58 protein-coding genes and 1 riboswitch (2 of these 59 cut by a window edge) are annotated in these 54,798 nt (G+C 66.9%); of the genes, 29 read left to right on the forward strand and 29 right to left on the reverse strand.

What is annotated here, in order from left to right:
• The 4 genes from ACYVGE_RS13855 to ACYVGE_RS13870 all read left to right on the forward strand — a co-directional run.
• Window positions 1-794: the 3' portion of an acyl-CoA thioesterase gene (locus tag ACYVGE_RS13855; protein ID WP_460730721.1), read on the forward strand. It extends 124 nt beyond the left edge of the window; 794 of the gene's 918 nt are visible here — the last part of the coding sequence; the start codon falls outside the window, past its left edge; it ends in the stop codon at window positions 792-794.
• A 3-nt stretch (window positions 795-797) separates the two neighbouring features.
• The gene (locus ACYVGE_RS13860) at window positions 798-1,643 is read left to right on the forward strand and encodes a hypothetical protein (protein ID WP_460730722.1); all 846 of its coding nucleotides are present in this window, start codon (window positions 798-800) and stop codon (window positions 1,641-1,643) included.
• 103 nt (window positions 1,644-1,746) lie between these two features.
• A complete protein-coding gene (locus ACYVGE_RS13865) occupies window positions 1,747-2,496 on the forward strand; it encodes an arginyltransferase (protein WP_460730723.1) in 750 nt (249 codons plus the stop codon).
• Window positions 2,497-2,592: 96 nt separating this feature from the next.
• Window positions 2,593-2,925: a hypothetical protein gene (locus ACYVGE_RS13870; protein ID WP_460730724.1), complete on the forward strand. Its 333-nt coding sequence runs from the start codon at window positions 2,593-2,595 to the stop codon at window positions 2,923-2,925.
• A gap of 9 nt (window positions 2,926-2,934) precedes the next feature.
• Here the strand turns inward: ACYVGE_RS13870 and ACYVGE_RS13875 are convergent, their stop codons facing one another.
• Window positions 2,935-3,324, reverse strand: a complete 390-nt coding sequence (locus ACYVGE_RS13875; RefSeq protein ID WP_460730725.1) for a hypothetical protein — start codon at window positions 3,322-3,324, stop codon at window positions 2,935-2,937.
• A 14-nt stretch (window positions 3,325-3,338) separates the two neighbouring features.
• Window positions 3,339-4,538: a formate-dependent phosphoribosylglycinamide formyltransferase gene (purT, locus tag ACYVGE_RS13880; protein ID WP_460730726.1), complete on the reverse strand. Its 1,200-nt coding sequence runs from the start codon at window positions 4,536-4,538 to the stop codon at window positions 3,339-3,341.
• An 88-nt stretch (window positions 4,539-4,626) separates the two neighbouring features.
• On the opposite strand from purT, the gene ACYVGE_RS13885 reads away from it, so the two are divergent.
• From ACYVGE_RS13885 to ACYVGE_RS13915, 7 genes are all read left to right on the forward strand, one after another.
• Entirely contained in the window at window positions 4,627-5,538 is a 912-nt protein-coding gene (locus ACYVGE_RS13885) for a hypothetical protein (RefSeq protein ID WP_460730727.1), read from the forward strand.
• Window positions 5,539-5,635: 97 nt separating this feature from the next.
• On the forward strand, window positions 5,636-6,526 hold the full coding sequence (locus ACYVGE_RS13890) for an SPFH domain-containing protein (RefSeq protein ID WP_460730728.1): 891 nt from the start codon (window positions 5,636-5,638) through the stop codon (window positions 6,524-6,526).
• A gap of 99 nt (window positions 6,527-6,625) precedes the next feature.
• Window positions 6,626-6,814, forward strand: coding sequence for a type II toxin-antitoxin system antitoxin (locus ACYVGE_RS13895; RefSeq protein WP_460730729.1), 189 nt, complete (start codon window positions 6,626-6,628; stop codon window positions 6,812-6,814).
• A gap of 2 nt (window positions 6,815-6,816) precedes the next feature.
• Window positions 6,817-7,002, forward strand: a complete 186-nt coding sequence (locus ACYVGE_RS13900) for a hypothetical protein (protein WP_460730730.1) — start codon at window positions 6,817-6,819, stop codon at window positions 7,000-7,002.
• 145 nt (window positions 7,003-7,147) lie between these two features.
• Window positions 7,148-7,273: a hypothetical protein gene (locus tag ACYVGE_RS13905; RefSeq protein ID WP_460730731.1), complete on the forward strand. Its 126-nt coding sequence runs from the start codon at window positions 7,148-7,150 to the stop codon at window positions 7,271-7,273.
• Window positions 7,274-7,372: 99 nt separating this feature from the next.
• A complete protein-coding gene (locus tag ACYVGE_RS13910; RefSeq protein WP_460730732.1) occupies window positions 7,373-7,711 on the forward strand; it encodes a PH domain-containing protein in 339 nt (112 codons plus the stop codon).
• Between the two features lie 9 nt (window positions 7,712-7,720).
• On the forward strand, window positions 7,721-8,521 hold the full coding sequence (locus ACYVGE_RS13915) for a M15 family metallopeptidase (protein WP_460730733.1): 801 nt from the start codon (window positions 7,721-7,723) through the stop codon (window positions 8,519-8,521).
• Window positions 8,522-8,551: 30 nt separating this feature from the next.
• Here the strand turns inward: ACYVGE_RS13915 and ACYVGE_RS13920 are convergent, their stop codons facing one another.
• The 6 genes from ACYVGE_RS13920 to ACYVGE_RS13945 form a co-directional block, all read right to left on the reverse strand.
• Window positions 8,552-8,938 carry a hypothetical protein gene (locus ACYVGE_RS13920; RefSeq protein ID WP_460730734.1) on the reverse strand — a complete coding sequence of 129 codons (387 nt, stop codon included), beginning with the start codon at window positions 8,936-8,938 and terminating at the stop codon, window positions 8,552-8,554.
• 66 nt (window positions 8,939-9,004) lie between these two features.
• Window positions 9,005-9,679, reverse strand: coding sequence for a DNA-3-methyladenine glycosylase family protein (locus tag ACYVGE_RS13925; protein ID WP_460730735.1), 675 nt, complete (start codon window positions 9,677-9,679; stop codon window positions 9,005-9,007).
• Between the two features lie 2 nt (window positions 9,680-9,681).
• On the reverse strand, window positions 9,682-10,050 hold the full coding sequence (locus ACYVGE_RS13930; RefSeq protein WP_460730736.1) for a DUF423 domain-containing protein: 369 nt from the start codon (window positions 10,048-10,050) through the stop codon (window positions 9,682-9,684).
• A 105-nt stretch (window positions 10,051-10,155) separates the two neighbouring features.
• The gene (locus ACYVGE_RS13935; RefSeq protein WP_457097958.1) at window positions 10,156-11,235 is read right to left on the reverse strand and encodes a polyketide cyclase; all 1,080 of its coding nucleotides are present in this window, start codon (window positions 11,233-11,235) and stop codon (window positions 10,156-10,158) included.
• A gap of 409 nt (window positions 11,236-11,644) precedes the next feature.
• Complete coding sequence (locus ACYVGE_RS13940; RefSeq protein ID WP_310053609.1) at window positions 11,645-12,298, reverse strand: response regulator transcription factor; 654 nt, start codon at window positions 12,296-12,298, stop codon at window positions 11,645-11,647.
• Entirely contained in the window at window positions 12,295-13,503 is a 1,209-nt protein-coding gene (locus ACYVGE_RS13945) for a sensor histidine kinase (protein WP_310053610.1), read from the reverse strand. Before ACYVGE_RS13945 ends, ACYVGE_RS13940 begins: the two co-directional genes overlap by 4 nt.
• Before the next feature lie 199 nt (window positions 13,504-13,702).
• On the opposite strand from ACYVGE_RS13945, the gene ACYVGE_RS13950 reads away from it, so the two are divergent.
• The 6 genes from ACYVGE_RS13950 to ACYVGE_RS13975 all read left to right on the forward strand — a co-directional run bounded on the left by ACYVGE_RS13950 (window position 13,703) and on the right by ACYVGE_RS13975 (window position 18,969).
• Entirely contained in the window at window positions 13,703-14,308 is a 606-nt protein-coding gene (locus tag ACYVGE_RS13950; protein ID WP_310053611.1) for a GNAT family N-acetyltransferase, read from the forward strand.
• A 49-nt stretch (window positions 14,309-14,357) separates the two neighbouring features.
• On the forward strand, window positions 14,358-15,140 hold the full coding sequence (minC, locus tag ACYVGE_RS13955; protein ID WP_460730737.1) for a septum site-determining protein MinC: 783 nt from the start codon (window positions 14,358-14,360) through the stop codon (window positions 15,138-15,140).
• Between the two features lie 130 nt (window positions 15,141-15,270).
• Complete coding sequence (minD, locus tag ACYVGE_RS13960; RefSeq protein ID WP_310053613.1) at window positions 15,271-16,080, forward strand: septum site-determining protein MinD; 810 nt, start codon at window positions 15,271-15,273, stop codon at window positions 16,078-16,080.
• Between the two features lie 2 nt (window positions 16,081-16,082).
• Window positions 16,083-16,346, forward strand: a complete 264-nt coding sequence (minE, locus tag ACYVGE_RS13965) for a cell division topological specificity factor MinE (RefSeq protein WP_460730738.1) — start codon at window positions 16,083-16,085, stop codon at window positions 16,344-16,346.
• A gap of 45 nt (window positions 16,347-16,391) precedes the next feature.
• Window positions 16,392-16,874, forward strand: a complete 483-nt coding sequence (locus ACYVGE_RS13970) for a hypothetical protein (protein WP_460730739.1) — start codon at window positions 16,392-16,394, stop codon at window positions 16,872-16,874.
• A 109-nt stretch (window positions 16,875-16,983) separates the two neighbouring features.
• A complete protein-coding gene (locus tag ACYVGE_RS13975; RefSeq protein ID WP_460730740.1) occupies window positions 16,984-18,969 on the forward strand; it encodes a M2 family metallopeptidase in 1,986 nt (661 codons plus the stop codon).
• An 87-nt stretch (window positions 18,970-19,056) separates the two neighbouring features.
• Here the strand turns inward: ACYVGE_RS13975 and ACYVGE_RS13980 are convergent, their stop codons facing one another.
• Complete coding sequence (locus tag ACYVGE_RS13980) at window positions 19,057-19,755, reverse strand: glutathione binding-like protein (protein WP_460730741.1); 699 nt, start codon at window positions 19,753-19,755, stop codon at window positions 19,057-19,059.
• Between the two features lie 262 nt (window positions 19,756-20,017).
• Between ACYVGE_RS13980 and ACYVGE_RS13985 the strand changes: the two genes are divergently transcribed.
• Complete coding sequence (locus tag ACYVGE_RS13985; protein WP_460730742.1) at window positions 20,018-21,124, forward strand: aromatic ring-hydroxylating oxygenase subunit alpha; 1,107 nt, start codon at window positions 20,018-20,020, stop codon at window positions 21,122-21,124.
• A gap of 26 nt (window positions 21,125-21,150) precedes the next feature.
• On the opposite strand, the gene ACYVGE_RS13990 is transcribed toward ACYVGE_RS13985, so the two are convergent.
• Together ACYVGE_RS13990 and ACYVGE_RS13995 are read right to left on the reverse strand one after the other, a co-directional pair.
• Window positions 21,151-22,407: a multidrug effflux MFS transporter gene (locus ACYVGE_RS13990; RefSeq protein WP_460730743.1), complete on the reverse strand. Its 1,257-nt coding sequence runs from the start codon at window positions 22,405-22,407 to the stop codon at window positions 21,151-21,153.
• 79 nt (window positions 22,408-22,486) lie between these two features.
• A complete protein-coding gene (locus ACYVGE_RS13995) occupies window positions 22,487-22,930 on the reverse strand; it encodes a VOC family protein (protein ID WP_460730744.1) in 444 nt (147 codons plus the stop codon).
• Between the two features lie 421 nt (window positions 22,931-23,351).
• Here ACYVGE_RS13995 and ACYVGE_RS14000 point away from each other — a divergent pair, with 421 nt between their 5' ends.
• A complete protein-coding gene (locus ACYVGE_RS14000; protein WP_460730745.1) occupies window positions 23,352-24,401 on the forward strand; it encodes a sensor domain-containing diguanylate cyclase in 1,050 nt (349 codons plus the stop codon).
• Between the two features lie 271 nt (window positions 24,402-24,672).
• Window positions 24,673-24,824, forward strand: a riboswitch (glycine riboswitch).
• Window positions 24,825-24,888: 64 nt separating this feature from the next.
• Complete coding sequence (gene gcvP, locus ACYVGE_RS14005) at window positions 24,889-27,786, forward strand: aminomethyl-transferring glycine dehydrogenase (RefSeq protein ID WP_460730746.1); 2,898 nt, start codon at window positions 24,889-24,891, stop codon at window positions 27,784-27,786.
• Window positions 27,787-27,835: 49 nt separating this feature from the next.
• On the opposite strand, the gene ACYVGE_RS14010 is transcribed toward gcvP, so the two are convergent.
• Together ACYVGE_RS14010 and ACYVGE_RS14015 are read right to left on the reverse strand one after the other, a co-directional pair.
• The gene (locus ACYVGE_RS14010) at window positions 27,836-28,612 is read right to left on the reverse strand and encodes an anti-sigma factor (protein WP_460730747.1); all 777 of its coding nucleotides are present in this window, start codon (window positions 28,610-28,612) and stop codon (window positions 27,836-27,838) included.
• On the reverse strand, window positions 28,609-29,184 hold the full coding sequence (locus ACYVGE_RS14015) for a sigma-70 family RNA polymerase sigma factor (protein WP_460730748.1): 576 nt from the start codon (window positions 29,182-29,184) through the stop codon (window positions 28,609-28,611). Before ACYVGE_RS14015 ends, ACYVGE_RS14010 begins: the two co-directional genes overlap by 4 nt.
• Before the next feature lie 357 nt (window positions 29,185-29,541).
• On the opposite strand from ACYVGE_RS14015, the gene ACYVGE_RS14020 reads away from it, so the two are divergent.
• The 3 genes from ACYVGE_RS14020 to ACYVGE_RS14030 all read left to right on the forward strand — a co-directional run bounded on the left by ACYVGE_RS14020 (window position 29,542) and on the right by ACYVGE_RS14030 (window position 33,307).
• A complete protein-coding gene (locus tag ACYVGE_RS14020; RefSeq protein WP_460730749.1) occupies window positions 29,542-30,948 on the forward strand; it encodes a DUF4331 domain-containing protein in 1,407 nt (468 codons plus the stop codon).
• An 86-nt stretch (window positions 30,949-31,034) separates the two neighbouring features.
• A complete protein-coding gene (locus tag ACYVGE_RS14025) occupies window positions 31,035-32,198 on the forward strand; it encodes a tetratricopeptide repeat protein (protein WP_460730750.1) in 1,164 nt (387 codons plus the stop codon).
• Window positions 32,198-33,307 carry a HupE/UreJ family protein gene (locus tag ACYVGE_RS14030; protein WP_460730751.1) on the forward strand — a complete coding sequence of 370 codons (1,110 nt, stop codon included), beginning with the start codon at window positions 32,198-32,200 and terminating at the stop codon, window positions 33,305-33,307. The genes ACYVGE_RS14025 and ACYVGE_RS14030 overlap by 1 nt, the downstream gene beginning before the upstream one ends.
• Before the next feature lie 56 nt (window positions 33,308-33,363).
• On the opposite strand, the gene ACYVGE_RS14035 is transcribed toward ACYVGE_RS14030, so the two are convergent.
• Entirely contained in the window at window positions 33,364-36,036 is a 2,673-nt protein-coding gene (locus ACYVGE_RS14035; protein WP_460730752.1) for a M1 family metallopeptidase, read from the reverse strand.
• Window positions 36,037-36,363: 327 nt separating this feature from the next.
• On the opposite strand from ACYVGE_RS14035, the gene ACYVGE_RS14040 reads away from it, so the two are divergent.
• The 3 genes from ACYVGE_RS14040 (at window position 36,364) to ACYVGE_RS14050 (ending at window position 38,926) form a co-directional block, all read left to right on the forward strand.
• A complete protein-coding gene (locus ACYVGE_RS14040) occupies window positions 36,364-37,689 on the forward strand; it encodes a sensor histidine kinase (RefSeq protein WP_460730753.1) in 1,326 nt (441 codons plus the stop codon).
• Window positions 37,682-38,464 carry a LytR/AlgR family response regulator transcription factor gene (locus ACYVGE_RS14045; RefSeq protein WP_460730754.1) on the forward strand — a complete coding sequence of 261 codons (783 nt, stop codon included), beginning with the start codon at window positions 37,682-37,684 and terminating at the stop codon, window positions 38,462-38,464. Before ACYVGE_RS14040 ends, ACYVGE_RS14045 begins: the two co-directional genes overlap by 8 nt.
• A gap of 84 nt (window positions 38,465-38,548) precedes the next feature.
• Window positions 38,549-38,926: a hypothetical protein gene (locus ACYVGE_RS14050; protein ID WP_460730755.1), complete on the forward strand. Its 378-nt coding sequence runs from the start codon at window positions 38,549-38,551 to the stop codon at window positions 38,924-38,926.
• A 123-nt stretch (window positions 38,927-39,049) separates the two neighbouring features.
• Here ACYVGE_RS14050 and ACYVGE_RS14055 read toward each other — a convergent pair whose 3' ends face one another.
• From ACYVGE_RS14055 to ACYVGE_RS14070, 4 genes are all read right to left on the reverse strand, one after another.
• Window positions 39,050-40,357 (reverse strand): vanadium-dependent haloperoxidase, encoded by a 1,308-nt coding sequence (locus ACYVGE_RS14055; protein WP_460730756.1) that lies wholly within the window; start codon window positions 40,355-40,357, stop codon window positions 39,050-39,052.
• 285 nt (window positions 40,358-40,642) lie between these two features.
• The gene (fghA, locus tag ACYVGE_RS14060) at window positions 40,643-41,482 is read right to left on the reverse strand and encodes an S-formylglutathione hydrolase (protein ID WP_460730757.1); all 840 of its coding nucleotides are present in this window, start codon (window positions 41,480-41,482) and stop codon (window positions 40,643-40,645) included.
• A 39-nt stretch (window positions 41,483-41,521) separates the two neighbouring features.
• The gene (gene gfa / locus ACYVGE_RS14065; RefSeq protein ID WP_460730758.1) at window positions 41,522-42,097 is read right to left on the reverse strand and encodes an S-(hydroxymethyl)glutathione synthase; all 576 of its coding nucleotides are present in this window, start codon (window positions 42,095-42,097) and stop codon (window positions 41,522-41,524) included.
• 105 nt (window positions 42,098-42,202) lie between these two features.
• The gene (locus ACYVGE_RS14070; protein ID WP_457097980.1) at window positions 42,203-43,312 is read right to left on the reverse strand and encodes an S-(hydroxymethyl)glutathione dehydrogenase/class III alcohol dehydrogenase; all 1,110 of its coding nucleotides are present in this window, start codon (window positions 43,310-43,312) and stop codon (window positions 42,203-42,205) included.
• 259 nt (window positions 43,313-43,571) lie between these two features.
• On the opposite strand from ACYVGE_RS14070, the gene ACYVGE_RS14075 reads away from it, so the two are divergent.
• Window positions 43,572-43,967 (forward strand): hypothetical protein, encoded by a 396-nt coding sequence (locus tag ACYVGE_RS14075; protein ID WP_460730759.1) that lies wholly within the window; start codon window positions 43,572-43,574, stop codon window positions 43,965-43,967.
• Between the two features lie 34 nt (window positions 43,968-44,001).
• On the opposite strand, the gene ACYVGE_RS14080 is transcribed toward ACYVGE_RS14075, so the two are convergent.
• The 9 genes from ACYVGE_RS14080 to ACYVGE_RS14120 form a co-directional block, all read right to left on the reverse strand.
• Window positions 44,002-44,205 (reverse strand): hypothetical protein, encoded by a 204-nt coding sequence (locus tag ACYVGE_RS14080; RefSeq protein WP_460730760.1) that lies wholly within the window; start codon window positions 44,203-44,205, stop codon window positions 44,002-44,004.
• A gap of 182 nt (window positions 44,206-44,387) precedes the next feature.
• The gene (locus tag ACYVGE_RS14085) at window positions 44,388-45,680 is read right to left on the reverse strand and encodes an adenylosuccinate synthase (RefSeq protein WP_460730761.1); all 1,293 of its coding nucleotides are present in this window, start codon (window positions 45,678-45,680) and stop codon (window positions 44,388-44,390) included.
• 212 nt (window positions 45,681-45,892) lie between these two features.
• Window positions 45,893-46,084: a DUF2065 domain-containing protein gene (locus tag ACYVGE_RS14090; RefSeq protein WP_460730762.1), complete on the reverse strand. Its 192-nt coding sequence runs from the start codon at window positions 46,082-46,084 to the stop codon at window positions 45,893-45,895.
• Between the two features lie 14 nt (window positions 46,085-46,098).
• Complete coding sequence (gene hflC, locus ACYVGE_RS14095; protein ID WP_460730763.1) at window positions 46,099-46,962, reverse strand: protease modulator HflC; 864 nt, start codon at window positions 46,960-46,962, stop codon at window positions 46,099-46,101.
• A complete protein-coding gene (hflK, locus tag ACYVGE_RS14100; protein ID WP_460730764.1) occupies window positions 46,959-48,077 on the reverse strand; it encodes an FtsH protease activity modulator HflK in 1,119 nt (372 codons plus the stop codon). Before hflK ends, hflC begins: the two co-directional genes overlap by 4 nt.
• A 98-nt stretch (window positions 48,078-48,175) precedes the next feature.
• Window positions 48,176-49,507, reverse strand: coding sequence for a ribosome rescue GTPase HflX (gene hflX / locus ACYVGE_RS14105; RefSeq protein WP_460730765.1), 1,332 nt, complete (start codon window positions 49,505-49,507; stop codon window positions 48,176-48,178).
• A gap of 109 nt (window positions 49,508-49,616) precedes the next feature.
• Complete coding sequence (gene hfq, locus ACYVGE_RS14110; RefSeq protein ID WP_460730766.1) at window positions 49,617-49,886, reverse strand: RNA chaperone Hfq; 270 nt, start codon at window positions 49,884-49,886, stop codon at window positions 49,617-49,619.
• A 234-nt stretch (window positions 49,887-50,120) separates the two neighbouring features.
• The gene (gene miaA, locus ACYVGE_RS14115; protein ID WP_460730767.1) at window positions 50,121-51,080 is read right to left on the reverse strand and encodes a tRNA (adenosine(37)-N6)-dimethylallyltransferase MiaA; all 960 of its coding nucleotides are present in this window, start codon (window positions 51,078-51,080) and stop codon (window positions 50,121-50,123) included.
• A gap of 87 nt (window positions 51,081-51,167) precedes the next feature.
• The gene (locus tag ACYVGE_RS14120) at window positions 51,168-52,589 is read right to left on the reverse strand and encodes an amino acid permease (RefSeq protein ID WP_457097988.1); all 1,422 of its coding nucleotides are present in this window, start codon (window positions 52,587-52,589) and stop codon (window positions 51,168-51,170) included.
• Window positions 52,590-52,777: 188 nt separating this feature from the next.
• Between ACYVGE_RS14120 and ACYVGE_RS14125 the strand changes: the two genes are divergently transcribed.
• Window positions 52,778-53,032, forward strand: coding sequence for a hypothetical protein (locus ACYVGE_RS14125; RefSeq protein ID WP_460730768.1), 255 nt, complete (start codon window positions 52,778-52,780; stop codon window positions 53,030-53,032).
• A 13-nt stretch (window positions 53,033-53,045) separates the two neighbouring features.
• Window positions 53,046-53,468, forward strand: coding sequence for a GFA family protein (locus ACYVGE_RS14130; protein WP_460730769.1), 423 nt, complete (start codon window positions 53,046-53,048; stop codon window positions 53,466-53,468).
• 278 nt (window positions 53,469-53,746) lie between these two features.
• Here the strand turns inward: ACYVGE_RS14130 and folP are convergent, their stop codons facing one another.
• Window positions 53,747-54,646, reverse strand: coding sequence for a dihydropteroate synthase (folP, locus tag ACYVGE_RS14135; RefSeq protein WP_460730770.1), 900 nt, complete (start codon window positions 54,644-54,646; stop codon window positions 53,747-53,749).
• Between the two features lies 1 nt (window position 54,647).
• A protein-coding gene (locus ACYVGE_RS14140) for a hypothetical protein (RefSeq protein WP_460730771.1) crosses the window boundary here: on the reverse strand, window positions 54,648-54,798 show its 3' portion. 11 nt of this gene lie beyond the right edge of the window; the window shows 151 of its 162 coding nt (coding positions 12-162); its start codon lies beyond the right edge, outside the window — the gene reads right to left on this strand; its stop codon occupies window positions 54,648-54,650.

The raw sequence follows: 54,798 nt of genomic DNA on the forward strand, positions 1-54,798 counted from the left end.
AGGCGCTTTCGGCGGCACAGGCGACCATGGAGTCGGCCAGCGAGGCGCGCCACGCCCATTCGCTGCATGCCTATTTCCTGCGCGCGGGCAACATCGAGGCCCCGATCGTCTACGTCGTCGACCGCACGCGCGACGGCGGCAGCTTCTCGGTGCGGCGCGTCACCGCGATCCAGCATGGCCAGCCGATCCTGTTCCTCGCCGCCTCGTTCCAGAAGGACGAGCACAGCGCCGAACACCAGCTGTCGATGCCCGAGGTGCCCAAGCCCGAGGACATCGAACCCGCGCCTGCGCTCGCGCCGGAGATCCTCGCCACGCTGCCCACCAAGGTGCAACGCTGGGTGACGCGGCAGGGGCCGTTCGAATTCCGCCACGTGTATCCACGCGACGAACTCAATCCGCCCAAGCGCCCGCCGTACCAGCATGTGTGGTTCCGGCTGTCCGAGAAGGTCGGCGATGCCCCGGAACTGCATCGCGCCCTGCTCGCCTATTGCTCCGACTTCCACCTGCTCGGCACCGCGACCTTCCCGCATGGCATCAGCTACTACCAGCCGAACGTGCAGATGGCATCGCTCGACCATGCGATGTGGTTCCACCGTCCGTTCCGCGCGGACGACTGGCTGCTGTATTCGATCGACAGCCCGAGCGCGCAGTCCTCGCGGGGGCTGGCGCGCGGCATGATCTATGACCGCCAGGGGCGGCTCGTCGCAAGCACCGCCCAGGAAGGCCTCATCCGCGTCGTCGAGGCGAATGCGGGCAAGCAGGGCAATGTCACGCAAGACGGAAAGGCGAAGTAAGCAATGCGCAAGGTATTCAGCAGTCTTCGCCTCGAGAACGTCGAAGCCGTCGCCCAGTTGCTGCGCGACGCCGGCATCGAGGTGCGCATCACCGACGGCCGCTCCTACAAGGGCAAGATGCGCAGCCGCGCCAGCTACAGCGACCAGTCGGCGGTGGAGCCGGCGGTGTGGACGGTGCATTCGGAGGACCACATCCGCGCGCGCGACGTCCTGCGCGACAACGGCCTGCTCGAATCCACGCGCCCCACCGACAGCTTCCAGCCATTGAGTTTCCGCCACGACGAAACCGTCGTGCAGAAGTCGCCCGCGCAGAAACGCATGTTCCGCTTCAAGATGGTCCTGCTGGCGGGCATGGCAGTGATCATCGTGCTGGCGATGCTGCGCGGCTGCTATGCACCCAGGCAGGTGGTTGCGCCCGCCGCTCCGGTCGTGTCCGACAAGGCCGCGCATGCAGGCGGCACGCCAGAGTCGCTGGCGCTGGCCGTATTCGCGAAGGAAGTGGCGAAGGAAAGGCTGGTGCTGTGCCTGGCCATCGACGATGCCGACGCCTCCGGCGCGGTCATCGCCGCCATGAAGCAGCCGACCAACGAGGTCGTGCCGATGTCGCAGTGCGTGCGGGAATTCGATCCCGATCGCGGGAGCTACCAGGCCACGACCGGCAAGCCGGCACTGCTGGTGACGGTGCGCTCGTTCAAGCCGACCGGCCCGGGCGCCGGCACGGTCGAGTTCGAATCCTTCCATCATGGCCAGTACGCGCATTACAAGACGCTGGAGGTGAAGCGCGTCGGCGGTGCCTGGCAGGTTACGAAAGTGTTGCGCCACGTCGCCTCCTACGGCACGGGCGGGTAATCCGCGGGACCGTTTCCCGTGACGATGCCGGGGCCTCCGCCCCGGCAGCCCGACTTCACGCCACGCCCGCGCCACTCCGGCGCGGCGGCGCTATGCTGCCACCATGGGCACCGACCCCGGCCAGCACGCAGACGATTTCCGCCTGTTCCAGACCACCGAGCATGCGTGTGGCTACTGGCCTGAGCGCGTCGCACGCGACCTCGTGTTCGATCCGCGCGACCCGCGCATGCAGCAGTGGTACCCGTTGGCGCTGGGTTGGGGATTCCGCCGCTCCGGCGACATCGTCTACCGCCCGCACTGCGCGCAATGCCGTGCCTGCGTGGCTGTGCGCATACCGGTGGCGCGGTTCCACCCCGATCGCAGCCAGCGTCGTTGCCTCGCCCGCAACGCGAACGTGGACTTGCGCGTGCGGCCGGCCGAACGCACCGACGAGCAACTCGCCCTGTATCGGCGCTATCTCACCGCGCGCCATGCGGGCGGCGGCATGGACGGCCATGGCGCGCTGGAATTCGACCAGTTCCTCGTCGGCAGCTGGAGCGAAGGGCGTTTCATCGAATTGCGCGAGCATGCCGACAATGGCCACGGCCAGCTGCTCGCCGTCGCCGTCACCGACGTCGTCGATTCGGCGATTTCAGCGGTCTATACCTTCTACGAACCCGGTCTCGAACATCGCAGCCTGGGCACCCTGTCGATCCTCAAGCAGATCGAATGGGCACGCAGCACCGGGCGCACTCACTTGTATCTGGGCTACTGGATCCACGGCCACCGCAAGATGGATTACAAACGCCGCTTCCGCCCCATCGAAGGCTTCGACGGACGCGAGTGGCGCGAGCTCGATTTCGAGACGCGCTAGGCACTGCCATCTTTCTTTAATGATCCGGTAACACGCGCGCCCTGAAGTACGCGGCATCGGCTGCGCATCGCGGCCCTACGACCGCGAGCCGCTTCCATGAAGATCCAGACGTTGTACCCGTCGGTTGCCCTGCTGTGCCTCGTGGTCGCCGCATGCTCGCCGGCGGAGTCCAAGGATGCGTCCAGCCCCGCCGACAGCGTCATCGGCATCATCCAGTGCGACGACTATCTCGCCCAGGTCAACACCTGCATCCGGGAAAAGGTGCCTGCCGACAAGCGCGCCGCCCTGACTGCCGAAGCGCACCAGATGTTCACCACGTGGAAGGAAGCCGCGGCCGACCCGCAGCACCGCGCGACCCTGCCGCAGGCCTGCGGCATCACGCACGAGGTCGCGCGCGAAGAGTTCAGCAAGTACGGCTGCGCGCTGTAGCGACGCGCGTCAGGGCTTGGGCGGCGTGCCGGTCGGCGCGTCGGTCGAAGCCTGCGCCGACGCGGCCTGCGCCGGCGCGGCAGTTGCCGGGCCCAAGGCCGGCGATGCCTGGGTTGGCGACGCCACGACGCGCGGCTGGAAGCCGAACTGCTCATCGCCATGCGCCGACACGATCATGCGCACCATCGCGCCCGGCACCATCAGTTCGATCTGCACCGTCCGGCCGTCCTGCGTCTGTCCGCTGAGTGTCATCTCGATCAGCGCACCGCCGGTGTCGACCTCGCGGCAGAGGATGTGCTTGTTGTCGCCCTCGCCCAGCAGGTAGGGCTGGATCGGCGCCCCCAGCGCCTCGAGCGCCTGCGCATGGAAGAAGACAAAGTAGCCTTGCGGATCGTTCATGGCACCTGCTCCGTTCAACCCAATTCGATCGTGAGCGCCGCGGCGGCATCACGTGCGCGCTGGCGCGCCTGTTCGACATCATCCGCCAATGCCAGCGTAACCGCGACACGGCGGTGACCTTCCACGCGCGGCTTGCCGAACAGGCGCAACTGCGTGTCGGCCTGCGCCAGGGCGGCATCCACGCCGGCGAACACCGGCACGCCATGCCCCTGCGCCAGCACCGCGCACGAGGCCGACGCACCCTGCGGCCGGATAACCGGGATGGGCAGCCCCAGGATCGCCCGCGCATGCAGCGCGAACTCGCTCAGGTCCTGCGACACCAGGGTCACCAGGCCGGTGTCATGCGGACGCGGCGACACCTCGCTGAACCACACTTCGTCGCCCTGCACGAACAACTCCACGCCGAACACGCCCCAGCCGCCGAGGTCATCGGTGATCGACTTCGCGATCTGCTGCGCGCGCTCCAGCGCCCGTGCCGACATCGGCTGCGGCTGCCAGCTCTCGCGGTAGTCGCCGTCGCGCTGCAGGTGGCCGATCGGCTCGCAGAAGCTGGTGCCGTCGCGGTGGCGCACGGTCAACAGAGTGATCTCGTAGTCGAAATGGATGAAGCCCTCGACGATGACGCGACCCGCACCGGCGCGGCCTCCGGTCTGCGCGTAATCCCAGGCGGCGTCGATGTCGGCGTCGGTGCGCACCAGCGATTGGCCCTTGCCCGAGGACGACATGACCGGCTTCACCACGCACGGCAGGCCGATGGCCCGGACCGCCTCACGGTAGTCCGCGAGCGTGTCGACGAAGCGGTAGGGCGACGTCGGCAGGCCCAGCGTTTCCGCCGCCAGCCGGCGGATGCCCTCGCGGTCCATGGTCAACCGGGCCGCGCGCGCGGTCGGGATCACGCGCGTGCCCGTGCCGTGTTCGGCGAATTCCCGTTCCAGTTCCACCAGGGTCTGCGTATGGATCGCCTCGATCTCCGGCACGATCAGGTGGGGCCGCTCCTGCGCGATCAATGCGCGGATGGCGGCGCCGTCGAGCATGTCGAGTACGTGGCTGCGGTGCGCGACCTGCATCGCCGGTGCGTTGGCGTAGCGGTCGGCGGCGATGACTTCCACGCCGAAGCGCTGCAGTTCGATCGCCACTTCCTTGCCGAGTTCGCCCGATCCGAGCAGGAGCACGCGAAAGGCGTGCGGGGACAGCGGCGTACCAAGCTGTGTCATGGCGGTCGAAGGCGCGGCAAGTGGGGCGGGTAGTTTACCGGCACCGGTTGCCGTGGCCGGATCGCGGGACGCGTGCGATGCTTCAGCCATGTCGCGTATCGGCCTGTCCCTGCTGCTCGCCTTCGTCCTGCTCGCTGCAGCGGGCTGCTCGCGCGATGCGGGCAAGGCGGACGAAGCGCGCGGCGGGTCGCTCTCCGGCGTGCTGCTGGATTCGCAACTGGCCGAGATCAGCGGCCTCGCCGCATCGCGGCGCCATCGCAACGTGCTGTGGCTGCACGACGATGGCGGCAATCCGGCACGCCTGTTCGCGGTCAACACCGATGGCGATCGCCTCGCCACATTGCGCATCGAAGGCATCACCAAGACCGATTGGGAAGACATGGCGGCCTTCCGCCTCGAGGGCCGCGACTACCTGCTGCTCGCCGACACGGGCGACAACGGCGGCCTGCGCCGCACGTTGCAGCTGCATGTGATCGAAGAGCCGGCCCGGCTGGAAAATGCGCGGCTCAAGCCCGCGTGGTCGATAGCCTTCCGCTGGCCCGACGGTGCGCGCGACTGCGAGGCCGTCGCTGTCGACGAACGCGCCCGCCAGATCCTGCTGATCTCGAAGAAGCGACAACCGCCCGAGGTCTTCGTCCTGCCGTTGCGACCGCAAAGCGGCGTGCAGACGGCGCAATTGATCGGCACGCTCGCGGGGGTGCCGCAGCCCAGCGCCGTCGAACTGCGCAGCAATCCGAAGCAGGCACGGACCATGAACCAGGTCACCGCCGCCGACATCTCGCCCGACGACCGCACCCTCGCCGTGATGACCTACCGCGACCTGCTGCTGTATCCGCGCCGGGATGGCCAGTCGTGGGCGCAGGCCGTCTCCGCAGGACCCAAGGTCAGCGCGCTGCCGTGGCTGCCGCAGGCCGAGGCCATGGGCTGGTCGGCCAATGGCAAGGCGATCTACGTCACCGGCGAATTCATTCCCGCGCCGCTGTACCGGCTGAAGCCGTAGCGGCTCCGGCGCCCCCCTGGGCCCGCACCGCCCGTCGGATCCCCGTTGACTTGATATCAAAGTGATATCACAGTTTTGCGGAAAAGGAGATCCGACCATGAAAGAGAACCCGCTTCGCTCATTACCCGGCATTCCCACCCTGCTGGGCATCCTCGCCACCGAAGTGCTGGCGGTGTACCTGTTCCTGCACGGCGCCTTGAACGTTGGCGACGCCAACGTCGTCACGGCCGCTTCCCCGGCGATGGCGATTGCGGGTGTCGTGATCGGGCTGCTCGCCGTGTTCTGCCTGTTCGGCCTGTACATGGTCGAGCCCAACCAGGCCGCCGTGCTCAGCCTGTTCGGCAAGTACGTCGGCACGGTCAAGGACAACGGCCTGCGCTGGAACAACCCCTTCTATACCAAGAAGAAGATCAGCCAGCGCGTGCGCAACTTCGAGAGCGGCAAGCTCAAGGTCAACGAACTCGACGGTTCGCCGATCGAGATCGCGGCGGTGATCGTATGGCAGGTGATCGACTCCGCCGAAGCCGTCTACAACGTCGACGACTACGAGAGCTTCGTCCACATCCAGTCCGAGTCGGCGCTGCGCACGATGGCCACCAGCTATCCCTACGACCAGCACGAGGACGGCCAGATCGCGTTGCGCAGCCATGCCACCGAGATCTCGCAGCACCTCGAACAGGAACTGTCCGACCGCCTGGCCGATGCCGGCGTGCAGGTGCTCAACGCCCGCATCAGCCACCTCGCCTACGCGCCGGAAATCGCCCAGGCGATGCTGCAGCGCCAGCAGGCCAACGCGATCATCGCCGCGCGCACGCGCATCGTCGCCGGCGCCGTGGGGATGGTGGAGATGGCACTGGCCGAACTGCAGAAGAACGGCGTCGTGCAACTCGACGAAGAGCGCAAGGCGCAGATGGTCAGTAACCTGCTGGTGGTGCTGTGCGGCGAGCGCGCCACCCAGCCGATCGTCAACGCCGGCACCTTGTACTGAGGAACCATGGCCATGAACCCGATCTTTCCGTGCGCCACCATCGCGGTGATCATCCTCATCGCTGTGGCCGCCAGCCGCCGCCGCGGGAAATAAGCCCCGATGGCGGAGAAAAAGGCCTATCCGCTGCGCATCAACGCCGAGGTCCTGGCGGCGGCGCAGCGTTGGGCCGATGACGAACTGCGCAGCCTCAACGCGCAGATCGAATACGTGCTGCGCGACGCGTTGCGCAAGGCGGGGCGGCTGAAACCCGCCGCCCAGGAGTCCACCGAAGAGCCACCGGAGGAATAGCCATGAAACCGTTCACCTCCCTCGCCTGCCTGCTGCTCGGGCTGGTCTCCATCCTTCAACTTGCCCGCGTGCTGCTGGGCTGGGAGATCGTGGTCAATGGCATGAGCATCCCGCTCTGGGCCAGCGGCGTCGCCTGCGTCGTCGCCGGCACCCTGGCACTGATGACCTGGCGCGAAGCGCGGCGCTGACTGCATAGCATCCGACCGCCAAACGTGGATCTGTGATGCGTGTCATCGAGCAACGCGACGGCAATTCCCAGAACTGAATCTGGCGTCAGCATCGATGCGCCTGCTACCGCCACAATCGGCCCGGGGAAATCACCGGAACTTCGCGATGGCCGACCAACGTGCCACCAGCCACAGCTATGCCGTGATCGCACCGCCGTCGGCGGCAAAAATGATTGCCTTGGCAATTGCCGCCACGGCGGGCGCCACGGGATTGTCCGTCGCGCTCGCGTAGAACAACGCAGGCAGCCCGTTCTCGCCCGCCCTGTGGGTGGCCACCTGCGGCGCCGCCCTCGCGGTGGCGGTGCTATCCCTGCTGCAATGGCGACGATCGGTGGCTCTCGAGGCCGGCGTACTAGTGATCAAGGCCGGTCTCAACACGCGTCGCGTGCCCGCGTCGTCGATCGAACTGGAACGCGCGCGCATCATCGACCTGGAAGAACGCGCCGAACTCCAGCCCGGTCGCAAGACGCTCGGCGCCTCCCTGCCCGGCTATCAGACCGGATGGTTCCGCACGCGTCAGTGGGGCAAGGGCTTCTACCTGCTGACCGCGCGCCAACGCGTGCTCTGGTTGCCGGAACGCGATGGGCCGCATCTGCTGCTGTCGTTGCAGCAACCGCAGACCCTGCTGGCGGCCCTCAACGCGATGGCGCCACGACGTGACCCGGGCTAACCTGCGCCCATGCGGCGCTCCTCCCGACTGCTGATCAACACGCCGGACATCGAAATCTGGCCGGGCGGGCTGTTGAGCGCGCGCAGCAATCACGATGCGAGGGCGCTGTCGCGGGCGCGACACGTGCTGCGTCGCAAACGCGACGGTCTCTATCTCGCCGCCGACCTGCCCGAAGGCCTGCTCGCGATGGTGCCACGGTTGCGGCACGAACCAGGCATCGAAATCGCGCTGGGCGCACTCGACCACTTGACCGAACACCGCCGCGTCGGCATCGACGCCATCGGCGAACTGCCGCTCGACTTCCTGCAGGAACGCCTGCACGCGCTCGGGCTGGACGACAGTTACGGCGAACGCACCCACCTGCCGCTCGTGGCCGAACCCGCGGCACTTGCCCTCGCTGGCTTCGACCGCTATCGCCGCCCCTTATGGCTCGTTTCTCCCGCTGCGCGCGCCTGGCACTCGATGCAGGCCGCCGCGATGCACGAGGGCGTGGTGCTGGAAGCGATCTCGGGTTATCGCAGCCACGACTACCAGCTGGGCATCTTCGAGCGGAAACGGGCGCGCGGACTCAGCGTCGAGGAGATCCTCACCGTCAACGCGGCGCCGGGCTACAGCGAACACCATTCCGGGCGCGCGCTCGACATCGGCACGTTGGACGAAGCGCCTGCGGAAGAAAGCTTCGAACGCACGCCGGCGTTTGCGTGGCTGCGCGACAACGCGTCCGGATACGGCTTCGTGATGAGCTATCCGCGCGACAACCCGCACGGGATCGTCTACGAACCGTGGCACTGGCGGTTCGAGGGGCATTGACCCGCAGCAACGCGCGAAGCCCGGTGGTGCCTATTCCTTGTCGAAGCTCAGGCGCACGCCCTGGACGGTGCTGCTGGTGAGGGTGAGGTCGAATTTCGCGCCGCCCCTGCCCTGCTTCACCAGGACGTCTTCGCCGTCATCCACTTCCGCCTTGTAGCGCTGGCCCAGTTGGCCGCGGATGGCATCGCGGATGGTTTTCGCCACCTGGTTTTCGCCGGTGCCGTCGGCCACCTCCACCGTCACGGACTCTGCAGGCCCGTCAACGGGCGCGATCTGCAGGACGATGGTGCCTGCGCTCTCCGCGCCGCCGCTGACCTGAATCCGCCATTTGTTGGATGGACTGGCCACCGCACCCGTCATCGCTAGCAGCGCGCCCAACGCCACTGCTGCGGCCCATTTCCGGTTCCGCTTATCCATGACCACCTCCGGGACACAGCCCGCCGTGATGCCGGCCAGCGTAGCGCAGGGCACGTCAGCGACAGGTCATTCCTGCGAGCGCCTGGTCGGCTCTTTCGCCTTCACCCCGGCGTCGGCAATGCGCCACAGGTACAGGCTGGCGTAGGTGCGGTAGGGCCCCCAGCATTCGCCTCGTTCCAGCAGTTCCTTCGGCTTGAGCATCTCGTCGAGCTTGTCCACCACCTGCGCGCCCTTGCGCACGCCGAGGTCATCCACGGGCAGCACGTCGGGGCGGCCGAGCCGGAACATCAGCATCATCTCGACCGTCCAGCGGCCGATGCCGCGGATATGCGTGAGCGCATCGATGATGGCGTCGTTGTCCATCGTGCTCATGCGGCGCAGGTCGGGGATTTCGCCCCGCGCTTCGCGGGCGGCGAGATCGCGCAGGGCCAGGGCCTTGTTGCCGGACACGCCGCAGGCGCGCAGGCCAACGTCATCGATCCTGGCCAGCGTGTCGCAATGGAAGCGCTTGCTGTCGATCGCGATTTCGACGCGGCCCACGATCGTCGCCGCGGCCTTGCCGCTGAGCTGCTGGTACAGGATCGCCCGCGCCAGCGCGTCGACCGGATCAAAGGATTTGCGCCACCGCGCGTCGGGCTCGATCGGGCCCAACTTTTTCATCCAGGTGCCAAGCTTCCGATCCCGCTTCGCCAGGTGCGCGAAGGCGGCCCCGGTGTCGAATCCGCGGCTGTGCCGGGGCATCGTCAGCGCCTCAGGGCCGCGACTGCGTACAGCAGCCAGGACAGGATCAGCACGCTGCCGCCCAGGGGTGCCAGGCGTACGGGCAGCTCGAGCACGTGGTGCAGCACCAGGCTGCCGGAAAACAGCAGAGTGCCAAGCAGCAGGCCGCACAGCGCTAGGAAATGGAGTTGGGTCGGCGTGCGCGGCGCCAATGCCACGAGGGCGATGCCATGACCGAAGGCCAGGATCGACGCGACGTATAGCGATGCCTGCGCGTCGCCCTGCGCAGCGTGGGCGGCATAGGCCGACAAGGCGACGGCCGCGGCGGCGAGCACGGCGCCGGTAGCGGTCAACAGGCGCAGGCGTGCTGCCAGTTCGTTGGGGGTATGCATGCCCGCACGATAAGTCGGCACGCCGGACCTTTGTAGTGCCGGGGCCTGAAAAGCAGAACGCCGCGCAATGCGCGGCGTTCTGGCGGAACCGATCGGGTGTGTTGCTTACTTCACCGACCAGACCACGTCGTACTCGCCTTCCTGGCCCGGGGCGAAGCCGGCGTCGATGCCGGCCTTCCAGGACTCGTAGGCGCGATCGGTCGGCTCATAACCGCGGGTCATCGTCCAGGCGCGCAGCGCATCACGCACGTTCTGCAGGTTCGACATGTGGCCCTTGAACGGAACCATGGCGATCTTGCTCGGCGGGTTGTAGAGCAGCTCGACGTTGTTGGCCAGGTTCAGGCCTTCCAGCTTGGCGCTCGCATCCGTACCGGCCTTGCGGACCGGCTGGGCGACGTCGAACGAGTAGATCTGGCTGCCGTATTCGTTGGTGATGATGCGCACCGGGCCGGCGGCCTCAAGGCCGTTGGCGGCCATGTTCTTCTTGATCCACTCGATGTTGGTCTTCATCTGGGTCTGGATCGTGATCTGGTTCAGCGGAACCGCGGCATTGAGCACCAGCAGGTTCTCGGCCGGGCGATCGACAAGGCGCGGCGCCATCGTCGGATCGTCCTTGCCCAGGACGGTGTAGTCGAGGTTCGGGATCGTGGCCAGCATGTTGCTCAGGCTGCTCAGGCCGAGCTTCATCTTCTCGCCGACGTTGCTGGTGACATACAGGCCCGAGTAGCGGCCGAGCAGGTTCATGCCGTAGTCGACGTCGTAGCTCTGGGTGATCTGGATGTTGCGGCCGGCCTTGCCCGTCTTGGAGAAGGTGAATTCCGAACGCTTGTTATGGCCGCGGTCGACGTCTTCGATCGCGTATTCGACCACCTGGCCCGGCACGCTCTTGGTGATGGCCCAGTTGCCCTGGCCCAGGGCCTTTTCTTCGGAATCCCAGCTGACCTTGGCGCCCACGCCCGTTTCCGGGCCCGACAGGTTGATCTTGATCTTGGGATCGCCGGCGACAGCGGGGTTCCAGTCCTTGAAGCGGCGCACGCTGTTCAAGGTGTCGAACACGATGGTCATCTTGCGGTTGGTCTCAACCGAGTTTTCCAGATGACGGCTCGACGGCAGGATGAAGCCGACGACAGTAAACAGCACGGCGACGATCGCCAGGGAAATCAGGATCTCGAGCAGACGGGTCATTCAGGTTCTCCAGGGCCCGGTCTCGGCAATCGGCCGGGGCGCAAGTCGACAATCGTACCGCAGCCGGTGCCCGCAAGGCAGCAGGGAAGCGGGTGATGGGGCGGGTCCCGGGGCCGGAAACCGCCCGGACCGCCACGAAACGCAAAGGCGGTCAAGGTTGCGGCACGGTCCCATCGGCGGGCAACGAGCGTGGGGCGCGCCGGGGCCGCCCCTGCCGCCAGTGCCCGGCGCGCTGCGCCGGGCCGGCATCCTGTGGTCAGACCAGTTGCAGCTCGAACGCCTTGAGTACGGCCCGGGTGCGATCACGCACGCCGAGCTTGGACAGGGTGAGCGGCCGCTGCTTGCGAGCCAACTGGCTCGCGCGGCCGCGAACGCCCGGCGCGCTGCGCCGGGCCGGGCATCCTGTCGGTCACACCAGTTGCAGCTCGAACGCCTTGAGTACGGCCCGGGTGCGATCACGTACGCCGAGCTTGGACAGGATGTTCGACACATGGTTCTTGATCGTGCCCTCGGCCACGCCCAGGGAATTGGCGATCTCCTTGTTGGAGAAACCACCCGCCATCAGGCGCAGGATCTCGGTTTCACGCTCCGTCAACGGGTCGGGACGATCCAGGCTGACGAAGTCGTTACGCATATGTTCCAGGCCGGAGAGCAGGCGCTGGGTCATCGCCGGCTGCACCAGCGAACCACCGTCGGCCACGGTCTGGATGGCACCGACCAGCTGTTCCAGCGACACGTCCTTGAGCAGGTAGCCCTTGGCGCCCGCCTTCAGGCCGGCCAGCACCAGCTGGTCGTCGTCGAAGGTGGTGAGGATGATCGTCGGAGGCAACGAATTCGTGCGTGCCAGCGCCTGCAGGGCCTCGAGGCCCGACATCACCGGCATGCGCATGTCCATCAGCACCACGTCGGGCTGGACCTGCGGAATCACGTCCACTGCCTGCTTGCCGTCGCTGGCTTCGGCAACCACCTCGATGCCTTCTGCCAGGGCCAGCAACGAACGCACGCCCTGGCGCACCAGGGTCTGGTCGTCCACCAGCAGCACACGGATGCTCTTTTCACTCATGCAATCGCTCCTTCGCTTGCGGCCAGGGTGGCCGATGCCGGCAGCGTCAGCCGCAGGCGGAATCCCGCTTCGGGATGGGGTCGGGGTTGGGTTTCGATGCTCAGGTCGCCGCCATGCTGGACCAGGCGCTCGCGCATGCCGCGCAGCCCATTGCCAGCCACCAATGCATCCGCGCCGCGCCCGTCGTCGCGTGCGTCCACCACGATGTTGCCACCCTCGCGGCGCGCATGGATCCAGAGGTTGTGCGCGTGGGCGTGCCGAACCGTATTGGTGATGATTTCCTGGGTGCAGCGCAGCAGCACGTGGGCGCGCTCGGGATCGTCCAGGGTAAGCGGAGTTTCGATATCCATGTGGATGTCGATGGCGGGAACGTTCTCAGACAACGGCGTGAGCGCGGCGGCGAGGTCGATCGCCCCGCCCTCGCGCAGCTGGCTGACGGCTTCGCGCACGTCGGTCAGCAGCAACTTCGCCAGCGTGTGGGCCTGCTGGACGTGCTCGCGCGCCCGGCCTTCCGGCGCGAGGTGGCTGGCGACTTCGAGGTTCAGGCTCAGTGCGGTGAGGTGGTGGCCGAGCAGGTCATGCAGCTCGCGGGAGATGCGGGTGCGCTCGTTGACGCGCACGCTTTCGCCCAGCAGGGCGCGGGTGGCGCGCAGTTCGGCATTCAGGCGGCGCTGTTCCTCGCGGGCTTCGGCCTGCTGGCGGGCGACGAGCGCGGTCACGAAGACGAAGCTGGAGAACCCCAGGTACAGCAGCGATTGCAGGACCCCGATCATGGGCGGGAAATCCAGCGCGTTGACGAACACGGGCACGGTGGCGAGGTTGCTGGCGATCAGCCAGGCCATGCCAACCGGCAACCGCAGCAGCCAGGGCAGCAGCCCCGCCAGCACCATCAGCAGGATGCTGCCCAGGCCGGAGCCGGAGAAATAACTCACCCCGATCGCGCAGGCGGTTAGCACCAGCAACAGGGCGTGGTCGGCGAAGCCCGGGCGGCGCTGGCCCAGCGACCGCGTGATCCACCAGTAGACGACGCCGAAGACCAGGTAGACCGCCAGCCAGCGCATGATGCGCAGGCTCAGCACCTCGCCCGGCTCGGGCGGCACGAAGGTCGGGTCCAGCCAGACGTTCAGCAACCACAGGCCCACCGCCCCCCAGGTGAAGAGACCGGCGTAGCGCAGCAGGCGCGAATGGTTGAGTCGGGAAAGCATGAACCCATGCTAACCACTACCTCCTGTAGCGGAGCCGTCCGAAAGTCATGCACGGGCGCCGGGAGCGACACCCACGCCAGCACGACCCGGCACGAACTTCGTCGGGGGGCCCCCGCTCGCCGTGCCTGCCGGCATGCGATAATCGCCCGGCCGACGGCACCAGGGCCGCTGCCGGCCAGAACCATGGAGTTACGACGAAATGTCGATCGTTGTCCGCGACGTGCGTGAGCACGAGCTGGATTCCGTCCTCGCTCTCAACAACGCCGCCGGACCCGCGATCTTGCCGCTGGACGCGACGCGACTGCGCCACTTCTTCGATCACGCCGAGTACTTCCGCGTTGCCGAACGTGACGGGACGCTGGCGGGTTTCCTGATCGGGATGGGTTCGGGTACGCAGCACGACAGCAGCAATTTCCGCTGGTTCCGCGAGCGCTACCCGGAGTTCTTCTACATCGACCGCATCGTGGTGGCGAGCCGCCGCCGCGGTGGCGGTGTCGGCCGCGCGTTCTACGCCGACGCGCAAAGCTATGCCGAGCTCCGCTACCCGCACATGGCCTGCGAAGTATTCCTCGATGGCACCAACGACCCGGTGCTGTTGTTCCATGGCAGCTTCGGCTTCCGCGAGGTCGGCCAGCACGTGATGGATGAAACCGGCGTGCGCGCGGCGATGCTGATGAAGCCGCTGTGCAGCTACGCCTGGGTGCACGACACCTACGGCGACCAGCTTCCCGATGTGGCATGGCTGAGCCAGCCGCGTGCCCTGAACGGCCACGTCCCGCCGCGCGCAACCGGAACCCGTCCATGACGTCGTCGCCCATGACAACGTCCGCGACGCCGCTGTCCATGGTGGGCACGTGAGCGTGGCGGTCGACTACGAGCTGGCCGGCGATCTCAAGATCGGCCAGGTAGGCATCGCCAATCTCCGCATCCGCAGCCTCGACGTTCCGCGCCTCATCGAGGAAATGCGCGGGCGCGTGCAGCGCGCGCCCAAGCTGTTCGCGCGTGCGGCGGTGGTGATCGATTTCGGCGGCCTGACGCAGGCTCCCGACGTCGACACCGCGCGCCGGCTGATCGACGGTCTGCGCGATGCCGGCGTGCTGCCGGTCGCGCTCGCCTACGGCACCAGCGAGATCGAGCGCCTGTCCGAGCAGCTCGACCTGCCGCTCCTGGCCAAGTTCCGTGCGTCCTACGAGCGCGATGGCGAAGCCGAAGCACCTCCGGCACCCGCTCCGCGCGCCAAGCAGGAACCCAAGGCGAAGGCGGAGCCCGCCCCGACACACCCCGTCCCCGCACAAGTCGCCCCGACTGCGCCCGGCCTCATCCAGTCGACGCCCGTGCGCTCCGGCCAACAGGTCTATGCCGCCAACCGCGACCTGAGCGTACTGACCACCATCGGCGCCGGCGCCGAGGTGATGGCCGACGGCTCCATCCACATCTATGGCCCCTTGCGCGGTCGCGCCCTCGCCGGCGCGCAGGGCTGGGAACAGGCGCGCATCTTCTGCCGCGAGTTCCACGCCGAACTCGTCGCGATCGCGGGCCGCTACAAGGTCCTGGAAGACATCCCGAAGGAATTGCGCGGCAAGGCCGTGCAGATCTGGCTGGAGGGCGAGGACCTGAAGATCGCCGCGCTTGACTGATTCACGCACGCCGGGCCTGCCCGGCGTGTTTTTGTTGTACATAGTGCTACTACAAGAACGGGGCCTCGATCCCCGGCATTACAAGAAGAACGGCGCACCCCGCCGTCGAACAGGACATGGGAGAGAAAACTTGGCAGAAATCATCGTTGTCACCTCGGGCAAGGGCGGCGTGGGGAAAACCACATCCAGCGCCAGCGTTGCCTGCGGTCTCGCCCGCCGCGGCCACAAGGTCGCCGTCATCGACTTCGACGTCGGCCTGCGCAACCTCGACCTGATCATGGGTTGCGAACGCCGCGTGGTGTACGACTTCGTCAATGTCATCAGCGGCGAAGCCGGCCTCAAGCAGGCGCTGATCAAGGACAAGCGCTTCGACAACCTCTTCGTGCTCGCCGCCTCGCAGACGCGCGACAAGGACGCGCTGACGACGGAAGGCGTGGAGAAGGTGCTGAAGGACCTGTCCGACGAGGGTTTCGACTACATCGTGTGCGACTCGCCCGCCGGCATCGAGAAGGGCGCCTTCCTCGCCATGTACTTCGCCGACCAGGCGATCGTGGTGGTGAATCCGGAGGTGTCCTCGGTCCGCGACTCCGACCGCATCCTCGGCCTGCTGGCCTCCAAGACCAAGCGCGCCGAGAACGGCGAGCGCGTCAAGGAGCACCTGCTCCTCACCCGCTACAGCCCCAAGCGCGTGGAAACCGGGGAGATGCTCAGCGTCGGCGACGTCGAGGAGATCCTCGGCCTCAAGACGATCGGCGTCATCCCCGAATCCGGCGACGTGCTCAACGCCTCGAACAAGGGCGAGCCCGTCATCCTTGAAACCGAATCCGATGCGGCCCAGGCCTACGACGATGCGGTTTCGCGACTGCTGGGCGAGGACCGCCCGATGCGCTTCACGCAGGTCGAGAAGAAGGGGTTCTTCAGCAAGATGTTCGGAGGCTGACCATGGGCCTGTTCGATTTCCTCATCACCAAGAAGCCCACCGCCTCGATCGCCAAGGACCGCCTGCGCATCATCGTCGCGCACGAGCGCAGCGGCCGCGGCAGCAGCCCCGACTACCTGCCGATGCTGCAGCGCGAACTGCTGGAAGTGATCCGCAAGTACGTCAAGGTCGAAGACGAGGCGGTAAAGGTCGACCTGATCGGCGAAGGCGACAACAAGGTGCTCGACATCTCCGTCGCACTCCCGGAAAACCCGGCCCACGCCTGACCACCACTCCCCTGCGCACGCCGCAGGGGAGCCGGCTACGTCCGCATGCTCACCCTCGCCGACATCGCCGTTTCCGACATCACCGCCCTCCTCGCCCGGTACGGCCTGCAACTGCAGCTCGTGCCTGACGGCGACGCGATTCCGGGCAGCTACTGGGGCGAGAGCGAAGCCGGCCTGATCGGCACGACCGTGCATGCGCGCGGCGACACGCCCGTGCATTCGCTGCTGCACGAGGCCGCCCACCTGATCGTGCTGCCCCCCGAGCGCCGGGCCCTGGTCCACACCGATGCCACCGATTCGGTCGAGGAAGAAGACGCCGTCTGCGTGCTGCAGGCGCTCCTCGGCGACGAGCTTGCGGGCGTAGGCCGCGACCGCGTCCTCGCCGACATGGACGAATGGGGTTACACCTTCCGCCTGGGCTCCGCCCGTGCCTACTTCGAACACGATGCCGAGGCCGCTTGGCAGTGGCTGCTCGCGCACGGGCTGATCGACGCTCCACACGGCCGCCTGGTCCCGGCCGCGGCCTGATCGGCTTTGCCGATCGCGGGGCCGCGACGGGCATCACTTGCAGCCCCCCGCCCGCCCACACTAGCCTCGCGTTTCTCGCGCCCGCCCGGGCGCCCGCAGAGGATCCACCGTGAACCATCGTCATGCCCTGCTCGCGCTCGCCATAGCCGCGGGCTTCACCTTGTCGGCCTGCAAGAAGGAACAGGCCCCCGCGGAAGCGGTGAAGGCACCGGAGGGCGAGACCGCCGACCAGTTCGTCGCGCGCGTCAACGATGAAATGCGCAAGATCTATCCCGAGCTCAATGCGGCGCAGTGGGTATCGTCGACCTACATCAACGGCGACACCGAAGCACTGACCGCGAAGGCCAACGAACGCTTCCTGACCCAGCTCAACAAGTGGATCGACGAATCGCGCAAGTTCGAGGGCCAGAAGATGTCGCCCCAGAGCGCGCGTGCGATCAAGCTGCTGAAGCTGTCGGTGGCCATGCCGCCGCCGAAGGATCCGAAGCAGCTGGAGGAACTCACCGGCATCGCCACCAGGCTGGAAGGCATGTACGGCTCGGGCGAGTACTGCAAGGGTGAAGGCAGCGCGCGCAAGTGCCGCCAGCTCGGCGACCTCGAGGACGTGCTGCGCGACCCGTCCTCCTCGTACGAGGAACAGCTCGACGCCTGGCAGGGCTGGCACACCATCGCGCAGCCGATGCGCAAGGACTACACCCGCTTCGTCGAGCTGGTGAACACCGGCGCCAAGGACATGGGTTTCGCCGACACCGGCGAACTGTGGCGCTCCGGCTACGACATGACGCCGGCGGAAATCTCCGCCGAGACCGATCGCCTGTGGCTGCAGGTCAAGCCGCTGTACGAACAGCTGCACTGCTACACCCGCACGCAGCTGGAGAAGAAGTACGGCGACAAGGGCCACGTGGCCGGCGGCATGCTGCCGGCGCACCTGACCGGCAACATGTGGCAGCAGGATTGGGGCAACCTCTGGCCGATCCTGAAGCCCTACAGCGACGAACAGGCCGGCAACCTCGACATCACGTCCGCGTTGAAGAAAGCGCGTGACACCAAGGAAGCCGAGCTGCTGCGCGACCTCGACCACGACGCCAACTACGTGGAACGCAACGACATCGCCCAGGCCGCCGACCTGTACGAGGCCAAGGCGATGGCGGAGCGCGCGCAGGACTTCTATACCTCGCTCGGCATGCCCAAGCTGCCGGAGAGCTATTGGACCAAGACGCAGTTCATCAAGCCGCGCGACCGCGACGTGGTCTGCCACGCCAGTGCGTGGGACATCAACATGGCCGGCGACGTGCGCACCAAGATGTGCATCAAGCCGAACGAGGAAGACTTCACCACCATCTACCACGAACTCGGCCACGTCTATTACTACCTCGCGTACAACGACCAGCCGCCGATGTTCCAGCAGGGCGCGCACGACGGCTTCCACGAGGCGATCGGCGACACCATCGTGCTGTCGATGACCCCGGCCTACCTGCAGTCGATCGGACTGGTCGGCGCGCAGACGCCGAGCAACGAGGCGGTGATCAATGCGCAGATGCGCATGGCGCTGGCGAAGGTGTCGTTCCTGCCGTTCGGCCTGATGATCGATCGCTGGCGCTGGGGCGTGTTCGATGGCTCGATCAAGCCGGACAACTACAACAAGGCCTGGTGGGACCTGAAGGCCAAGTACCAGGGCGTCGCCCCGGTCACCGCGCGCGGCGAAGACTTCTTCGACGCGGGCGCCAAGTACCACGTGCCGGGCAACACGCCGTACACGCGCTACTTCCTTTCGCACATCCTGCAGTTCCAGTTCTACAAGGCGCTGTGCGATGCCTCGGGCTACAAGGGTCCGCTGCACGAATGCAGCTTCTACGGCAACAAGGCCGCCGGCGCGAAGTACCAGGCGATGCTGAGCAAGGGCGCGAGCCAGCCGTGGCAGCAGACGCTGAAGGAACTCACCGGCAGCGAGAAGATGGACGCCTCCGCCGTGCTCGAATACTTCTCCCCGCTGCAGGCGTGGCTGAAGCAGCAGAACGAAGGCAAGACCTGCGGCTGGAATGCGGAAGCCGCGAGCGCGGCGTCGGCCCCGGCGGAAAAGAAAGCGGCCGGCTGACAGGCAACACCGCAAAAAGGAAGGGCCGGCAATCGCCGGCCCTTTTTTGTCTGCGCTGTTCTTGCCTGCGGAGTCCCGTCCGTGCCATCACCGCACGCTGGCGGCCGTCTGCCCGAACAGGACGCGACGTTCGGCCTCGGTGATGTTGTTGCGCCCCGCATACGCGGGCGCTACGCCCTGGTAGGCGCGCATCGTGGCCGGCCGCGCCCGGATCGTCTCGAACCAGCGCCGGAGGTTGGGGAATTCATCGAGGTCCTGGCCGTGTGGCTCATGCGGGACGATCCATGGGTAACTGGCCATGTCGGCGATCGAGTAATCGCCGGCGATGAATTCACGGTCGGCCAGGCGCTTGTCCAGCACACCGTAAAGGCGGTTGGTTTCCTTCACGTAGCGCCCGATCGCATACGGCACCTTCTCCGGTGCATGCACGACGAAGTGACCGTTCTGTCCCGCCATGGGTCCCAATCCACCGACCTGCCAGAACAGCCACTGCAGCACCTCGGCACGGCCACGGATGTCGGCCGGAAGGAAGCGGCCGCACTTCTCGGCGAGATAGAGCAGCATCGCGCCGGATTCGAACAGCGCAACCGGCGCCCCGCCTCCAGCCGGATCGTGGTCCACCAGCGCGGGGATCTTGTTGTTGGGCGAGATACGCAGATAGTCGGCCGCGAACTGCTGGCCCGCGCCGATGTCCACCGGGATGATCCGGTGCGGCAGGCCGCTCTCTTCCATGAACAGCTTGAGCTTGAGGCCGTTGGGCGTGCCCCAGTAGTACAGGTCGATCATCTGTCGCGGCTCCGGCGATAACGGGTTGCTAGATATCTATTGCGACGCGGGTTGCCTTGCGCAAGCGCATACTCGGCCCACTGTGTTGCGGAAATGCCGGCGTGCGCCACACGGTGATCCGCAGGTGCACAGGATGGGTTTTCGACCGCCGCGCGTGGGAACCAGATCCCGGTCCTTTGCGGGAACCAGTTGCGTCTGTCGAGTGCGATTTGCGGCATTGCCAGCCGATGGCAGCCCGGATGAAAAGAGCGATACTCCGCGGATGAACCGATCCGACGCCACCCACGACCTCGCACCGCAGCCGCTCGACCGCGCCCGTGCGTTGCACGCCCGCTACTACGCCGACCCCGCGATGGTCGCGATCGACCGCCAGCTCATCTTCGACCGGGGCTGGCAGCTGCTGGCGCACGTGTGCCAGCTGCAGAACGCGGGCGATCACGTGGTCAGCGATTTTGCCGGCCTGCCGGTGATCACGGTGCGCGGCGCCGATGGGCAGATCCGGGTCTTCCACAACGTCTGCCGCCACCGCGCCGGTCCACTCGCGCAGTGCGACGGCCTGGCGGCGAAATCGCTGCGCTGCCGTTACCACGGCTGGACCTACACGCTTGAAGGCACGCTGCGCTCCGCTCCGGAAATGGGTACGGCGGCCGAGTTCGATGTCGGCGACATCAAGCTGCCGCAACTGGCGGTCCGGGTGTGGCAGGGCCTGGTGTTCGCGGCCGTCGACGAGGCCCATGCCCCGGCCTTCGACACCTTCGTGAAGGACATCGACGCGCGCCTGGGACCCGACCGCCACCTCGAACGCTATGGACATCATCGCCGCGTCGGTTACGACGTGGGGTGCAACTGGAAGATCTACGTCGACAACTACCTCGAGGGCTACCACGTCCCACATGTGCATCCGGGCCTGAACAAGCTGCTCGACTACCGCAACTACATCACCGAGACGCACGACTGGTACTCGCTGCAATGGAGCCCGCTGGAAAGCAGCGACGACCTCTACGGCAGCGGCGACGCCCTGTACTACTGGATGTGGCCTAACACGATGCTCAACATCGTTCCCGGGCGCATGCAGACCAACCGCATCATTCCCAAGGGCGTGGATCGTTGCCGGGTGGAATTCGACTTCTACTACGCGATGGACGAGTCCGAGGAAGCCTCGGCGCGGCGCCTCGCCGACGTCCGCTTCAGCGATGAAGTGCAGTTCGAGGACCTGACCATCTGCGAGGACGTGCAGCGCGGACTGGCTTCCGGTTCGTATGAACCCGGACGCTTGAATCCGCTGCGCGAAAACGCCGTGCATCACTTCCACGAGCTGCTGCGCAGCACCTACCGGAACGCAGGGCTCGCCGAAGCAGCTTCCCGCTGAGCGTTCTCGCCAGCGGGACCGCCTGGTTACAGGGTTTCGCCCGGCATGGTTTCGGCTTCGCCGGTGGACGTGACCATCGGTTTGGACACGCGCCGCTCCCACGTCCAGAACCCGAATGCCAGCGACAGGAACACGGTTGCGGCGACCACCATCCACAGCACGTGTGCGCTGATCAGCGGTGACAGCACGCCCGCGATCAGGGCATTGAGCACCAGGCTGGTAAACGCCTGCAGCGACGAGGCCGAGCCACGCTGGCGCGGATACATGTCGAGGATCGCCAGCGTCACGATCGGGAACACCAGGGCGATGCCGAAGGCATTGAGCGAGATCGGGATCACGGCCCATGGCACGGTCGGCGTGTCGACCAGCAGCGTGTAGGCGAAGTTGAGCAGCATCGCGATGGCGCTGGCGATGAAACCGATCCGCACCAGCTTCTCGCCGCTGACCTTGCCCGCCGTGCGCCCGGAGACGAACGACCCCGTCACCATGCCGCCGATCATCGGCACGAAGAACCAGCCGAACTGGCCTTCGCCCAGCTTGAGGTGGTCGACGACGAACGCCGGCGCGGAGGAAATGAACAGCCACAACGCGGCGAAGTTGAACGCACTCGCCGCCGCCAACCGCTGGAAGCGCGGATTGGCGAAGATCGACACGTAGTCGCGCAGCAACGGACCGGCGCGCAAGGACAGGCGCGCCTCCTTCAAATGGGTTTCCGGCAGTCCCAGCCAGGTCACCACCAGCAACACGACCGAGAACGCGGCGAGGAACCAGAAGATCACCGGCCATGCGCTCCAGCCGAGGATCCAGCCGCCGATGATCGGCGCGATCGCGGGGGCGATGCCGAAGATCATCGACACCTGGCTCATCAGCCGTTGCGCGGCTTCGCCGTGCAGGACGTCGCGGATCACCGCGCGCCCCACGATCAGGCCGACGCCCGACGACAGGCCCTGCAGCGCACGAAACGCCAGCAGGGTCGTCAGGTCGCGCGACAGCGCGCAGCCGATCGAAGCGAAGGTGAAGACGACCAGCCCGCCGAGGATGACGCGCTTGCGCCCGATCGCATCCGACAAGGGCCCGTGCACCAGGCTCATCAGCGCATAGGCGACGAGATAGGCACTGATCGTCTGCTGGATGGCGACCTTGTCCGCATCGAGTTGCGCACCGATGGCCGGGAACGCGGGGAAGATCGTGTCGATCGAGAACGGCCCGAACATCGCCAGGCCGCCCAGGATCAGGGCGAGGCGTGGAAAGGAAAGGTTGCTGCGCGGAGTGCTGTCGGTCATCGATCGCTGGGGATTGGGCTTACGTGATAGCGGCCATGCGGCTGTTGTTTGCCTTTGTCGGCCGCCGGCGCGGCATCGTTCATGCCGTTGATTCATTCAAACCGCGGGCCGGGGCGCCCTTCAGTTCGACCAGGTTGCCTTCCGGATCGAACAGGTATTGCGAAGGTCCTTCCCCTTCGGCGCCATAGCGCGACCCGAAGTCGCCGATGCGCACGCCGTGCGCCTGCAGGTGCGCCACGATCGCTTCGACGTCGAAGGGTTCGGCGCGCAGGCACAGGTGATCCATATTCCGGCCCTCGACACCCGGTGCCGCACCGCCCATGGCGCCAAGCTTGCCCGCCACCGGCACCAGGTCGATCAGCGATCGTCCCGCGCGCAGCTGGACCAGGCCGATCGCATCCTGGCGCCGCTCCACGGTGCAACCGAGCACGTCGCAGTAGAAGGCCACCATCGCCGCTTCATCGCGGACACGCAGCACGACGTGGTCGATCTGCTGGAGCGCGAAGGGCGGTCGCGTAGTCATGAAATTCAATGGCGTGGGCGGGCCAGCATAGCAAGCACCACCGGCACGCGATCCCGTGCCGGAATGCATGTGCCCCGGGAGTGCGGGCTGACGAATTTGGTCACATCCGTGAACGACGCCCAGCCACTCGTCGAAAACCGGCGCCAGCGCCCGGACCATGTGCCACGCCCGTCACGGAACGGGTCGTCGTCGTGGTGGAAGCTCTTCACCCCTGCGGGTACCTTGCTCACGTGTCCCGAAACCTGCCCACGCAGAAGCACCGGCTCATCGCGAAACCGCGCGTCCGCGCACCGCGATGGATCGGTTGTACGTACCCGGCGTCGCCAGGTACGGGCGGGCAGGTTTACGGTCGCGCACGGCACGCCTGGAAGGTCGCCGCGGAATCGGCGACCGCCACGTGGAGCCCAGGGAGGAGCCGGCCGTGAACGACAACGAGCCGCGCCCGGCCTTGAACCCGACCGCTCGCGGCGGGCGCACGGGCATCGCCGATCCTGCCGGCATCGCCGGCGACACCAGCCACTTCAAGCGCCTCGAATCAGAGCTGCTGGAGAAGAACGCGCTGCTGGAATCGGTGCTGGAAAACGTCGATGCCTGCATCTACACCAAGGACCGCCAGCGCCGTTACACCTATGCCAACGCAAAGATGGCCGCGGTCGCGGGCCGCGCGCCGCATGAGCTGATCGGCCGCACCGACGAGGAACTGGTTTCCGCCGACATCGCCGCGGACTGGCGCGTGCTCGACGACCGCGTGTTCGCGACCGGCGAGACCCAGTCGGGCGAACAGATCTCCGCATCCGCCGATGGCGAGATCCGCCACTTCTGGGTCGTGCAGATCCCGCAGCGCGACAGCGGGGGCGAGATCGTTTCCCTGCTCGGCATCGCTACCGACTTCACCAAGTTCTACCGGTTGAAGGAAGAACTCGCGCGCCAGGCCACCACCGACGAACTCACCGGGGTGCGCAACCGCCGCAGCCTGCTGGAAACCGCGCGGCAGGAGTTCTCGCGCGCCAATCGCTACGGCCATCCGCTGTCGGTGCTGATGCTCGACATCGACCACTTCAAGCGCATCAACGACAGCCACGGACACGATGTCGGCGACAAGGTCCTGAAGGCGGTCGCCGATGCCTGCCGCCGCGAACTGCGCGACAGCGACGTGCTGGGCCGCTTGGGCGGCGAGGAATTCGGCGTGGTGTTGCCCAACACCAGTAGCGAAGGCGCGGTGACCGTCGCCGAACGCCTGCGCGCGCGCATCGACGCCATCCGGCTGGTGGGCGAGTGGGAGGATGAGATCACGCCGAAGGTGAGCGTCGGCGTGGCGTGCATGCAGGGCGCCCATCGCGTCGAAGCGGTACTGAAGCGCGCCGACCAGGCGCTGTATGCGGCGAAGGCGGCGGGACGCAACCGCGTGTATGCGGCAAGCGACCTGGTCCGCCCCGACGATCACTGCTTCCCGACGTCCACGTCCGCGTAGCGGCCGAACCCGCCCCTTCCGACGCCGCGTCGCCGCCATGGCTGCTCCCCAATGCCGGCCGCGAATCTGAACGAGGACGGCTCCGAGCCCGATTCCGCCCTCCAAATCCGCCTTCTCCGGGTCGGCACAGCAGCGCCGACGGCATGCTTCCAACCGGTATAATTCGCACTCCACGCACACGGTGGGAGAAGCGGACCAATCGGGCCCCGGCCTGATCCGCTGCCGAAGGCGCAACCGCCCGGAATCGCTCAGGCCCACGTACTTCCGTGTCGCGACAAACTCTGGAGAGACCGGCTTGCACCGCCCGCCCGGTATGGGGGCATGAGCGAGAACCGGCGCCGAAGGGGCAAGAAGCGCAGATCGGGATCTCCTCCCCCTCCCGCGCGCTTCCAAACTCTCAGGCAAAAGGACAGAGGGGCACGCTCTCACCGAGCACGCCATGCCGCAACCGCATCCGCGACCGCGGCCTCCAGACGACGCCCCTGCCATGTCCCAGACCAAGCCTGCTTCCCTGCGCGCACTCGAGCACCACGACGCGTTCCTCGAGCGCCACATCGGCCCCAACGACGCCGAGATCGCGCACATGCTGCGCATCGTCGGCCACGACTCGCTGGAAGCGCTGACCGACGCCATCGTTCCCGGTTCGATCAAGTCAGCCAATCCGCTCGCGCTGCCGGCGCCGATCACCGAAGTCGAGGCCATCGCCAAGATCCGTGCGATCGCCGACAAGAACCAGGTGTTCAAGTCCTACATCGGCCAGGGCTACTACGGCACGCACACGCCGAACGTCATCCTGCGCAACATCCTGGAGAACCCGGCGTGGTACACGGCCTACACGCCGTACCAGGCCGAGATCTCGCAGGGCCGCATGGAAGCGCTGATCAACTTCCAGACCATGTGCGCCGACCTGACGGGCATGGAGATCGCCAACGCCTCGCTGCTCGACGAAGCCACCGCCGCCGCCGAAGCGATGACGCTGGCCAAGCGTTCGTGCAAGTCGAAGTCGAACACCTTCTTCGTCTCCTCTGGCGTGCATCCGCAGTCGCTCGAGGTCATCCGCACCCGCGCCGAACCGCTGGGCATTGAAGTCGTCGTCGCCGACGACGCCGAAGCGCTGAACCTCGACGCCTTCGGCGTGCTGCTGCAGTACCCCAACACCTTCGGCCAGGTCAGCGACTACAAGGCGCTCGCCGATGCCGTGCATGCGCGCGGCGGCCTGGTCGCCGTCGCCACCGACCTGCTCGCGCTCACCCTGATCGCCGCTCCCGGCGAGTGGGGCGCGGACATCGTGGTCGGCAACACCCAGCGCTTCGGCGTCCCGTTCGGCTTCGGTGGCCCGCACGCCGCGTTCATGGCCTGCCGCGACGCCTACAAGCGCTCGATGCCGGGCCGCCTGATCGGCGTGTCGGTCGATGCCGAAGGCAAGCCGGCCTACCGCCTCACTCTGCAGACGCGCGAGCAGCACATCCGCCGTGAGAAGGCCACGTCCAACATCTGCACCGCGCAGGTGCTGCTGGCGGTGATGGCGTCGATGTACGCCGTCTACCACGGCTCGGAAGGCCTGACCCGCATCGCGCAGCGCACGCATCGCCTCGCCGCGATCCTCGCGGCCGCGCTCGGCAAGGCCGGCGTCAACGTGGGCCCGGACTTCTTCGACACCCTGCACGTCACCGGCATCGATGCCGCGGCGATCCATGCCAAGGCGAAGGCCGCGCGGATCAACCTGCGCGCCATCGACGGCGGCAGCGTCGCGATCAGCCTCGACGAGACTACGACGCGCGACGACGTCGCCAGGCTCGCCACCCTGTTCGGTGCGGATGCCTCCGATATCGACGCGCTCGACGCCGCCACCGCCGACGCGATCCCCGCCGGCCTCAGGCGCACGACCGCGTTCCTCACCCACCCGGTCTTCAACACGCACCACAGCGAGCACGAACTGCTGCGCTACATGCGCGCGCTCGCGGACAAGGACCTGGCGATGGATCGCACCATGATCCCGCTCGGCTCGTGCACGATGAAGCTCAACGCCACCGCCGAAATGATCCCGGTGACGTGGCCGGAATTCGGCAACCTGCATCCGCTCGCCCCCGCCGAGCAGGCGCTGGGCTACAAGGAACTGATCGACGGCTTGGAAGCCATGCTGGTCGAGTGCACCGGTTACGACGCCGTCAGCCTGCAGCCGAACTCCGGTGCGCAGGGCGAATACGCCGGCCTGCTCGCGATCCGCGCATACCACCGCTCGCGCGGCGACGACAAGCGCGACATCTGCCTGATCCCGGAATCCGCGCACGGCACCAATCCCGCTTCGGCGCAGATGTGCGGCATGACCGTGGTCGTCACCAAGTGCGACGCCAACGGCAACGTCGATGTCGAGGACATCCGCCGCGCCGCGGAGAAGTACAGCGACCGCCTCGCCGCGATCATGATGACCTACCCCTCCACGCACGGCGTGTTCGAGGAAGACGTGGTCGAGATCTGCGAGATCGTGCACAAGCACGGCGGCCAGGTGTACACCGACGGCGCCAACATGAACGCCCTCGTCGGCGTGGCCAAGCCCGGCAAGTGGGGCTCGGACGTCTCGCATCTCAACCTGCACAAGACCTTCTGCATTCCGCACGGCGGCGGCGGTCCCGGCGTCGGCCCGTGCGCGGTGAAGTCGCACCTCGCGCCGTTCCTGCCGCGCGCACTGGGCAGCGACGGCGTGCGCACGCAGGGCGTGGGCAAGGGCGAAGTCGGCATGGTCAGCGCAGCCAGCTTCGGTTCCGCCTCGATCCTGCCGATCAGCTGGATGTACATCACGATGATGGGCGCGCACGGCCTGCGTAAAGCCACCCAGGTGGCATTGCTCAACGCCAACTACATCGCCAAGCGCCTCGCGCCGCACTACGAGACGCTGTACACCGGCCGGAATGGTCTTGTCGCGCACGAGTGCATCCTCGACCTGCGTCCGCTCAAGGATGCCACCGGCATCAGCGCGGAAGACGTCGCCAAGCGCCTGATCGATTTCGGCTTCCACGCCCCGACCCTGAGCTTCCCGGTCGCCGGCACGCTGATGGTGGAGCCGACCGAGTCCGAATCGCAGCACGAACTCGACCGCTTCATCGACGCGATGATCCAGATCCGCGACGAGATCCGCGCCGTCGAGGAAGGCAAGCTCGACCGCGAGGACAACCCGCTGAAGAACGCGCCGCACACCGCGACCGCGGTCAGCGCCAGCGAGTGGACCCACGCCTACCCGCGCGAACTCGCGGCTTTCCCGCTGGCGACCCTCAGGCTGCAGAAGTACTGGCCGCCGGTCGCGCGCGTCGACAACGTCTACGGCGACAAGAACGTGATGTGCGCGTGCATCCCGGTGGATGCGTACAAGGACGAAGTCGAGGCGTAAGCCGCTTCAGGCTGCAGAGAAAAGGCCCCGCGATCGCGGGGCCTTTTCATTAGATGGTCTCGATACCGCCCTTGGCGATGATCGGCCCGGTCGGCACACCCTGCGGCGCACCGCCCGGCGGCTCCAGCGAGATCGCCAGCGTGGAGCCCTTCGCCAGTGCGCGCAGCAACGCCTTCGGCACGATCACCAGCTGTGTCCGGTCGACCGAGATCAGGCCCAGCGAACGCGGCGCCTCGCCGGGCGGAATCAACCACAGTTCGGGAACGCGCCCCTGCGCATCGGCAGGTGCCGGCACCGGCACTATCCGCACGGTGCCGCGTGCCGTATCGATCGAAGCCAGCCAACCCGGCGAGCCGTCATCACGCGCCAGCGTGGTCACGGGTTGCGCCGATTCGGCAGGCTGCACGGCCACCGGCGGCGTGACCGGCGGCGCGACTGGTGGTGCGCGCGGCGGTTGCAGGCGACCAAAGAACACCGCCGCCACGGCCGCAGCCGCCGCCAACGCCGTCATCCCCCGCCAGAAGCCCACGCTCTGCCAGATGCCGCGCTTGCCGCCTTCGACCGGCGACCAACCCAGGCGCGTGCGGATGCGTGGCCACAGATGCGCGGGCACGACCACCGGCTCGATGCCATCGAGCCATGCACCCAGCCGTTGCTCCCAGCCTGCGACCAGGCGCGCGAATGCGGCGTCGGTAGTGATCCGTGCGTGCACCTGGCGTCGCTGCTCCGCATCGAGCACACCCAGCACGTATTCGCCTGCGAGCACGTCCGCATCCGGCGGTTCGCGCCCGGGTCCTTCATCGAATCGAGGGTCGCGAATGTTCATTGTTCAAGGCACGTCCGCAGTTGCATCAGGCCACGGCGGATCCAGCTCTTGATCGAGCCCAGCGGCGAGCCGCTGCGTACCGCCAGTTCCTCATAGGTGGCGCCTTCGAAGAACGCTGTATGGATCAGCGTGCGGCGGCGGTCGTCGAGTTGCTCCAGGCAGTGATCCAACCGCGCGCGTTCGGTCGTTGCCTCGGTGTGCTGCAAGGGCGAAGCGAGCGGATCGGCCACTTCTTCGGCCAGTTCGATCGGCGCGTTCCGTTGCGGACCCGGCAGCGCGCGCAACCGGTCGATCGCCTTGTTCCGCGCGATCATTCCCAACCACGTGATCGCGCTCGCCCTTGCCGCGTCGAACTGCACGGCCTTGTGCCAGACGCTGGCGTACACCTCCTGGAGCACATCCTCGGCCTCCGCGCGATCCGAGAGAAGTCGCAGGCAGATACCGAACAGCTTGCTCGATGTCGCGCGATACAGCGTCTCGAAAGCGCTGCGGCTGCCACTGGCGACATCCACCAGCAACTCCGCCAGCTCTTCGCTGGAGTCGACACTGGGTGGTAGCGATGAATGGGGCATCCGGGCACCTGGCGATATCGAATGCAGCGCGGCAACACACGAAGCGCGGACGCAGGGAGCCATCCGTCTGTGGCTAACGGCAGCCAGCAGCTGCCGCGGCCACATCCACGAACGATGCCTCACGAACCGCTATACGGGTCGATGGCGCATCCGGATGCAGTCCACCGACGTATCCATCGATACCAACCGCTGGACGCTTACCTGGCTCCGCCTCCGACCTGCGCCCCGACGAACGGATGCATCCGGACACCGGGCTTGCCCCGTAAGCACGCAGGAACGCAGGCAGCGCGACGCGCAAGCACCTGCGGTTCGGCTAGGCAGGCGCCGTTCGTGCCTGCACTTACCCAGGACCCCGCCATGAAGCCCTTGGTCAAACACTCCCTCTCGAAGCGCGGCCTGCTCGCCGTCGCCATCGCGGGATTGACGGTCGCGGCCGGCGCCGCGCTTGGTTCCAGCCATCGCGAAGCCCCGCTGATCACCCAGACCCCGAAGGTCGACGGCACCGATTTCTACCTGTTTCGCAGCTATGAAACCGGGCGCGCCGGCTATGTCACCTTCCTCGCCAACTATCAGCCACTGCAGGCACCCTACGGCGGCCCGAATTACTTCCTGATGGATCCCCATGCGCTGTACGCCATCCACATCGACAACGATGGCGATGCACGGCCCGACATCTCCTACTTCTTCAAGTTCCGCAACCGCTTCAAGAACCTCACCGTGCCCGTGAACGGCATCGATGTGGCGGTGCCGCTGAGCAACATCGGGCCGTTCGGCGCCACTGCGGCGCAGGAAGCCAATCGCAACGTCGACGAACGCTACTCGGTCGTCAGCGTGCGAGAAGGCGGCCAGACCGAGGTGGCCCGCAATCTCGGAACCGGCGGCTATCTGTTCAAGAAGCCGTTCGACAACATCGGCACCAAGTCCATCGCCAACTACGCTGCGTACGCCGATCGCCAGATCTCGCGTATCGGCGTGGACAAATGCGCGGGCGAAGGCCGCGTCTTCGCCGGACAACGCAAGGACGGCTTCGTGGTCAACCTCGGCGAGGTATTCGACCTGATCAACACCAATCCGGTCGGTGCGCCGGACGGCGAGCGCAATCTGCTCGACGATGCCAACGTCACCACGCTGGCGCTGGAATTGCCGATCGCGTGCCTCACCCATTCCGGCAACCCGATCATCGGCGCCTGGACCGCGGCCTACACGCGCGAAGGCGATCACTACCGGCAGGTGTCGCGCCTGTCGGCGCCACTGGTGAACGAAGTGGTGATCGGTCTTCCGGACAAGGATCGGTTCAACGCCTCGCAGCCAGTCAACGATGCGACCTTTGCGAAGTACGTCACCAACCCGAGCCTGCCGATCCTGATCCAGGCGCTGTTTCCCGGCGTAAAGGCGCCGACCAAGTATCCGCGCGCGGACCTGGTCGCGGCGTTCCTGACCGGTTTGTCGGGTCTCAATCAGCCGGCGTCAGTGAAGCCGGCGGAAATGATGCGCCTGAACACGTCGATCGCGCCCAAGGCCGCCGCCTCGCAGAAGACGCTCGGCGCGCTCGCGGGCGATACCGCCGGCTTCCCGAATGGTCGTCGCCCGGGCGACGATGTGGTCGACATCGAACTACGTGTGGCGATGGGCGTATTGCTGCCCGCCGCCGACGCCCCATCGGGGCAACTGCCCTACACCGATGGCGCGGCGCTCAAGGCCAGCGACTTCCGCGCGACGTTTCCTTACCTCAACACACCGCTGCCGGGCTCACCGAGCAACTGAGCGAGCTGTGTCGGCGTAGCCCGCCCTTGCATGGCCCTCCGGCAACCACGCCCTGCGTGCTGCCGGATGGCCGGGAGGAAGTCACGATGTTTCGCCTTGCGCTGTTGCGCACGCTGCCCCTGATTGCCGGTCTGATGGCGGCCTTTGCCGCGTGGGCACAACGTCCGCCATCGCAGGTCCCGGACGATCCGCATGCGGTGCTCGAGCGCCTGCCCCACGGCTACGCACGACTGATGCCATCGTCCATTCCCGCGGCATCGGCCGTCGCACCGGTTACGGGCTTGCAGGTTTCGATCCTGCGCATCCAGCAGTTGCTCACCACCGCGGCGCAGACGGGCGACGCGCGGTTGGCGGCGCGGGCCGATGCTCTGCTCGCGCGGCTGCCAGCAGATACGAAAGATCCCGACGTGCTGCTGGCCCGCGCCTTCAGCGCGCAGCATCGGCACGACTTTGCGGCCGCGGTGGCCCTGCTCGACGCCGTGATCGCGCACTCGCCGCGTAACGCCGCGGCGCACCTGTCGCGTGCACAACTCCAGCTGGTACTCGGCAATGTGGATTCAGCCCGCGCGGACTGCACGGCACTGGCCTTGGGCATCGACGCGGGCAGCGGCCTGCTGTGCGTGGGGATGCTGTCCTTGCGCCGCGGCGATTACGCCGCAGCGGCAGGCGCGCTCGAGCACTGGTTGCAGGACAGCGCCGCTACGGATGAGACCCGCCGCTACGCACTGCTGATGCGTGCCGAAGTCGCCGCACGGGCGGGTGGTCGCGATGCCGACACATGGTTCAGGCGCGCGCTGGCACCCGCGCCGGACGATGTCCGCACCTTGATCGCCTATGCGCGCTATCTGCGCAACATGGGCCGCGATCGCGAAGTGTTATCCCTGCTCGCCGCGCAGACCGGCCACGAAGGTCTGCAGCTGCAGCGCACCCTTGCGGCGTGTCGCCTGTCCCCCGGTCGAGCGTCGTCTCTGGTGGCCGCACAGGAACGACGCTTCGCGGCCGCGCGTGCCGCGGGCAGCCCCGTGGAATTGCGCGACGAAGCCGAGTTCCTGCTGGTCGCGCGCCATGCCCCCGTCGCGGCGCTGGCCCTGGCCCAGGCCAATTTCCGCACGCAACGCGACTACGAAGACGTGGCGCTGCTGCAGCGCGCGGCCGTGGCGGCACGGCACAGCGAGGCCCTGCAGCCGCTGCGCAGCTGGGCGGCGGCGCAGCACCTGTCATTGCCACCGGTGCCGGAGGTCACGCGCTGATGCAGCGTCACTGGCTTGCATTGCTGCTGTTGCTGGTCGCGTGCTCCATGCAGGCGTGTTCCGTGCAGGCGCACACCTTGTCGGTCGCGCACCTGGACATCGCGCGTTCCGGCAGCGAAGCGCGGATCGAGCTGGACCTGGCGATCCGCGATATCGCCCTCAGCTTCCCGCTCGACGCCAATCGCGACGAACAGGTGACGTGGGGCGAACTCCGCGCATTGCAGCGCCCGTTGCAGCAGTGGGTCGCTTCGGGACTTACGATGTCGACCGCGGCCGGCGCGTGTGCCTTGCATCCACTCGGACTCGCCACGCGCCGTTATGACGATGGCGCCTACGCCACGGTGCAACTGCTCGCACAATGTCCTGCGCCATCGGACATGCGCGTGAGCTACGACCTGCTGTTCGCACAGGATCCGCAGCATCGCGTCCTGGTCACACTGCGACAGGGCGCAGGCGTGCGCACCGCCACCGTCCGCGCCGATGCGCGCACGGTAGTCCTGGGCGCGGCGCCGGACCGACCGTTCGCCGACTTCCTGCGCGAAGGCCTGCACCACATCCTGGTCGGTTACGACCACCTCGCCTTCCTGCTGTCACTGCTGTTGCCGGCGGCATTGCTGCGCCAGCATGGCGAATGGTTGCCGGCGCAAGGCTTCCGTCGCGTCCTGTCGCAAGTGCTGGGGATAGTCACTGCGTTCACGCTGGCGCACTCGCTCACCTTGAGTCTGGCGGCGCTCGGCTGGGTGACACCCGCATCGCGCTGGGTCGAACCCGCAATCGCCATCAGCGTGTTGCTCGCCGCGATCAACAACGTCCGCCCACTGATCACGCGGCGCGCCTGGCTGGTCGGCTTCGGCTTCGGCCTGATCCATGGCTTCGGCTTTGCGGGGGCGCTGGGCGAATTGGGCTTGCCCACCACCACGCGCCTGCTCGCGCTGGTGGGGTTCAACGCAGGTGTCGAGCTGGGGCAGCTGGTCGTCGTATGCGCGGTGCTGCCAGGCCTGTTCCTGCTGCGGCGCGCGCGCTGGTATGCCGGCACTGCCATGCCCCTGCTTTCGCTGGGAATCTGTGCGGTGGCGGCGACTTGGCTCTGGCAGCGCCTGCCCACCTGAGCGCCCGACAAAAAAGGCCCCGCGATGCGGGGCCTTTTTGCTCAACTGTTCAACGCTCAACGCCCGAGCCGCGTCGTGCCCTGCTGCCGCTGCAGCCAAGCATCGATCGCCGGCAGGCGCTCGTTGCGCACCTTCAGGCGGTACTCGATGTTGGCCACCGCCGTGTCCGTGGCGCGACGCGAGCTGGCGGCGATGTGCTTCGACGCGAAGTCCTTGAGCTTTGCAATCGTCGCCGCGTCCAGCGAGTTGTTCGCCAGCCCCGGGTAGTAGCGGCTGAGCGAGGTGGTGTCGACCTTGGCGTTCACCTGCTCACGATGTGCGGTGGCAAAGTCGAACGCGAGTTCCGGGTGGTGATAGGCCACCGTCGAGATCATCCCCGCGCTGTTGGTCTCGCCGGGCTCCGCCGTCAAAGCGAGCTCCAGCGCGCGCTTCGCCAGGGCCGGATCCTCGGCCGATGACAGCAGGGCGTAGTACTCGTCCTTCACCAGCGGCGTCTTTTCCGCCTGCGCGGCAGCGTGCAGCCGCTCCCAGTTTGCCGCGTCCGCGTGCCGAGCGACCGCGCCGAGGATGGTCTTGCGCAGTGCGGGCGGCATCGCATTCGCATCGCCGGCGGCATAACGGCGCTGCGCTTCATGGATGACAGACGCGTCGCCCAGCGTGCCCAATGCATCGATCAGCTGCGTGCGCAGGATCGTGACCGGATCGGCCTCGCCCGCCCTGGCCTCCCAGCCCACGCGTTTGAACACGGGCGAGAGCGTGTCGATCGCGAAGGCGCGGAACCTGGCCTGGCGCTTCGCGTCGCCACGGTAGTAGTCATCCAGGCCGGTCAAGGTTTCGGCGATGTCGCCCCAGATCTGCGGGTCGGCATCGATGGGCGTGGCCTTGGCCAGCTCGAGGTAATCCGTCGCCGGACGCAGCCCGGACATGCCCAGCGCCCACGCATCGCCCATCAGGCCGAGCTGGTCGATGGCGTCGAGCTTGGCGAAATCCTTGCGGAGCGTCTCGAACTGCGGCTGCGCATACAGCGTGCGGTAGTAGCCGCTCTGCCCCGCATTGACGACCAGCGGACCGCAGCCCGGCACATCGATAGTTGTAGCGCCGCCTTCGACGACCGTGCGCACGGCCTCGCCGCCGGCCTGCGCGATCACCGGCACGCGCCACTGCAGCGCGGCCTTGCCGGGGCGGTCCTTGGTGAATTCGCCCTGTGTCAGCTTGACCGTGGTCGTGTGGCCATCGCACGACGCCGATTCCACGCGGATCAGCGGCACGCCCGGCTGCAGGGTGAAGTCGTGGGCGATGTCGAGAATGGGCTTGCCCGCGGCGGTCTGCACCTCGCGCCAGAGGTCGTCCGACACCGTGTTGCCGTAGGCATGCGCCTTCATGTAATTGCGAACGCCCTCGCGCCAGGCGTCGGGGCCGACGAAGCCCTCGAGCATGCGGATCACCGCACCGCCCTTCTGGTAGGTGATCGCATCGAAGGCCTGGCTTGCCTGCTCTACCGTCTCCACGTGCTGCACGACCGGATGCGTGGATGCGACGGCGTCGCGCGACATCGCGCGCTCGCGGCCGTCGACGGTGCCAAGCCGGGTGTTCCATTCCGGATGCAGCTTCTGGGTGGTGCGGCCCGCCATCCACGTGGCGAAGCCTTCGTTGAGCCACAGGTCGTCCCACCAGCTCATCGTCACCAGGTCGCCGAACCACTGGTGCGCGATCTCGTGCGCGGCGACCGAATACACGCGCTGCTTGTCCGATTGCGTGGAGATGGTCGGATCCAGCAATAGGGTGTGTTCGAAGGTGAAGATCGCGCCCCAGTTCTCCATCGCGCCGAAGAACTGGCTGCTGCCGGGCGAGGCCACGTTGTCGAGCTTGGGCAGCGGATAGGGCGTGCCGAAGTAGTCGTTGTATTCGCGCAGTACGTCCACGGAGGAATCCAGCGCGAACTTCGCCTGATCGACCAGGCCCGACTGGGTGACGACGCCGATTTCGGTATCGCCCAGCTTCGCGGTGGCGCGCTCGAAATCGCCAAGGCTGAAGAAGAGCAGGTAGGTCGACATCTTCGGCGACTGGTCGAACCGCACCCGCTTGGTGCCGTTGCCGAGATCCGTGGTTTCCACCGCCGGCATGTTGCTCACGGCCAACTGGTTCGCGGGCACGGTGGCCGTCAGCGCGAAGGTCGCCTTGTAGTTGGGCTCATCCCACGACGGCACGAATTTGCGCGCGTCGGAATTCTCGAACTGGGTGTACAGCGCGCGCTTCTTGCCGGCCCGGGTGTCGTAGTCGATCGCGAACAGGCCATTGGCCTGGGTGCCGATCTTGCCGGTGTAGTCGGTGGCCAGCGTGTAACGGCCCGGGACGAGCGGCTTGTCGACGGTGAAGGTCGCGGTCTGCGCTTCGGCGTCGATCGACACCCTGGGGACCATCGCCGTGCGGCCCGTGCCGGCCAACGTGGTGTTGGCGAAGATCATGTCGACGGCGTTGACGGTGATGGACGCCGTCGGCTCCAGCACGTCGAGCGTGATCGCGACATGGCCGTCGAAGGTCATCGTCCCGGCGTGCGGCGCCACGGCCACGTCGTAATGCACCGGGCGCACCGTGCGCGGCAGTTGGGTGGTCGCATCCTTCACTTCGGGCGCGGTCGTCGTGGACGCAGCAGCCGGGGCCGGTGCGGCGAGGACGGATCCGGTGCCGGCAAGAGCCAGGGCGATGGCGGTAACCAGGGTGCGACGCATGCAATGTCCCTTGTGGAGGGCTGGCGCGGCCATGGGCCGATATTCGCAAGCCGGAGGTGATCAAAGGATCGATGGTGAGGGCTGGCGGGGATGGCACCGACCGCCAGAAGTCATGCCGGAGTCGACAGGTTTTGCGGTTTGCGCGGCGCCATGGGAGCCCTCGCGGGAGCCCTGGCGCAGATCCGGCCTGCCGGCCCATTCATCCCGCCGGTTCATCCCGCTTTCGGCCGCTTCCATCGCGCGATCCCCGGTTTCGTCGCGCTTCGGTTCCCATCGCGCCAGCGACGGCTATTCTTCGCCGCAACCAACGACGCCCCGGGAACCACCGTGATCCGCAACGTCTTCTTCGTCGCCCGCATCGCCATCGCCTGGGGGCTCGCGCTCATCCTGCTGACGTCGTTCTACAACGAGATCCCCCTCATCGGCCGGTTCGAACTGCCGATGGTGCTGTTCACCTTCATCACCCTCGGCCTGGTCGTGACCAGCGCGTTCTCGCACCTGCGCCGGGTGCGCCTGATCGCCGGCTCCGAGCAGGAAGGCCTGGGCAACCGCCAGCGCCGCCAGATCGAGATTCCGTTCGAGGCAGGCGAGGCCTTCGACCTGCTCGATGCCGCCATCCGCGAACTGCCGCGCACGCAGGACGTCGAAAGCGCACGCGACAGCCTGCAGGTGCGTGCGAAGGTGTTGCGCCCGGTCACCTACGGCGACGAGCCGCCGCTGGGTCGCTTCCACCCGATGCAATGGTTCGGCAACACGCGCAACCAGATCCTCGCCACCGTCACGCCCGTCAACGGCACCGGCAGCGTCACCCTGATCTGCGAGCCGGAAAGCGGTGCATGGAGCGACTGGTTCCGCGTCGACGACGGCACCAACCTCGAGAACGCCAACGCGATCACCCGCGCCATCACCCGCCGCGTCGCCGAGCGCCGCCGCAACGAACGCGACGCCGCCGCGCAGACCGCGACCGAGAAGGAGCTCACCGTGGCCCGCCTCAACCTGCTGCATGCGCAGGTCGAGCCCCACTTTCTCTACAACACGCTGGCCAGCGCGCAGTACCTCACGCGCACCGATCCGCCGCGCGCAGACGAGATGCTCGGCCACCTGATCCAGTACCTGCGCCATTCGTTGCCGCGCACGCAGGACGAACAGGCGACGCTGGGCGACGAACTCGAACGCGCCCTCGCCTACCTGGAAATCCTCAAGATCCGCATGGGCCAGCGCCTGGCCGTGCAGGTCGACGTACCCGACAACCTGCGCGGCACCGAACTGCCGGCGATGATGCTGCAGACGCTGGTGGAAAATGCGATCAAGCACGGCCTGGAGCCGCGCACCGCCGGCGGCACGGTCTGGATCCGCGCACGGCCTGTCGATGACGGCGTGGCGATCACCGTCGCCGACGATGGCGAAGGCTTCAACGTGCAGAGCGCCGGCACCGGCATCGGCCTGAAGAACATACGCGAGCGCTTGCAACTGGTCTTCAATGGCAAGGCCTCGCTCGCGGTGGTCGCCAACTTCCCCTCCGGCGTCGCCGCGACGATTACCGTGCCAGCCGTGCCGGCCGCGAACTCGACCGCGAACCCGACTTCACCGCCGACGTCCGCACCCGCACCTGCCATGCCTGCCACGCCCGCCGAGGATCACGGCAATGTCTAAGGCCACCTGCACTGCCGTCATCGCGGAAGACGAAGCCCTGTTGCGCAGCGCCATGCTGGAACAGCTGCGCGAGGCCTGGCCGCAACTGGACATCGTCGCCGAGTGCGAAGACGGCGCCAGCGCACTGGAAGCCATCGACGAGCACCAGCCCGACGTCGCCTTCCTCGACATCCGCATGCCGGGCCTGACCGGCCTGGAAGTCGCCGCCGCCGCGGCGCAGGCGAGCCCGCATACGCAGATCGTCTTCGTCACCGCCTACGACCAGTACGCGATCGATGCCTTCGACCGCGGGGCGATCGACTATCTGCTCAAGCCCATCGCGCGCGAACGCCTGGCCGCCACCGTGCAACGCCTGAAACTGCGCGCGGCATCGGGTGCCAGCGACGCAGCGGCGCTGAACGCCGTCCTGGAGCGCCTTGGCGCGACGTTGCCGAAGAACCCCTCGCGCCCGCCGCTGACCTGGCTCACCGCCAGTGCCGGCCGCGAGACGAAGCTGATCCTGGTCGACGACGTCGCCTACTTCCGCGCCGACAACAAGTACACGACGGTGATGACGGCCGAGGGCGAAGCCCTGCTGCGCACGCCGATCCGCGAACTGCTGTCGGTGCTGGATGCCGATACGTTCAAGCAGATCCACCGCTCCACCATCGTCAACCTCAAGGCGATCGCCTCGATCGTGCGCGACGACACCGGCAAGGGCACGGTCCGCCTGAAGAACCGCCCCGAAACCCTGACTGTCAGCCAGCCCTTCATGACCCTGTTCCGGCACATGTGATCGCGACGCACGGCGCGTAGCCGCTTCCGTGATCGTGCCTTCCGCCATGGCGGCCATGCCGCCAGCAACCGCGAGACAACAGCCATGCGCAACCTGATCGCCGCGATCTACTACCTGCTTGCCATGTTCGGTTGCGAAGGTGGCACCACCATCGTGAGTCGCTCCGTCATCGACGGCGTCGATGTGATCCACAGCAAGACCCGCATCATGGCCGGCATCGCCCATTTCGAATGCATCGCCAGTGCCAGCGGTGAATGCCACTACACGCTGTTTCCGCGCCAGTGCGCCCCGGCCGACGGCGACTGCGCCACACAGCCGATCGAACGCTTCACCATGGCGGCGGGCGCCACGCGCGAAGTCGTCGGCCTGCCTGGTTTCAACGCCTGCGTCACCCAGGCGGACATCCCGCTGGGCAGCGACTGCAAGCCGCCGCAAGGTAGCGATACCAACGAGCCCAGGTAGCAGCCCATATTGCGCGTGGAGATGACAAAGGCCCCGCCATGCGGGGCCTTTGCTTTGGAACAGGCAAGTCCCAAATCAAGTCAGTGCAGTGGGCGCATTGGAACAGACAAGTTCGAAATCAAATCAGTGCAGTGGACGCAGTCGTGTGTTGAACACGTACTTGCCGATGTGCTCGCCCAGCGTCACCGCGTTGACGCAACCGGTACGGAAATGGATCCCGGCGTACACGCGTGCCGAAGCGGATTCGTCCGCCGCCTGCGACAGGCTGGTGTAGCTGCGGGTCACGGCTGGCGGCAATCCCACGGCGGTGAAGGTGAAAGCAACATCATCAGTGCCGAAGACGTCGCGGATCACCTCGGTACCGGCGCCGATCGTCGAGGGAAGCCCACAGGTGTAGTCCGGGTACGGCGGCGTGGTGATGTAGGAGGACCAGTTGGGATCGGACTCGGTGTCGGGGTTGCCGTCATCTGCCCAGTGGATCGCGGTGACCGGACGCCAGAAGTTGTACTTGTACTTGGTCCTGAACGTCGCGATCAGCGTGTCGTTCACGGCGATGTTCATCAGCGCGAACAGGCGTGCGTTCTCCCAGGAGTCCATGTCCTGGCCGGCGAGGATCACGCGCAGCACACCGTTGAGATTGGAGCCACCACCTGGCCAGTAGCGCGCGATCCGGCTTTCTTCCGAATCCGGAGCGGCGCCGCGCACGGCGGCGGAGCCAACCGCCTTCACTTCGTTGTAGTCGACGGCATAGGCCTTGCCTTTCACCCGCAGGAAATCGGTGCGCCCCGGATTGAACTGCGCCGCGCTTGCGAGCGCGAACGGCGTAACCTCGCCCCAGCCACCAAATTGCGGGAACGGCTGCGGCGGCGGCGGAGTGGGCAGCGTCGGCTGATAAACACCGATGCCCGGCGCGAGCGTATACGGCACGTGCGGCGTTTCCGACCCATCCAGATTGCGCATCATCACGATGGCGTGCGCGGCGGCGGCGCCGATCGCTTCTCCGTCGCTGATGCACGTGGCGTGCGCGGCCGGGCACGCCGGCAATGCGGCGATGTAGTTGGCGTAGGTCGTATTGATCGCGGTGGCCTGGCTGGCAGGCAGTGTCGCGAGCAACACGTCGCTCGCGGCGCGCGCTACCGCGGCATCCGCGGATGCGTTCGGGTTGCCGCCGCCGATGCTGGTATAGGACTCATAGCGCGGATCGATGGCGTTGAGCGCGTCATGCACGGCGATCTGCACCATCGTGAAGACGCGGGTCTGCTGCGGCGGTCCTCCCGCCGAGCCGACGACTGCGTTGGCATTGGCATTCCAGTCGATGACCGGGTCGGCAGTGGCGGCTCCAGGCAAGGCGAAAGCCACGGAGGCAGCAAGCACCCAACCGCGCGGCATCGGAAAACTCGAGGCGCGTGCGCGAACAGACGAGAGTTTCATCAGACACTCCTTTGACGAGATACAGCGGGACGGACAACGCGAGCGCGCATGCGGTCCAGCCGACGCGATCGCGGCACTCGGGTAAGCCGTGGTGGTTACGGAAGGCGGCCGGGGGAATTACAGGCCCGTGCGGGCCGCCGGCCTGGCGCGTTGCAGTGCAGCGTTGGACAGAACGCCATCTGGCCGCGTTTTTTGCGAAGCCCGGCGCCCGCTGGCCCAGTGCGCGGGAGTGTCAGCACCACCCATTGGGGTGCAGGCATGGAGGATGCCTGCCGGCTTCGGCGATCAGGTGCGCAGCGCGGCGGCGTGGTAGGCGACGTGCTCGCCGATGAAGCTGGCGATGAAGTAGTAGCTGTGGTCGTAACCTGCGCGACGCCGCAGGGTGAGCGGATGCGCGGATTGCCGGCAAGCGGTTTCCAGCAGTTCCGGCCGCAGTTGCGTGTCGAGGAATTCGTCGGCTTCGCCCTGGTCGACCAGCAAGGGCAGCTTGTTGGCGCTATCCGCAGCGGTGCGAACGAGCTCGCAGGCATCCCACTGCCGCCAGGCGTCGAGATCGTCGCCCAGGTAGGCAGTGAACGCCTTCTCTCCCCAGGGCACCTGCATGGGCGCGACGATGGGCGAGAACGCCGAGACGCTGTGGTAGCGACCGGGGTTGCGCAGCGCGAGCACCAGTGCACCGTGGCCACCCATCGAATGCCCGCTGATCGACCTCCGGTTGCTGGCGCTGAAGTGTGCTTCGACCAGGTCGGGCAGTTCGCGCTCGACATAGTCGTGCATGCGGTAGCTCTCCGCCCACGGCGCCTGCGTGGCATTGAGGTAGAAACCTGCGCCCTGGCCGAGGTCGTAGCCGTCGGCATCCGCCACGGCCACGCCACGCGGGCTGGTATCGGGCGCAACGACGATCACGCCATGCTCGGCCGCGTAGCGCTGCGCGCCCGCCTTGGTGATGAAGTTCTGCTCGGTGCAGGTGAGGCCGCTGAGCCAGTACAGCACCGGGCACTGCGCATGCACGGCATGCGGCGGCAGGTAGATGCCGAAGCGCATGTCGCAGCCCAGCGTGTGCGAATGGTGTTGCCAGACTTCCTGCACGCCGCCGTGGCTGGCGTGCTCTTGCACCTTCTTCATGCTCGATCCTGTCGTGGCGGGCCCGCGGCCCGTTTGCAGTCAGTCCTTCAGCACGCCCGATCTCTTCGCCACATGTGTGGAGATCGCGTCCATCAGCGGCGGGCTGAGGCTGTCGTAGGGCGTGAGCCCGAGTTCGTTGAGGCGTGCGCGCACGCCGTCCATCTGCTCCGGACGCGCGCCGCCGCCTTCGATGATCGAGGACACGAACGCGGCGAAACGCGGTTCTTCCCAGCCGCTTTGTGGCGACAGTTCGGTATGGACGAAGTCGAGGCCATGGAACGCGTGGTCCTTTTCGATGCGGCCGTACATGTGTACGCCACAGCCCTTGCAGGCGTGGCGCTGGATGGTGGCCGTGTCATCGACGATGCCGAGCTTCTCTTCGTGAGCGGTGACGCTGACCTTGTCGCGCGGCACCACGGCGATGACCGCGAACGCGGCACCCTTGGGCTTCCAGCATTTGGTGCAGCCGCAGACGTGGTTGTGCGCGACCTGGGCGTCGATTTTCACTTCCACCTTGTCGGTCGCGCACAGGCACTGCAGCGTGCCGCCCTTGAAAGCGGCGTTGCCCTTCCTGATGCCGTTGTCGACGGACGGATGAATGGAGACTGCGTTCATTGTTCACCTCCTTCGTGGCCGGGGATGGTTCTTTCCAACATCGAAGCCGGGCGTGGCACCGTCGGGCGCATGCCTTCGCGTTGCCTGGGCGTGGCTGCGGAATCCTCAGTAATGGATCACCGTGCGGATCGACTTGCCTGCGTGCATCAGTTCGAACGCCTCGTTGATGCGCTCCAGCGGCAGGGTGTGGGTGATGAAGGGATCGAGCTGGATGTCGCCCCGCATTGCGTCCTCCACCATGCCGGGAAGCTGCGTGCGTCCCTTGACCCCGCCGAACGCCGAACCGCGCCAGACCCGGCCGGTCACCAGCTGGAACGGGCGCGTGCGGATTTCCTGGCCGGCACCGGCGACACCGATGATGACGCTCTCGCCCCAGCCCTTGTGGCAGCACTCCAGCGCGGCGCGCATCACGTCGACATTGCCGATGCACTCGAAAGAGAAATCCACGCCACCATCGGTCATCTCGACGATCACGTCCTGGATCGGCTTGTCATGCTCCTTCGGATTGACGACGTCGGTGGCGCCCATCTGCCGCGCGAGGTCGAACTTGCCGGGATTGGTATCGATGCCGATGATGCGGCCCGCCTTCGCCTGGCGCGCGCCCTGGATCACCGCCAGGCCGATGCCGCCCAGGCCGAACACCGCCACCGTGTCGCCTGCCTTCACCTTCGCGGTGTTGTGCACGGCCCCGATGCCGGTGGTGACGCCGCATCCCAACAGACATACTTTTTCGTGCGGGGCTTCCGGGTTGATCTTCGCCAGGGATATTTCCGCCACCACCGTGTACTCGCTGAAGGTGCTGGTGCCCATGTAGTGGTGGATGGGCTGGCCGTTGTACGAGAAGCGCGAGGTGCCATCGGGCATCAGTCCCTTGCCCTGCGTCGCGCGCACCTTCTGGCACAGATTGGTCTTGCCGGACTTGCAGAACTTGCATTCGCGGCATTCGGCCGTGTACAGCGGGATGACGTGGTCGCCCGCTTGCAGGGTGGTCACGCCCTCGCCCACCTCCACCACCACGCCTGCGCCCTCGTGGCCCAGGACCGCAGGGAACAGGCCTTCAGGATCGTCGCCGCTCAGGGTGAACGCGTCGGTATGGCAGACACCCGTATGGGTGATGCGGACCAGCACTTCGCCTGCGCGCGGCGGCGCGACGTCGATCTCCACGATCTGCAAGGGTTGGCCCGGGGCGAAGGCGACGGCGGCACGGGATTTCATGGCGATCCTCTGTGGGAATGGACGGGGCGCGGGATTGACCGCGCCCAGGAAGCGATTGTTGCGGTTGCGGCGGTTATCTGGAAGTAAAGCCGGATGCCATTGTGGTGCTCCAGGCGGAGGCGCCCCGATCCAGTGCAGGCGGCATGGATCGCAATCTAAAGGGAAGCTGGGGAAGAGGCCGGAATCGGCACTGTCCCTGCCGCTCCGTCGCGGCATGATTGGACGGATCGAATCAAACGGATCGAACCAGGAGACCGAGATGACCTCGCCATCGCCCAGCCCCGACTTCGCCGCAGGTCAATTGTGGCGCTGCGCCGGCCGCAACGCCGACGAGGCGCCGCTGTTGCTGATCAACCGCGTGGATTCGCATCCATTGGGCGGCGAGATCTTCCATGTCTCGATTTCGGGCGTCCGCGTAAGGAATCCGGCGGACCCGTCGGGCTTCACGAGCAGGCTTCCGCACGTACCGGTCATCCGCCAGACCTTCGAACGCAGCAAAGCGGAGTTCCTGCGGAATGAGGTACCAGATCCTGCCTTCCTGACCGGCTACGCCCAATGGAAGCGCGAGTTCGACGCCGGCAATGCAGGTTCGTTCGGTGTCAGCGTGGCGGAAGTGCTGGATTTCATCGAGCAGGCTGTAGGCAAGCGGGGGTAACCCCTCGATAGCCCGCCAAAGTGGAGTCTTTGATTTATCGCGTTGGGTCAGGCCGTTCCGATGCCCATACCCAATTGACGACGCTTCGGGAGATCAGCACCGCCACGACAATGGCGGGAACGAGTGCCCACGCCCACTGGCCGTTGGGAGCGACGTCCTCGAGGAGCACCATCAGTATCAACGCCACGGGAACGGCCAGCGTCCACTGCACGAACTTCTTGAGAATCGATGGAATCACGGCTGCCATGCTTTGAAGGAATGATTGCGGTGGACCAAGACTAGAAGCGCGACGAGGCACGGCACTGGCAGACTTGCGAACACCTGGTTCGCGGAAAGGGAACACAGACACAGCCCAACTCAAGGGCATAAAAAAAGCCCCGCGAATGCGGGGCTTTTCGATCTTGCCTGGCAGGCCGGGGCTTACGCCCAAGGATCCCGCAACACGATATTGGCATCGCGATCCGGGCCGGTGGAAACGATCGCCAGCTGGCAACCCGAGAGTTCTTCCAGTGCGCGCAGGTAGGCGCGGGCGGCGGGCGGGAGCTTGTCCCACTCGGTGATGCCGGCGGTGGATTCCTCCCAGCCCGGGAACTCGAGGTACACGGGCGTGCACTCTTCCCAGCCCGCTGCATCAAGCGGGGCGTATTCGCTGCGCTTGCCGTGGTACTCGTATGCGATGCAGACCTTGAGGGTCTTCATGCCATCGAGGATGTCGAGCTTGGTGATGCACAGGCCGGTGATGCCGTTGATGGCGACCGCGCGCTTGAGCGCGACGATGTCCATCCAGCCGCAGCGGCGCGGGCGGCCGGTAGTGGCGCCGTATTCCTGGCCGCGGTCGCGGATGCCCTGGCCGACTTCGTCGTCGAGCTCGGTCGGGAACGGTCCGCCGCCCACGCGCGTGGCATAGGCCTTGGCGATGCCGAGCACGTAGTCGATCGCATCGGCGCCGACGCCGGTGCCGGCATACGCACCACCCACCGTCGTGTTCGACGAGGTGACATACGGATAGGTGCCGTGGTCGATGTCCAGCAGCGAACCCTGCGCGCCTTCGAACAGCACGCGCTTGCCCTGCTTGCGCAGTTCGTGAAGGATGCCGGCGACGTCGGACTTCATCGGCTCCACGTATTCGCCGAAGGCGAGCGCGTCGTCGAGCGTCTTCTGGAAGTCGACGGCTTCGACGCCGAGGTACTTGGTGAGCACGAAGTTGTGGTAATCCATCGTGCCACGCAGCTTCTCGGCGAGCTCCTTGGGATAGCGCAGGTCGGCGACGCGGATGCCGCGACGCGCAACCTTGTCCTCGTAGGCGGGACCGATGCCGCGCCCGGTGGTGCCGATGGCGCTCTTGCCGAGGGCCTTCTCGCGCGCCTGATCCAGGGCGATGTGGTACGGCATGATCAGCGGCGTGGCCGGGCTGATCTTGAGGCGCGAACGCACGTCGACGCCATTGGCTTCGAGTTCGCCGATTTCCTTCTGCAGCGCGCCCGGATGCAGCACGACACCATTGCCGATCAGGCACAGCGCGTCGTCGCGCAGGATGCCCGAGGGAATCAGGTGCAGGACGGTCTTCTTGCCGCCGATGACGAGGGTGTGGCCGGCGTTGTGGCCGCCCTGGAAGCGCACGACCGCGCCGATGTCCTGCGTGAGCAGGTCGACGATCTTGCCCTTGCCTTCGTCGCCCCACTGGGCGCCCAACACCACGACTGACTGACCCATCTGGAAATCTCCTGTCGCCCCGGATCGGTCCCAGGGCTGGTAGTGGCATGTCTGGGCAGCTGTCCTCGCCTTCGGGCGGGATGCGGGGGGCCCACACACGGAAAAAGCCGGAGGGGCGGGCCCCGTCCGGCTTTTGTGCATTATCCGGGTTTTAGGGGGGCGGGGCTACCCTCCCCGCCTTCCGTTTCCGCCGTGCTCAGGAACGGAACAATCTAGACATGCCTGACCAGGAACAGCGAAATCAGGCCGATGGCGACGAACACGCCGCCCAGCAGGCGCAGGCCCCAGTCCGAAAGCTGGTGCAGCTGCTCGATGGCCTGCCTCCAGCCGCGCGGGGCGACGAACAGGAACAGGCCCTCGATCACGGCGACCAGGCACAGGGCGGACATCAACTCGACGGTCATGCCAATGCCCGCGATCAGCGGTCCGACTTCATGTACTGCAGGAACGGATCGTTGCGGTCGAGCACGATCACGCTCTGGCCATCCGCGAACGAGGCGCGATAGGCATCGAGGCTGCGCTGGAATGCGTAGAAGCTTGGATCCTTGTTCGCTGCCTGCGCGTACAGGCGCGTGGCTTCGGCATCGCCTTCGCCGCGCAGCTTCTGCGCGTCGCGCTCGGCTTCGGCCAGCAGCACGGCACGGTCACGTTCGGCCTTCGCCCGGATCGTCTGCGCCTGCTCCACGCCTTCGGCGCGCAGCTGGCTGGCGACCTGGAGGCGCTGGGAGCGCATCTGGTCGTACACCGAGCCCACCACGTTGCTGTCTGTCGGCAACTCGATGCGCTTGATGCGGATATCCATGATCTTCACGCCCAGCGTCTGCGCACCCTTGTTGATCGTCGCGAGCTGCTTGCCGATGAACGCGTTACGTTCGCCGGACACCACTTCCTGGAGCGTGCGCCCGTTGATCTCGTTGCGCAGCGAGTCGCGGATGATAGGCGCGAGGCGCTGCACCGCGACCTCCTCGTCGCCACCGGTGGCGCGGTAGAACGCCTGCAGGTTCTCGATGCGACCAAGCGCGAAGAAGTCGATGCTGACGTCCTGCTTGTCGTCGGTGAGGTAACGCTCGGGCTCGGAATCGAGCACCTGCAGGCGACGATCGAAAACGCGCGCGCTTTCCACCAGCGGCACCTTGAAGTGCAGGCCGGGCTCGATATCGGTGCGGACGATGGTGCCCAGGCGGAACACGATCGCGCTGTGGCCTTCGTTCACGACAAACACGGAACCGAGCAGCGCCAGCAGTGCACTGACGACAATGGCGATCCACAGGGAAAATCTCATCGGCGGTCCTCCTCGCGGGTCGGGCGCGGGCTGCGCGACGGACGCGCGGAATCGTTGGCTTCACTTGTCGGCGACAACACCTCAGGCGTCAGCAGCGGTGGGGCCGAAGCCGCATTGCTGGTGGCGCCACCGCGCTTGTCTTCCATCGGCACGTAGATCAACTGGCGCGAATCGCCGCCGATGATCTTGCGGTTTTCCGCCAGCACGTCCTGCAGGGTTTCCAGCCACAGGCGCTTGCGGGTCACATCCGGTGCGTTCTTGTACTGTTCGACGAGCAACGAGAAGCGTTGCGCGTCGCCATCGGCGTGCGCGATCGAAGCCGTCTTGTAGCCTTCGGCGGTCGTGCGCGTGCGCGCGGCCTCACCGCGGGCCTCGGGCACGATCTTCTTGGCATAGGCCTCGGCCTGGTTGATGGCCGTGTTCTTGTCGGCACGGGCGCGCTGCACTTCGTCGAAGGCGTCCTTCACCTCGTCCGGCGGGCGGGCGTTGGGGAGGTTGACCTCGGTGACGACCAGGCCGGTGTGATAGGCCTGCAATGCCTTCTGCAGATGCTCGCGCACGGCGACGGTGAGTTCGCTGCGCGCATTGAGCACGGTATCGAGGTCCGAACGGCCGACCTGCTCGCGCACGGTGCTCTGCGCGGCCTGCTGCAGCACGCTGGCGGCATCGCGGGAACCGAACAGATAGGTCTGCGGATCGCCGATGCGGTACTGCACGTTGATCTCGACGCTGACCATGTTGCCGTCGCGGGTGAATACCGGGACGGTTTCGCTGTACGCGTTGCTCTGCGTCGCGTTGACCTTCTGCACCGTCTCGATGGGCCAGGGCGCCTTGAAGTGCGGGCCCGGCTGGAGGATGCGGGCGAAGTGGCCGAAGCGCAGGACGACGCCGCGTTCCTGTTCGGTCACCAGCACGAAGGTCGTGAAGACCAGCCACAGGCCGAAGGCGATGGCGACCCAGCGCCAGATCGAACCACCACCACCGAAGAGGTCGCGCACCGAGTCGAGCAGGCCATCGAGCCCACCGCCCCCGGACCTGCGGCGCTGGGGACGGCGGCCATCCGGGCCGGGTTCGTTGCTGCCGGGGCCACTACTTCCAGGGGTGTTCCAGGCCATGCCTGCTCCAATGAGGACGTTCACGCCAGTGGGCGTGCGTTGATTCTAGGTTAGCGCTCGTGTGGCCTCAAACAAGGCAAGCCTGCCTTGCCGTGCGACTACCATCCCGCGGCTTCGTCTTCGAACGCGCCAGCGGCTTCGAGCAGGGGTCGCAGGGCTTCGCCATGCGCCTGCGGGAACAGCTTGAGCGCATCGGCGATCGCCATGTCGACCTGCAGGCGCCAACCGTGCTCGTCATGCGCCTCCTCGCGAATCACGCCGAGTTCATGCAGGCGCGCATGCAGGCGCGCGGCCTGCGAGGGCAGGCGCAGTTCGCCGACGACGTGGCGCAACTCGAGTACGTCGGCAAGCGCCTTGCGGACGAGATCCAGGCCGAGGCCGAGTTGCGCCGAAACCCAGACGCGCTGGCGGCCTTCGCCGGGGCGGTCGTGGCGTGGCTCGGGTGCGGCGTTGTCCTCGCGCTCCAGGCGATCGATCTTGTTGTAGACGAGCAGTTGTGGGAGGTCGCCCGCGCCGATCTCGGCCAATACCTCGTCCACCTGTGCGATGCGTTCGTCGCGCAGCGGATCGGCGGCATCGACGACATGCAGCAGCAGGTCGGCTTCGCGCGCTTCCGACAAGGTGGAGCGGAAGGCCGCGACCAGCTCGTGCGGCAGGTCGCGGACGAAGCCGACGGTATCCGCCAGCACCGCTCCTCCGCCCGGCAGCGCGATGCGACGCACGGTGGGATCGAGCGTGGCGAACAACTGGTCCGCGGCATACGCGGAGGCACCCGTCAACGCGTTGAACAGCGTGGACTTGCCGGCGTTGGTGTAACCGACCAGCGCGATGCGCGGGAGCTCGCTGCGCATGCGTGCGCGACGCATCTGCGTGCGCTGCACTTCGACCTTGTCGAGGCGCTTCTGTAATTGTTCGAGTCGCTTCTGCAGCAGGCGGCGATCGGTTTCCAGCTGGGTTTCACCCGGTCCGCGCAGGCCGATGGCACCGCCGCGCTGGCGTTCAAGGTGGGTCCAGCCCCGCACCAGCCGCGTCGCCATGTGCTTGAGCTGGGCGAGTTCGACCTGGAGCTTGCCCTCGGCGCTCTGCGCCCGCTGGGAGAAGATGTCGAGGATCAGGCCGGTGCGGTCGACGACGCGGCGCTGCAACGCCTTTTCCAGGTTGCGCTCCTGCCCCGGCGACAAGGCGAAGTTCACGAGCACGAGATCGGCGCCGCTGGCATCGGCCGCGGCCTTCATTTCCTCGAGCTTGCCGCTGCCCACCAGCGTGGCGGGATTGGGACGGTCGATGCGCGCCGTAAGCAGCGCGGCGACAGAGGCGCCGGCCGAACGGGCCAGGTCGGCGAATTCCTCCATCAGCCCCTCGTCCGGCGGTCCGCCGGCATGGGGCTGGATCAGCAACGCGTGCTCGCCCTTGCGGGAACGTTCAAACATCCGGTCTGTTTACTCCTTCCCCGGTAGCGGGGAAGGATGGAATGGGGGCGCGGACCGCCTGCTTCAAGCAGCGGCGCCCTGCATCGCCCCGATGCCGCAAACCGACGGGTTACTCGGTGTCGTCGCCTTCTTCGCCGTCATCGGCCTGCGCCTGGCCGCCACCCGGCCCCACGCGCACGTTGCGCGCCGGCACCACGGTCGAAATCGCGTGCTTGTAGACCATCTGGCTGACGGTATTGCGCAGCAGCACCACGAACTGGTCGAACGATTCGATCGTGCCCTGCAGCTTGATGCCGTTGACCAGGTAGACCGAAACCGGCACGCGCTCGCGCCGCAAAGCATTCAGGAACGGGTCCTGCAAGGATTGCCCCTTCGACATGTTTTCCCCACTGTATTTCTAGTTATAGGTGGCGAAGCGGATGGCCGGAGGCCCATTCCGCAATCGCATCGCCGATGCTGTCCCCGCACGGACGACGGGGCCGATGGTAACCCAGCCCGGCGCAAAGCGAGCGGGACGGGTGCCGCGATCCGTGAACACGCCGGATCGGGCATGCGCGGGCGCCGGGACGGGACGGAGTGAACTCGCGCAGGCCGAGCCGCGCCGGGACCGCCGCTACCGGGAAGGGAGGAACAACCGCAACGCCCGCTCCAGTCCCGCCCGATCCTGCTGCGGATCGAACCAGCGCGCATCCAGTTCCCCGCGCAACCAGGTGAGCTGGCGCTTGGCAAGCTGGCGCGTGGCGAAAATGCCGCGGTCGCGGAACTCGCCAGCATCGAAGACGCCATCCAGGTGCTCCCACGCCTGGCGGTATCCCACCGCCCGCAGGGCCGGCAGGTCGAGCGGTCGCGGGTGGCCGCGCAGCTCCGGCAGGTCGCGCAGGCGGCGCACCTCATCGAGGAAACCGCCTGCCAGCATCGCGTCGAAACGCTGTTCGATGCGCTGGTGCAGTACCGCCCGATCCTGTGGCGCCAGTACCAGCTTCAGAACGCGCACCGGCAATCGCGGCGCACTCCTGGCGGCACGACGCCAGTCGCTGATGCTGCGGCCGGAGAGCCGGAACACTTCCAATGCGCGCTGGATGCGCTGGGCGTCGGTGGCATGGATGCGCGCGGCGGCTTCGGCATCGATGCCGCGTAGTTCGGCATGCAGCGCGGCCCACCCACGCTCGGCCGCCTCGGCTTCGAGTTGCGCGCGCGTGGCGGCATCGGCCTCCGGCATGTCCGACAGGCCGTGCAGCAGGGCATGGAAGTAGAGTCCCGTGCCGCCCGCGAGGATTGGCAGCTTGCCGCGCGCAATGACGGCGTCGAGCGCGCGGCGGGCATCCGCCGCGAATTCCGCCGCGGAGTACGGCTGCCAGGGTTCGCGCAGGTCGAGCATGTGGTGCGTTACCGCGGCCAGCTCGGCCGCCGTGGGCTTGGCGGCGCCGATGTCGAGACCGCGGTACACCAGGGCGGAATCGACGCTGACGATTTCGCCGCCCAACCGCTGCGCCCAGTCGAGGGCGAGTGCGGTCTTGCCCGAGGCGGTCGGGCCCATCAGGGCGATGGCGAGCGGGCGCTTGTCGGCAGTCATCGATGCACCAGTTCCGCGGGCGTGCGAGAGCGCCTGTCGGGGCCTCGCTCGGCGTGCCCGAAAGCACGCAGCCCGCGATCGTCTAGGTCACGCTTCCTGTCCGCGCGCCAACAGACTGCGGCTGCGACCGTAAGCGAGATAGGCCACCACGCCGATCACGTTCCACGCCAGGAACCAGACCTGGGTGGTGCGTGGCAGGCTCCAGAACAGGTACAGGCAGCCCAGGATCGCGATCGGCCCGACCACCCATGCAAGCGGAGTGCGGAACACGCGTGCACGCGCGGGATCGCGCTTGCGCAACACCAGCAGACACACCGCGACGGCGATGAAGGCCGCAAGGGTGCCGGCATTGGCCAGCGCCGCGATCTCATCCAGGCGCGCCACGCCCGCCAGTGCCGCCACCAGCGTGGCGGTGAACAAGGTCGTCGCGATGGGCGTACCGGTGCGCGGGCTGACCTTCGACAGGCCGCGCGGCAACAGGCCGTCGCGCGACATCACGAAGAAGATGCGGCTCTGTCCGTACAGGAACGCAAGCAGGACCGTCGGCAACGCGATCACCGCGGCGGCTGCAATGATCGTGGCGGCCTTGCCCTGCCCCAGTTCGCGCAGGATCAGCGCGAGGGGCTCGGGGCTCTTGGCGAAGACGGTGTAGCTCAGCGCACCCACCGCGGCCAGGGCGACGATCATGTAGATCAGGGTGCAGCCGATCATCGAGCCGACGATGCCGATCGACAGGTCGCGCCCCGGGTTCTTGGTTTCTTCGGCGGCCGTGGAAATTGCGTCGAAGCCGTAGAAGGCGAAGAAGATGATCGCCGCCGCGGCCATCACCCCGCGCTCGACGCCGTCAGCACCCATCGACTTCACGAAACCGAAGGGCATGAAGGGTTGCGTATTGCCGGCATCGAAATGCGGCAGGGCGATGGCGATGAAAATGCCCAGCGCGACGATCTTGAGCACCACCAGCACCGCGTTGAGCGTGGCGCTTTCCCGCGTGCCTGCCATCAGCAGGCCGGCCACCACGAACACGATGGCCACCGCCGGCAGGTTGATCAGCCCGCCGGCATGGTGGCCGACGGACAACCACAACGGCAGGTCCACGCCCAGGCCCTTGAGGAAACCGACCGCGTAGCCGGACCAGCCGACCGCCACCGCGCTCACCACCAGCGAATATTCCAGGATCAGACTCCAGCCGACGACCCAGGCGATGGTCTCGCCGAGCACGATGTAGCTGTAGGTGTAGGCGCTGCCGGCAGCCGGCATCATCGTGGCCATTTCCGCATACGCCAGCGCCGCGCAGGCACAGACCACGCCCGCTACCAGGAACGACAGCAGGACGGCGGGACCTGCAAGGTTGGCGCCGACGCCAATCAGCGTGTAGATGCCGGTGCCGACGATGGCGCCGATGCCCAGCGCGATCAGGTGCGGCCAGCTCAGGGTGGGGACCAGTCGGCGGCCCTCCTCGTGCACCGTGACCTTGTCGATGTCCTTGCGCCGGAGCCATGCCTGCATACAACCCTCGTCTCGAACGGGTGAACGGAGCCGACATACTGAGCCATCGACCGCTGCAATGCGAAGCGACGCGATACGCGGTGCCGCTCCCGGTTGTCGGTTGCCGGGCCCGCGCCGGTCCGGGGCGGTCGCCTTCCGGTGCATTGGGGGCTAGCCTTGGCGCATCACCGGACAGTGGAGCCTTGCCCATGTCGACGCTGTTGATGCTGGCGGTTGCCGTGGCGCTGGTCGCGGTCGTGTGGCGGGCGTCGCACGGCGGTCGCAACGGTCGCATCTCCGGGACAAACGACGCCGCGTCGGGTACGCCCTATGCCGACGGAAGCGACACCGGTCCGGGCACCTCCTTTGGCGATGACGCCTCGAGCGGATCCGATTGCGCGGATTCGGGTAGTAGCGACAGCGGTGGCTGCGATGGCGGCGGGGACGGCGGCGGTGGCGACTGAAGAGCGCACTTCGATGGACGGATTCCGCCATGAAGGCGGCTGCCATTGCGGCGCGGTGCGCTGGACTTTCGAGACCGCGCATCGGCTGGAGGAATTCACTCCACGCGCCTGCGACTGCGATTTCTGCACGCGCCATCGCGCCGCATGGGTATCCGACGCGGCGGGTTCATTGCAGGTGCGTGATCCGGGCGGCCGGCTGCGACGCTATCGCCAGGGCTCCGGGCAGGCCGACTTCCTGATCTGCGGAAATTGCGGCGTGCTGGTCGGCGTGACCTGCATGGACAACGATGGCTTGCGACGCGGCGCCGTCAACCGCAACAGCTTCGACGAGCGCCACCTGCTGGGCGCCGAGGTTGTTGCATCGCCGCAGCAACTGGCGCCGGAAGCCAAACTCGCGCGCTGGTCGCAGCTGTGGACCCCGGCCACGCTGTCCTGAGGCAAGGCGCTGGCATCGGGCGCCAGTTGTTCACAACACCTGTGGATAGTTTTCCCGGACATCCTGTGGACAACCTTCTGCGCGCCTTGCAGGACAAGCGTGTCAAGCGGGTTGGCTAAAAATTGACCACTATCGGGCGATAAATTTTTTACCGCGCGACTGGTGAAAAAATAGCCATATCGCTTGACAGCCTTGTCCCGCCTGGGCGGCAGCCACTTGTCCACAGGATGTTCGGGAAACTTGCCCACAGCCCTTGTGCACAAGTCGACGGCGAACGATCAGTCGTCGTCGGGCCAGCGGATGGTCGGCGTGGCGGCCTTCGCCCGCGGCAAGGGCTGCGCGGCGACGGCGTTCCAGACCTTGAGCGCATCGACGGTGGCCGCCACGTCATGCACGCGCACCAGCTTCGCGCCCCGCTGTGCCGCGATCACGTGGGCGGCGACGGAACCGAAGACGCGGTCGTGGGGGTCGTCGCGACCGGTGAGTTCACCGATCGTCTTCTTGCGCGACAGGCCGGCGAGCAGCGGCACGCCCAACTCGCCGAACCGCTCCAGCTGCGCCAGCAGGGCAAGGTTGTGCTCGCGGTTCTTGCCGAAGCCGAAGCCGGGATCGACGACGATCCGCTTCTTGGCGATCCCGGCCATCTCCGCGGCGAAGATGCGTTCGGCGAGGAAGCGGTGCACTTCGGCCACCACGTCGTCGTATTGCGGCGACGCCTGCATCGAGCGCGGCTCGCCCTGCATGTGCATCAGGATGACCGGGACTCCCAGCGCGGCAGCGGCGTCGAGGGCGCCTTCGCGTCGCAGGGCGTAGACGTCGTTGATCAGGCCGGCGCCTGCGGCGACGGCGGCGCGCATCACCTCGGGCTTGGAGGTGTCGATGCTGATCGGCAGCGTGCATCCGCTGGCGAGGCGCTCGATCACCGGGATCACCCGGCGCAGTTCCTCCTCGACACTCACCTCATCGGCGCCGGGCCGCGTGGATTCGCCGCCGACATCGAGGACATCGGCCCCCTCTTCCGCCAGCTTCAGGCCATGGGCGACGGCAGCGTCGGTCCCGGCGTGCTCGCCGCCATCGGAGAACGAATCCGGGGTGACATTGACGATGCCCACGACCCGCACGCGGTCGAGAACGAGGGCACGGCCGTTGCAGTCCAGCGTAGGCGACAAGTCGAACATCTCAACCCTGCCCGCGCTTTTCGCGCACCGCCAGGGCGACGCCGATCGCGACGCCGGCGGCAACCCCAACGGCCAGGTTGTGCATGGCGACGCCCATTCCGGCACCCAAGGCAATGCCGAAGGCTATCCAGCGCCCGTGGCGCTTCCGTGGC

It is taken from the genome of Lysobacter rhizosphaerae (assembly GCF_054779795.1).

What these genes read in the sequence shown, in the direction of transcription:
- ACYVGE_RS13890 (WP_460730728.1), top strand. Translation starts at nt 5,636, where the DNA reads ATGAAAGAGAACCCGCTTCGCTCATTACCCGGCATTCCCACCCTGCTG.
- ACYVGE_RS14045 (WP_460730754.1), top strand. Translation starts at nt 37,682, where the DNA reads ATGTCTAAGGCCACCTGCACTGCCGTCATCGCGGAAGACGAAGCCCTG.
- ACYVGE_RS14085 (WP_460730761.1), bottom strand. Translation starts at nt 45,680, where the DNA reads ATGGGTCAGTCAGTCGTGGTGTTGGGCGCCCAGTGGGGCGACGAAGGC.
- ACYVGE_RS13870 (WP_460730724.1), top strand. Translation starts at nt 2,593, where the DNA reads ATGAAGATCCAGACGTTGTACCCGTCGGTTGCCCTGCTGTGCCTCGTG.
- miaA (WP_460730767.1), bottom strand. Translation starts at nt 51,080, where the DNA reads ATGACTGCCGACAAGCGCCCGCTCGCCATCGCCCTGATGGGCCCGACC.
- gfa (WP_460730758.1), bottom strand. Translation starts at nt 42,097, where the DNA reads ATGAACGCAGTCTCCATTCATCCGTCCGTCGACAACGGCATCAGGAAG.
- hflX (WP_460730765.1), bottom strand. Translation starts at nt 49,507, where the DNA reads ATGTTTGAACGTTCCCGCAAGGGCGAGCACGCGTTGCTGATCCAGCCC.
- hflC (WP_460730763.1), bottom strand. Translation starts at nt 46,962, where the DNA reads ATGAGATTTTCCCTGTGGATCGCCATTGTCGTCAGTGCACTGCTGGCG.
- ACYVGE_RS13915 (WP_460730733.1), top strand. Translation starts at nt 7,721, where the DNA reads ATGCGGCGCTCCTCCCGACTGCTGATCAACACGCCGGACATCGAAATC.
- ACYVGE_RS13900 (WP_460730730.1), top strand. Translation starts at nt 6,817, where the DNA reads ATGAAACCGTTCACCTCCCTCGCCTGCCTGCTGCTCGGGCTGGTCTCC.
- ACYVGE_RS14075 (WP_460730759.1), top strand. Translation starts at nt 43,572, where the DNA reads ATGACCTCGCCATCGCCCAGCCCCGACTTCGCCGCAGGTCAATTGTGG.
- ACYVGE_RS13935 (WP_457097958.1), bottom strand. Translation starts at nt 11,235, where the DNA reads ATGACCCGTCTGCTCGAGATCCTGATTTCCCTGGCGATCGTCGCCGTG.
- ACYVGE_RS13865 (WP_460730723.1), top strand. Translation starts at nt 1,747, where the DNA reads ATGGGCACCGACCCCGGCCAGCACGCAGACGATTTCCGCCTGTTCCAG.
- hfq (WP_460730766.1), bottom strand. Translation starts at nt 49,886, where the DNA reads ATGTCGAAGGGGCAATCCTTGCAGGACCCGTTCCTGAATGCTTTGCGG.
- ACYVGE_RS13875 (WP_460730725.1), bottom strand. Translation starts at nt 3,324, where the DNA reads ATGAACGATCCGCAAGGCTACTTTGTCTTCTTCCATGCGCAGGCGCTC.
- ACYVGE_RS13925 (WP_460730735.1), bottom strand. Translation starts at nt 9,679, where the DNA reads ATGCCCCGGCACAGCCGCGGATTCGACACCGGGGCCGCCTTCGCGCAC.
- gcvP (WP_460730746.1), top strand. Translation starts at nt 24,889, where the DNA reads ATGTCCCAGACCAAGCCTGCTTCCCTGCGCGCACTCGAGCACCACGAC.
- ACYVGE_RS13970 (WP_460730739.1), top strand. Translation starts at nt 16,392, where the DNA reads ATGCTCACCCTCGCCGACATCGCCGTTTCCGACATCACCGCCCTCCTC.
- ACYVGE_RS14090 (WP_460730762.1), bottom strand. Translation starts at nt 46,084, where the DNA reads ATGACCGTCGAGTTGATGTCCGCCCTGTGCCTGGTCGCCGTGATCGAG.
- fghA (WP_460730757.1), bottom strand. Translation starts at nt 41,482, where the DNA reads ATGAAGAAGGTGCAAGAGCACGCCAGCCACGGCGGCGTGCAGGAAGTC.
- ACYVGE_RS13920 (WP_460730734.1), bottom strand. Translation starts at nt 8,938, where the DNA reads ATGGATAAGCGGAACCGGAAATGGGCCGCAGCAGTGGCGTTGGGCGCG.
- hflK (WP_460730764.1), bottom strand. Translation starts at nt 48,077, where the DNA reads ATGGCCTGGAACACCCCTGGAAGTAGTGGCCCCGGCAGCAACGAACCC.
- ACYVGE_RS13885 (WP_460730727.1), top strand. Translation starts at nt 4,627, where the DNA reads ATGTCGCGTATCGGCCTGTCCCTGCTGCTCGCCTTCGTCCTGCTCGCT.
- ACYVGE_RS14125 (WP_460730768.1), top strand. Translation starts at nt 52,778, where the DNA reads ATGTCGACGCTGTTGATGCTGGCGGTTGCCGTGGCGCTGGTCGCGGTC.
- folP (WP_460730770.1), bottom strand. Translation starts at nt 54,646, where the DNA reads ATGTTCGACTTGTCGCCTACGCTGGACTGCAACGGCCGTGCCCTCGTT.
- ACYVGE_RS14020 (WP_460730749.1), top strand. Translation starts at nt 29,542, where the DNA reads ATGAAGCCCTTGGTCAAACACTCCCTCTCGAAGCGCGGCCTGCTCGCC.
- ACYVGE_RS13940 (WP_310053609.1), bottom strand. Translation starts at nt 12,298, where the DNA reads ATGAGTGAAAAGAGCATCCGTGTGCTGCTGGTGGACGACCAGACCCTG.
- purT (WP_460730726.1), bottom strand. Translation starts at nt 4,538, where the DNA reads ATGACACAGCTTGGTACGCCGCTGTCCCCGCACGCCTTTCGCGTGCTC.
- ACYVGE_RS14120 (WP_457097988.1), bottom strand. Translation starts at nt 52,589, where the DNA reads ATGCAGGCATGGCTCCGGCGCAAGGACATCGACAAGGTCACGGTGCAC.
- ACYVGE_RS13950 (WP_310053611.1), top strand. Translation starts at nt 13,703, where the DNA reads ATGTCGATCGTTGTCCGCGACGTGCGTGAGCACGAGCTGGATTCCGTC.
- ACYVGE_RS13990 (WP_460730743.1), bottom strand. Translation starts at nt 22,407, where the DNA reads ATGACCGACAGCACTCCGCGCAGCAACCTTTCCTTTCCACGCCTCGCC.
- ACYVGE_RS14070 (WP_457097980.1), bottom strand. Translation starts at nt 43,312, where the DNA reads ATGAAATCCCGTGCCGCCGTCGCCTTCGCCCCGGGCCAACCCTTGCAG.
- ACYVGE_RS14010 (WP_460730747.1), bottom strand. Translation starts at nt 28,612, where the DNA reads ATGAACATTCGCGACCCTCGATTCGATGAAGGACCCGGGCGCGAACCG.
- ACYVGE_RS13895 (WP_460730729.1), top strand. Translation starts at nt 6,626, where the DNA reads ATGGCGGAGAAAAAGGCCTATCCGCTGCGCATCAACGCCGAGGTCCTG.
- ACYVGE_RS13995 (WP_460730744.1), bottom strand. Translation starts at nt 22,930, where the DNA reads ATGACTACGCGACCGCCCTTCGCGCTCCAGCAGATCGACCACGTCGTG.
- ACYVGE_RS13930 (WP_460730736.1), bottom strand. Translation starts at nt 10,050, where the DNA reads ATGCATACCCCCAACGAACTGGCAGCACGCCTGCGCCTGTTGACCGCT.
- ACYVGE_RS13985 (WP_460730742.1), top strand. Translation starts at nt 20,018, where the DNA reads ATGAACCGATCCGACGCCACCCACGACCTCGCACCGCAGCCGCTCGAC.
- ACYVGE_RS14130 (WP_460730769.1), top strand. Translation starts at nt 53,046, where the DNA reads ATGGACGGATTCCGCCATGAAGGCGGCTGCCATTGCGGCGCGGTGCGC.
- ACYVGE_RS13945 (WP_310053610.1), bottom strand. Translation starts at nt 13,503, where the DNA reads ATGCTTTCCCGACTCAACCATTCGCGCCTGCTGCGCTACGCCGGTCTC.
- ACYVGE_RS14055 (WP_460730756.1), bottom strand. Translation starts at nt 40,357, where the DNA reads ATGAAACTCTCGTCTGTTCGCGCACGCGCCTCGAGTTTTCCGATGCCG.
- ACYVGE_RS14025 (WP_460730750.1), top strand. Translation starts at nt 31,035, where the DNA reads ATGTTTCGCCTTGCGCTGTTGCGCACGCTGCCCCTGATTGCCGGTCTG.
- ACYVGE_RS14050 (WP_460730755.1), top strand. Translation starts at nt 38,549, where the DNA reads ATGCGCAACCTGATCGCCGCGATCTACTACCTGCTTGCCATGTTCGGT.
- ACYVGE_RS14035 (WP_460730752.1), bottom strand. Translation starts at nt 36,036, where the DNA reads ATGCGTCGCACCCTGGTTACCGCCATCGCCCTGGCTCTTGCCGGCACC.
- ACYVGE_RS14015 (WP_460730748.1), bottom strand. Translation starts at nt 29,184, where the DNA reads ATGCCCCATTCATCGCTACCACCCAGTGTCGACTCCAGCGAAGAGCTG.
- ACYVGE_RS14030 (WP_460730751.1), top strand. Translation starts at nt 32,198, where the DNA reads ATGCAGCGTCACTGGCTTGCATTGCTGCTGTTGCTGGTCGCGTGCTCC.
- ACYVGE_RS13980 (WP_460730741.1), bottom strand. Translation starts at nt 19,755, where the DNA reads ATGATCGACCTGTACTACTGGGGCACGCCCAACGGCCTCAAGCTCAAG.
- minE (WP_460730738.1), top strand. Translation starts at nt 16,083, where the DNA reads ATGGGCCTGTTCGATTTCCTCATCACCAAGAAGCCCACCGCCTCGATC.
- ACYVGE_RS13860 (WP_460730722.1), top strand. Translation starts at nt 798, where the DNA reads ATGCGCAAGGTATTCAGCAGTCTTCGCCTCGAGAACGTCGAAGCCGTC.
- ACYVGE_RS13905 (WP_460730731.1), top strand. Translation starts at nt 7,148, where the DNA reads ATGGCCGACCAACGTGCCACCAGCCACAGCTATGCCGTGATCGCACCG.